The sequence below is a fragment of the Moheibacter lacus genome (assembly GCF_014042165.1).
GTDB lineage: Bacteria > Bacteroidota > Bacteroidia > Flavobacteriales > Weeksellaceae > Moheibacter > Moheibacter lacus.
Genome location: NZ_JACDZE010000001.1, coordinates 461374 through 519044 on the forward strand (window position 1 = coordinate 461374; position 57671 = coordinate 519044).

Annotated in this window: 47 protein-coding genes and 1 tRNA gene (1 of these 48 running past the window's edge); 35 read left to right on the forward strand and 13 right to left on the reverse strand. The window is 37.3% G+C overall.

Features of this window, described 5'->3' with window-relative positions:
* The 4 genes from HU137_RS02245 to dnaJ form a co-directional block, all read left to right on the forward strand.
* On the forward strand, positions 1-1876 hold the 3' portion of the coding sequence (locus HU137_RS02245) for a DUF7619 domain-containing protein (RefSeq protein ID WP_182042180.1). The gene continues 686 nt to the left of window position 1, outside the view; 1876 of the gene's 2562 nt are visible here — the last part of the coding sequence; the start codon falls outside the window, past its left edge; the stop codon is at positions 1874-1876.
* An 87-nt stretch (positions 1877-1963) separates the two neighbouring features.
* On the forward strand, positions 1964-3214 hold the full coding sequence (locus HU137_RS02250) for a type IX secretion system plug protein (protein ID WP_182042181.1): 1251 nt from the start codon (positions 1964-1966) through the stop codon (positions 3212-3214).
* Positions 3215-3557: 343 nt separating this feature from the next.
* Complete coding sequence (locus tag HU137_RS02255; RefSeq protein WP_246361468.1) at positions 3558-4094, forward strand: nucleotide exchange factor GrpE; 537 nt, start codon at positions 3558-3560, stop codon at positions 4092-4094.
* Positions 4095-4178: 84 nt separating this feature from the next.
* Positions 4179-5306 carry a molecular chaperone DnaJ gene (gene dnaJ, locus HU137_RS02260; RefSeq protein ID WP_182042183.1) on the forward strand — a complete coding sequence of 376 codons (1128 nt, stop codon included), beginning with the start codon at positions 4179-4181 and terminating at the stop codon, positions 5304-5306.
* Between the two features lie 51 nt (positions 5307-5357).
* Here dnaJ and HU137_RS02265 read toward each other — a convergent pair whose 3' ends face one another.
* The gene (locus tag HU137_RS02265) at positions 5358-6713 is read right to left on the reverse strand and encodes a flavin monoamine oxidase family protein (protein WP_182042184.1); all 1356 of its coding nucleotides are present in this window, start codon (positions 6711-6713) and stop codon (positions 5358-5360) included.
* A 198-nt stretch (positions 6714-6911) separates the two neighbouring features.
* On the opposite strand from HU137_RS02265, the gene HU137_RS02270 reads away from it, so the two are divergent.
* The 13 genes from HU137_RS02270 (at position 6912) to HU137_RS02330 (ending at position 19986) form a co-directional block, all read left to right on the forward strand.
* On the forward strand, positions 6912-7298 hold the full coding sequence (locus HU137_RS02270) for a hypothetical protein (protein WP_182042185.1): 387 nt from the start codon (positions 6912-6914) through the stop codon (positions 7296-7298).
* 124 nt (positions 7299-7422) lie between these two features.
* Positions 7423-7899: a heme-binding domain-containing protein gene (locus tag HU137_RS02275; RefSeq protein ID WP_182042186.1), complete on the forward strand. Its 477-nt coding sequence runs from the start codon at positions 7423-7425 to the stop codon at positions 7897-7899.
* A gap of 33 nt (positions 7900-7932) precedes the next feature.
* Positions 7933-10437, forward strand: a complete 2505-nt coding sequence (locus HU137_RS02280) for a cation-translocating P-type ATPase (protein ID WP_182042187.1) — start codon at positions 7933-7935, stop codon at positions 10435-10437.
* A 119-nt stretch (positions 10438-10556) separates the two neighbouring features.
* Positions 10557-10835, forward strand: coding sequence for a VOC family protein (locus HU137_RS02285; RefSeq protein ID WP_220457169.1), 279 nt, complete (start codon positions 10557-10559; stop codon positions 10833-10835).
* A 78-nt stretch (positions 10836-10913) separates the two neighbouring features.
* Positions 10914-11747 carry a 1,4-dihydroxy-2-naphthoyl-CoA synthase gene (locus tag HU137_RS02290; RefSeq protein WP_182042188.1) on the forward strand — a complete coding sequence of 278 codons (834 nt, stop codon included), beginning with the start codon at positions 10914-10916 and terminating at the stop codon, positions 11745-11747.
* Positions 11748-11754: 7 nt separating this feature from the next.
* Complete coding sequence (locus HU137_RS02295) at positions 11755-12288, forward strand: TPM domain-containing protein (protein WP_182042189.1); 534 nt, start codon at positions 11755-11757, stop codon at positions 12286-12288.
* Positions 12289-12327: 39 nt separating this feature from the next.
* Complete coding sequence (locus HU137_RS02300) at positions 12328-13578, forward strand: MFS transporter (protein WP_182042190.1); 1251 nt, start codon at positions 12328-12330, stop codon at positions 13576-13578.
* Positions 13579-13659: 81 nt separating this feature from the next.
* Positions 13660-13899 (forward strand): ribbon-helix-helix domain-containing protein, encoded by a 240-nt coding sequence (locus HU137_RS02305; protein ID WP_182042191.1) that lies wholly within the window; start codon positions 13660-13662, stop codon positions 13897-13899.
* A complete protein-coding gene (locus HU137_RS02310) occupies positions 13892-14179 on the forward strand; it encodes a type II toxin-antitoxin system RelE/ParE family toxin (protein ID WP_182042192.1) in 288 nt (95 codons plus the stop codon). Before HU137_RS02305 ends, HU137_RS02310 begins: the two co-directional genes overlap by 8 nt.
* Before the next feature lie 45 nt (positions 14180-14224).
* Positions 14225-15118 carry a 1,4-dihydroxy-2-naphthoate octaprenyltransferase gene (gene menA, locus HU137_RS02315; RefSeq protein ID WP_182042193.1) on the forward strand — a complete coding sequence of 298 codons (894 nt, stop codon included), beginning with the start codon at positions 14225-14227 and terminating at the stop codon, positions 15116-15118.
* A 16-nt stretch (positions 15119-15134) separates the two neighbouring features.
* Complete coding sequence (locus HU137_RS02320; protein ID WP_182042194.1) at positions 15135-17672, forward strand: T9SS type A sorting domain-containing protein; 2538 nt, start codon at positions 15135-15137, stop codon at positions 17670-17672.
* Positions 17669-18349 (forward strand): metal-dependent hydrolase, encoded by a 681-nt coding sequence (locus HU137_RS02325; RefSeq protein WP_182042195.1) that lies wholly within the window; start codon positions 17669-17671, stop codon positions 18347-18349. The genes HU137_RS02320 and HU137_RS02325 overlap by 4 nt, the downstream gene beginning before the upstream one ends.
* A 32-nt stretch (positions 18350-18381) precedes the next feature.
* The gene (locus tag HU137_RS02330; RefSeq protein WP_182042196.1) at positions 18382-19986 is read left to right on the forward strand and encodes a peptide-N-glycosidase F-related protein; all 1605 of its coding nucleotides are present in this window, start codon (positions 18382-18384) and stop codon (positions 19984-19986) included.
* Positions 19987-20066: 80 nt separating this feature from the next.
* On the opposite strand, the gene HU137_RS02335 is transcribed toward HU137_RS02330, so the two are convergent.
* Both HU137_RS02335 and HU137_RS02340 read right to left on the reverse strand, forming a co-directional pair.
* A complete protein-coding gene (locus HU137_RS02335; protein WP_182042197.1) occupies positions 20067-22196 on the reverse strand; it encodes a M3 family metallopeptidase in 2130 nt (709 codons plus the stop codon).
* A 224-nt stretch (positions 22197-22420) separates the two neighbouring features.
* Positions 22421-24016 (reverse strand): vWA domain-containing protein, encoded by a 1596-nt coding sequence (locus tag HU137_RS02340; protein ID WP_182042198.1) that lies wholly within the window; start codon positions 24014-24016, stop codon positions 22421-22423.
* Positions 24017-24413: 397 nt separating this feature from the next.
* Between HU137_RS02340 and HU137_RS02345 the strand changes: the two genes are divergently transcribed.
* Positions 24414-25667 (forward strand): ATP-binding protein, encoded by a 1254-nt coding sequence (locus HU137_RS02345; protein ID WP_182042199.1) that lies wholly within the window; start codon positions 24414-24416, stop codon positions 25665-25667.
* 65 nt (positions 25668-25732) lie between these two features.
* Here the strand turns inward: HU137_RS02345 and metG are convergent, their stop codons facing one another.
* The 4 genes from metG to HU137_RS02365 form a co-directional block, all read right to left on the reverse strand.
* Positions 25733-27769, reverse strand: a complete 2037-nt coding sequence (gene metG, locus HU137_RS02350) for a methionine--tRNA ligase (protein WP_182042200.1) — start codon at positions 27767-27769, stop codon at positions 25733-25735.
* A gap of 81 nt (positions 27770-27850) precedes the next feature.
* Positions 27851-28303, reverse strand: coding sequence for a GNAT family N-acetyltransferase (locus tag HU137_RS02355; RefSeq protein WP_182042201.1), 453 nt, complete (start codon positions 28301-28303; stop codon positions 27851-27853).
* Between the two features lie 3 nt (positions 28304-28306).
* Entirely contained in the window at positions 28307-29917 is a 1611-nt protein-coding gene (locus HU137_RS02360) for an ArnT family glycosyltransferase (RefSeq protein ID WP_182042202.1), read from the reverse strand.
* Between the two features lie 179 nt (positions 29918-30096).
* Complete coding sequence (locus HU137_RS02365) at positions 30097-31008, reverse strand: AEC family transporter (RefSeq protein ID WP_182042203.1); 912 nt, start codon at positions 31006-31008, stop codon at positions 30097-30099.
* 141 nt (positions 31009-31149) lie between these two features.
* Between HU137_RS02365 and der the strand changes: the two genes are divergently transcribed.
* From der to HU137_RS02380, 3 genes are read left to right on the forward strand one after another with little or no spacing between them, the layout of a single operon-like run.
* Complete coding sequence (der, locus tag HU137_RS02370; RefSeq protein ID WP_182042204.1) at positions 31150-32457, forward strand: ribosome biogenesis GTPase Der; 1308 nt, start codon at positions 31150-31152, stop codon at positions 32455-32457.
* Between the two features lie 50 nt (positions 32458-32507).
* On the forward strand, positions 32508-33899 hold the full coding sequence (locus HU137_RS02375; protein WP_182042205.1) for an FAD-binding oxidoreductase: 1392 nt from the start codon (positions 32508-32510) through the stop codon (positions 33897-33899).
* A 44-nt stretch (positions 33900-33943) separates the two neighbouring features.
* Positions 33944-34606, forward strand: a complete 663-nt coding sequence (locus tag HU137_RS02380; RefSeq protein ID WP_182042206.1) for a hypothetical protein — start codon at positions 33944-33946, stop codon at positions 34604-34606.
* Here HU137_RS02380 and HU137_RS02385 read toward each other — a convergent pair.
* Positions 34603-35358: a DUF5995 family protein gene (locus tag HU137_RS02385; RefSeq protein ID WP_182042207.1), complete on the reverse strand. Its 756-nt coding sequence runs from the start codon at positions 35356-35358 to the stop codon at positions 34603-34605. The genes HU137_RS02380 and HU137_RS02385 overlap by 4 nt on opposite strands.
* Before the next feature lie 120 nt (positions 35359-35478).
* On the opposite strand from HU137_RS02385, the gene HU137_RS02390 reads away from it, so the two are divergent.
* The 3 genes from HU137_RS02390 (at position 35479) to HU137_RS02400 (ending at position 38707) form a co-directional block, all read left to right on the forward strand.
* Complete coding sequence (locus HU137_RS02390; RefSeq protein ID WP_182042208.1) at positions 35479-36474, forward strand: NAD-dependent epimerase/dehydratase family protein; 996 nt, start codon at positions 35479-35481, stop codon at positions 36472-36474.
* Between the two features lie 165 nt (positions 36475-36639).
* Positions 36640-37695, forward strand: a complete 1056-nt coding sequence (gene mvaD / locus HU137_RS02395) for a diphosphomevalonate decarboxylase (protein WP_182042209.1) — start codon at positions 36640-36642, stop codon at positions 37693-37695.
* 61 nt (positions 37696-37756) lie between these two features.
* A complete protein-coding gene (locus HU137_RS02400; RefSeq protein WP_182042210.1) occupies positions 37757-38707 on the forward strand; it encodes a T9SS type A sorting domain-containing protein in 951 nt (316 codons plus the stop codon).
* A 604-nt stretch (positions 38708-39311) separates the two neighbouring features.
* Here the strand turns inward: HU137_RS02400 and HU137_RS02405 are convergent.
* Positions 39312-40253, reverse strand: coding sequence for a YihY/virulence factor BrkB family protein (locus tag HU137_RS02405; protein WP_182042211.1), 942 nt, complete (start codon positions 40251-40253; stop codon positions 39312-39314).
* Positions 40254-40282: 29 nt separating this feature from the next.
* Here HU137_RS02405 and rlmH point away from each other — a divergent pair, with 29 nt between their 5' ends.
* Genes rlmH through HU137_RS02430 form a run of 5 tightly spaced genes read left to right on the forward strand, consistent with a single transcriptional unit; the run spans position 40283 to position 44911 of the window.
* Positions 40283-40756: a 23S rRNA (pseudouridine(1915)-N(3))-methyltransferase RlmH gene (rlmH, locus tag HU137_RS02410; protein ID WP_182042212.1), complete on the forward strand. Its 474-nt coding sequence runs from the start codon at positions 40283-40285 to the stop codon at positions 40754-40756.
* A complete protein-coding gene (locus tag HU137_RS02415; protein WP_182042213.1) occupies positions 40749-41594 on the forward strand; it encodes a CPBP family intramembrane glutamic endopeptidase in 846 nt (281 codons plus the stop codon). Before rlmH ends, HU137_RS02415 begins: the two co-directional genes overlap by 8 nt.
* A complete protein-coding gene (gene rdgB, locus HU137_RS02420; protein ID WP_182042214.1) occupies positions 41585-42157 on the forward strand; it encodes an RdgB/HAM1 family non-canonical purine NTP pyrophosphatase in 573 nt (190 codons plus the stop codon). The genes HU137_RS02415 and rdgB overlap by 10 nt, the downstream gene beginning before the upstream one ends.
* Before the next feature lie 2 nt (positions 42158-42159).
* A complete protein-coding gene (locus tag HU137_RS02425; RefSeq protein ID WP_182042215.1) occupies positions 42160-43107 on the forward strand; it encodes a ribonuclease Z in 948 nt (315 codons plus the stop codon).
* Between the two features lie 25 nt (positions 43108-43132).
* Entirely contained in the window at positions 43133-44911 is a 1779-nt protein-coding gene (locus HU137_RS02430; RefSeq protein ID WP_182042216.1) for a DUF4153 domain-containing protein, read from the forward strand.
* Here the strand turns inward: HU137_RS02430 and HU137_RS02435 are convergent.
* Genes HU137_RS02435 through HU137_RS02445 form a run of 3 tightly spaced genes read right to left on the reverse strand, consistent with a single transcriptional unit; the run spans position 44895 to position 47521 of the window.
* The gene (locus HU137_RS02435; protein ID WP_182042217.1) at positions 44895-45875 is read right to left on the reverse strand and encodes an AMP-binding protein; all 981 of its coding nucleotides are present in this window, start codon (positions 45873-45875) and stop codon (positions 44895-44897) included. The two genes, HU137_RS02430 and HU137_RS02435, sit on opposite strands and share 17 nt — an antisense overlap.
* Positions 45875-46474 (reverse strand): DUF1684 domain-containing protein, encoded by a 600-nt coding sequence (locus HU137_RS02440; protein ID WP_182042218.1) that lies wholly within the window; start codon positions 46472-46474, stop codon positions 45875-45877. The genes HU137_RS02435 and HU137_RS02440 overlap by 1 nt, the downstream gene beginning before the upstream one ends.
* Positions 46475-46483: 9 nt before the next feature.
* Complete coding sequence (locus tag HU137_RS02445) at positions 46484-47521, reverse strand: o-succinylbenzoate synthase (protein ID WP_182042219.1); 1038 nt, start codon at positions 47519-47521, stop codon at positions 46484-46486.
* Between the two features lie 103 nt (positions 47522-47624).
* On the opposite strand from HU137_RS02445, the gene HU137_RS02450 reads away from it, so the two are divergent.
* On the forward strand, positions 47625-51713 hold the full coding sequence (locus tag HU137_RS02450) for a GEVED domain-containing protein (protein WP_182042220.1): 4089 nt from the start codon (positions 47625-47627) through the stop codon (positions 51711-51713).
* Between the two features lie 71 nt (positions 51714-51784).
* Here the strand turns inward: HU137_RS02450 and tyrS are convergent, their stop codons facing one another.
* A complete protein-coding gene (tyrS, locus tag HU137_RS02455; protein WP_182042221.1) occupies positions 51785-53080 on the reverse strand; it encodes a tyrosine--tRNA ligase in 1296 nt (431 codons plus the stop codon).
* Positions 53081-53184: 104 nt separating this feature from the next.
* Between tyrS and HU137_RS02460 the strand changes: the two genes are divergently transcribed.
* The 5 genes from HU137_RS02460 (at position 53185) to HU137_RS02480 (ending at position 56911) form a co-directional block, all read left to right on the forward strand.
* Positions 53185-54090, forward strand: a complete 906-nt coding sequence (locus HU137_RS02460) for a CorA family divalent cation transporter (RefSeq protein WP_182042222.1) — start codon at positions 53185-53187, stop codon at positions 54088-54090.
* The gene (locus HU137_RS02465) at positions 54063-54884 is read left to right on the forward strand and encodes a phosphodiester glycosidase family protein (RefSeq protein WP_220457170.1); all 822 of its coding nucleotides are present in this window, start codon (positions 54063-54065) and stop codon (positions 54882-54884) included. The genes HU137_RS02460 and HU137_RS02465 overlap by 28 nt, the downstream gene beginning before the upstream one ends.
* Positions 54884-55471 (forward strand): YdcF family protein, encoded by a 588-nt coding sequence (locus HU137_RS02470; protein WP_182042223.1) that lies wholly within the window; start codon positions 54884-54886, stop codon positions 55469-55471. The genes HU137_RS02465 and HU137_RS02470 overlap by 1 nt, the downstream gene beginning before the upstream one ends.
* Positions 55472-55647: 176 nt before the next feature.
* Positions 55648-56805, forward strand: coding sequence for an LOG family protein (locus HU137_RS02475; protein WP_182042224.1), 1158 nt, complete (start codon positions 55648-55650; stop codon positions 56803-56805).
* A 33-nt stretch (positions 56806-56838) separates the two neighbouring features.
* Positions 56839-56911 (forward strand) — tRNA-Met (locus HU137_RS02480).
* Positions 56912-57671: the final 760 nt, after the last annotated feature.

A 57671-nucleotide genomic window follows, 5' to 3' on the forward strand; every position in this document is an offset into this window, starting at 1 on the left:
TATAGACTTAGGTGATTTACACAATCTTAAATATTTCAATTGTAATTTTAATAATCTAAATAGCATTGTTGTAACTAATCTGATAGAATTGGAAACTTTGGTTTGTGGATCAAATAATTTATCAGAATTGGATTTAATAGAAAATGTCAATTTAAAAACTCTTGGATGTGATTATAATAATATTTCAGGATTGGATTTAACAGAGAATATTAATTTAAACTTTTTGTCATGTAGCAATAATAATATCTCAGATTTAGATTTGACAAATAATGTCAATCTCAATTTATTATATTGTGATTCAAATAATATCTCTAATTTGGATCTTTCAAGTTGTCTTTTAGGCCAAGATTTGTCTTTTTTTGAAAATCCTATTCAAAATTTGAATATAAAAAATGGAAATAATGCGGTTTCACTTTATAATATTCAAAATGCAATTCCTGAAAATTGTTACATATGTATAGATGATGCTGATAAAGAGGGTTTTGACTTAAGTCAATTGCCAGAAGGAGTAGTAATTTCAACTTACTGTAGCTATCCTCCCGGCGGAGTTAATAATACGATTCTCGGATATGTTAAATATGATTTAAATATTGACGGAACTTGTGATATAAGTATTGAAAATATAAAATTAAACATCTCGGATGGAACCGAAACCGGACATACTCTTGCAAATAATGAAGGAGAATATACTTTTTATGTACCTGAAGGCAATTTTACACTCACTCCTGAAATCATAGAAAATCCAGATTATTTTATCATTTCTCCAGCAAATGCAAGTTTGAATTTTCCTCTTTTGGATGGAAGTACTCAAACCCAAAATTTCTGTATTTCACCCAACGGAAACCACCCAGATGTAGAGATACTTTTCTCACCACTTGAACCCGCTCGCCCAGGATTTGAAGCATCCTACCGTTTGGTGTACCGAAATAAAGGAAATCAAACCGTTTCTGGAACCATAAATTTGGAATACGATGATGATAAATTGGATTTTCTGAATAGTACAGTTACACCTGACAACCAATCTTCGGGATTATTAAATTACAATTTTTCAAACCTAAACCCTTTTGAAATTAGAACGATCGAATTGAGTTTTGAAGTCAATGCACCAACTGACAATCCTCCGGTAAATATTGGCGATATTTTATCGTTTACTGCTCAAATCAATACTGGAAATGATGAAAATCCAGATGATAATTCTTTTGAGTTAAATCAAGAAGTCGTTGGCTCTTTTGACCCTAACGATATAACATGTTTGCAGGGTGAGTCCGTTGCGCCGGAAATGATCGGTGAAGAATTGCATTACCGTATCCGTTTTGAGAATACAGGAAATTTCCCTGCTGAAAGAATAGTTGTGGCGATGCCTATTAATCCTGAGGATTATGAAGTTTCCAGTTTCCAGTTATTAAATACTTCGCATGAAGTTCAAGCAAGAGTAGTGGACAATACAGCTGAATTTTTCTTTGAAGAAATAGATTTAGGTCCAAATGAAGAAGGTGATATTTTATTCTCCATCAAATCGTTGGAATCATTGCAGATTGGAGATTCTGTAATGAGCTATGCCGATATTTATTTTGATTACAATTATCCGATTACGACTAACGAAGCCGTAACGACATTTGAAATCATGAATACAGAAGAAGTCGAATTGAACACCGTTTCGATTTTCCCGAACCCAGCAACCACTCAATTCAATATTTCATCTGAATACAAAATTAATTCAGTTGAAATCTACGATGTAGCTGGACGATTGATTCAAGTTTCAAAATTGAATTCCAATCAATCTTCGCAAAACATTTCACAATTACCAAAAGGAATGTATATCTTGAAAATCCAAACTGAGAAAGGTTTGGTTTCCTATAAATTGATAAAAAAATAGAAAAAACAATAATTAAGTGAAAAGGCAGTTTTGATCAGAAACTGCCTTTTGTTTTTAAATTCAAATCAATTTTCTACATTTGAAAATATGAAATCAAGCATTTTTCTATTCGCCATTTGTATTTCGAACTTTTGTTTAGCTCAAACCTACACAGAAGTCAATCCGCCGGATCACATCAAAACCGTCCAACTTTTTAACCCACAAACCAACGACCAAACACCTGTCGCAAGAATAAGTGGCGAATATTTCATCCTTTCCTTTGATGATCTCAATGCCGGTTTTCATGAATACAACTATAAAATCGAACATTATAACGCAGACTGGACACCTTCCGGCATTTTCCAGTCCGAATTCCTTGACGGATATTCCTCTGATTACATCCGCGATTACCGGAATTCGTTCAATACCTATCAGAATTACACCCATTATCGTCTACAAATCCCCAACCAAAATACTCGACCGAAACTGCCCGGAAATTATGTAATCAAAGTTTATACAAAAGATGAAAATAACCCGATCTTCACCCGAAGATTTGCACTATATGATGATCAGAGAGTGACGGTCGGGATTCAAGCTGAAAGAGGTATCGGAACAGGGAATTTGAACCAAAGGCTGAACGTGATCGCCAGTAGTGGTCAAGTAAATTTGACCGAAACACCGGACGGTGCGACGCTTTTTATTATGAAAAACGGCAATTGGGAAGATCATTTGAGGATCAAACGTCCTTCATTTGTCCAAAATAGTCAGTTGACTTATCGCGATCAAAATCATTTGTTTGAAGGCAATAGCGAATACCTTTGGTTTGACACCAAAACACTGGAAGTTCCGGCGATGAGCACAGAACGTGTTTTCAGACAAGATAGTTTGTACCATACGGTCATCAGAACCGATTTTCAAAAATGGAATTTGGGTTATTTTGATGAACCGGATGTAAACGGCGCTTTTTATATCCGAAATGTCCGATTGAATGATCAAAATTTATCCAATTCACAAGCGGATTATACTTGGGTACATTTTGCTCTGGACGAATTTGATGACGCAGGCGGCACAAAAGAATTGTACATCGTGGGCGCATTTAACGATTGGCAATTGACGCCGGAATACCGTCTGAAAAAAATGGAAAACAACTTTTGGGAACTTTCCGTTTTGCTCAAACAAGGTTATTACAATTACCAATATGCCGTTTATGACCAAAGCACAAACGAAGTCAGCTATTCGACCATCAACGGTAGTTTCTGGCAAACCGAAAATCTGTATCAAGCCCTTTTTTATTACCGACCTTGGGGCGTTCGCTATGATCTTTTGATGGGATATGGCGAGGTGAATACAAGGAATTGATGCTAAATCAATCCGAAGTTCATGATAGGAAACTGATTAACATCAATTCAAGTAAAATTCGTCAATTCGAGTGTTTTTCAAAATGAAATGAAGAAAAATGTATCGAGAATCGAATTTTAATTCAAAATGCACAACCGGTTTAGAGCTTATTTTAAATTTTAATGGTTTTATATCGAACTCCGTAGTTAAATCTTGATAGATTTGGACAACGTCCAAAGTGAATTCAAATAGGTGAATTGATCATTTTGGCGTGTGTTTTTCAAATGGGACCAAACCACCCTGCCATCTTGTCATTTAATTTGCATTGGCAATGTTTTTGAAAATCAAATCGAAAATTAGAAAAATGTCAGAAAATAACATACCGAACGAAATCAATGAAGAAATCCAAAATCAAGTGAATGAAGTTCAGGATGATTTGGAAGTGGAAATGTCGGAATTGGAAGCATTAAAAGCTGAAATCCAAAAAGAAAAAGACCAATATTTACGTTTGTTTGCCGAATTTGACAATTACAAAAAACGCACAACCAAAGAAAGATTTGACATCTTTAAAACTGCTAATGCTGAAGTGATTACGGCCTTATTACCGGTTTTAGATGACTTTGACAGAGCGATCAAAGAATTGGAAAAAAAGGAAGACCAAGAGGTTCTTAAAGGAGTTCAATTGATTCAAAACAAACTAATCGAAACCTTAAGAGGAAAAGGATTAAAAGCTTTGGAAATTCAGTCCGGACACGATTTTGACACGGACACTATGGAAGCCATCACCCAAATTCCTGCTCCAACGGAAGATTTAAAAGGAAAAGTGGTAGATGTGATCGAAACCGGCTACGCCCTAAACGACAAAGTCATCCGATTTGCCAAAGTGGTTATCGGGCAATAATTGATAATGAACAATGCAAACAAGAATATAAAGTTCTTCAACATTTTACATTATACAAGGATACTTTATACATAAAGAAAAAACATGTCAAAAAGAGATTATTACGAAATATTGGAAGTTTCCAAATCCGCTTCTGCAGAAGAAATCAAAAAAGCCTATCGGAAAATGGCTTTGAAATTTCATCCCGATAAAAATCCGGATGACAAAGTAGCTGAGGAAAAATTCAAAGAAGCAGCAGAAGCTTACGAAGTCCTGAGCGACCCCAATAAAAAGGCCCGATATGACCAATACGGTCATGCAGGTTTGGGAGGAGCTGCGGGCGGAGGATTCGGTGGCGGATTCGGCGGTGGCGGAATGAATATGGAAGACATATTCTCCCAGTTCGGCGATATTTTTGGCGGTCATTTTGGCGGTGGGTTTGGACAACAGCAACGTGGACCTCGTCGTATGAAAGGTTCGGATTTACGCATCCGCGTGAAACTGAATTTGGAAGAAATGATGAACGGTACCACCAAAAAAGTCAAAGTCAAAAGATTCAAACAAGCAGAAGGTGTTACCTTTAAAACTTGTCCGACTTGTAATGGGTCTGGATACCAAACCAAGGTCACCAACACTTTCCTTGGCCAAATGCAAACCACCGTTCCATGTGGAAGCTGTCAGGGAATCGGGAAAGTAGCCGATAAGATTCCGGCAGGAGCCAACAACCAAGGATTAAATAAAATCGAAGAAACCGTCGAAATCAAAATCCCAGCCGGTGTACGCGAAGGCATCCAACTCCAGGTTTCTGGAAAAGGAAATGATGCTCCTTTCGATGGAATTCCGGGCGATTTGTTGGTTGTGATTGATGAAGAAGTACACAACGAACTCAAACGCGATGGAAATAATTTGCATTATGATTTGTACATTTCCATTCCGGAAGCCATCCTTGGCGCTTCAAAAGAAATCCCAACGGTCAACAATAAAGTCCGAATCAAAGTAGAAAAAGGAACCCAATCCGGAAAAGTCTTGCGTCTGAAAGGTCAAGGTCTTCCAAGTCTGAACAGCTACGGAAACGGAGATTTATTTGTACATATCAATGTTTGGACGCCTGAAAAATTGAGCAAAGAACAAGAAGCCTTTTTTGATAATATGAAAGACGATGAACATTTTTCACCGCATCCCGGGAAAAATGAAAAATCATTCTTTGACCGTGTGAAAGAAATGTTTAGTTAAAAACTTCAATTGAAATCTAAAATATAAAGCCCTGAATTTCAGGGCTTTTTTTTATCCAATTGCATCTGCGGCATCCTCACCCGTATTGATCGCACCTTCCATAAATCCTTGCCAATCTGCAATGTGCTCACCCGCAAAATGAATGTGCTCAAATGGTTCGGCAAGAATCGGTTTGACCGTAAACCATTGGCCAATTCCATACAAAGCATAAGCGCCCATCGTCCGCTCATCTGCGCCCCAATAATAATTCAACTGATCTTTTACCAAATGATCCAATTTCCCAAAATGAGGTGAGAGTGTTGTTTCCAATTCTTTTTGATAACGATCATGAGTTCGATTGGCTGCCACAGCCGCTTTCTCGCCGATCGTATACGAAATCAAAACCCCTTCTTTGGCCTTTTGGTTTTTGGTCGCATGGTAAAAATAATGCGGCATTTCATCGGTAATCAAATCAAAATTTTCGACTTTCCAAAACCGTTCATTAAACAAAATCGCCCGTTTGTTGATTCGGGCATATTGCAGTTCCTGAATGGCTTTGGCTTTATTTTCCGGTAGTCCCGGCTGCCAATCGATTTTACTCATCGCAAATGTAGGCAAGGCACAAACGACTTTATCGGCCGTAAATGACTTTCCATTTGTACAAACAACCGAAACTTTATCGGTCTGCTTGACTCGGCTCACTTTATGATCAAACAAAATATTTTCTCTCCCTATAGCGTCCGCCAACTTTTCAGCCAGCATTTTATTTCCGCCTTTAATTTTCAGATCCATTTCGTTTTTTTCACTGCTTTCGGCGTATTCGGCCAATGCTGCAAAAGCCGACACATGCCGGATGCTTTCCCCAAAATCTGTACTATCCAGCAATTCTCGAATGTCCAAATCCCGTCCTTCACAACCTTTGTTGATCAGAAATCGCCACCAATCGTATTGATCCAATGCCAATTTATCGGCATCTGAAAAATTTTCATACTCTTTTATTATTTGGTCGAACTTTTTATTCCAATTCTCCGAATAATTCCATTTTCCGGCGGGAAAATATTCATCTTTATAAATCAAATGGGTGTCAAACTGATTGTTTTCCAATTCCAAATTGAACTCTCCGCATAATTCCTGCAAACGCGTATGCGAATTCCCAACCCATTCGCCTCCGAGTTCGATGACCAAATCGGGCTGAATATTATGCGAAAAAACCCGACCTCCCACTCTTTTTTGGGATTCCAAAACGGTCACTTTAAATCCTTTTTGTTTGAGTTTGTATGCCGCCGAAAGTCCGGCCAATCCGGCTCCCATGATCACCACATGCAAATTGGAGTTGGGAGAAAAAATGTTGGCTAATGAAGGTGCGCTCACAAAAAGCCCGGCTCCCGCCAATGCGGTTTGCTGTAGAAATTTTCTTCTCGTAGTCATTTTCAATGTTTTAGCAGAACTTAAATGTATAAAATATTTGAATCAAATGAATTAATTTTTTAAGTATTTAGAAACAACTAAATAAATTTGAAAAGATTAGTTTAATTGAATTTTCAAATGCAATCTCTTAGTATTTTGAAAGAATTTAAATTATGGCATTCAAATTTTCAGATGTTGCTTTTTCGTAACTTTGTATAAATGAAAAGGATTCTCTCCATATTTTTCTTATCCATTTATCTGTTTTCTTATACAGAAGCAAGAGAATTATGGAAACTTCCCATCGTATTCCAGCATTTTCAGGAACATAAAATTTTAAATCCGGATTTGAGTTTTATTGATTTTTTGGATATCCATTACATGCACGGCTCTCCCCATGATGGGGATTATGACAGAGATATGCAGTTGCCGTTTAAAACACCTTTTTCTTCTAATTGTGCTAACGCTAATTTTATAATAACAATTCCCGATTTTCTCACTGAACAAAAAATTTCTCAAATAGTAAAAAAACCTCTTTTATTTTATACCCTTTCCGGGTATTCCTATAATTTTCACTCCTCTATTTGGCAACCGCCAAAAATTTCATAATCCTATTTGAAATAATCTTTGTTGAATGCAATCCCGAATTGTAGCTTTCAGCAATATCATAAACTTTAATTGTTTTATTATCAAATAATTAAATAATGAAGTTAAAATTATAAAAAAAACTATCATGAATCTTAAAATAAAAAAATCAAATGTCTCAAAAAAGATATTTTTGGGAATTCTCGTTATTTTTCTGCTTATCCAGTTTTACCGGCCGGAAAAAAACATTTCCACAGAACCAAGTGCCAACGAAATCGAATTACATTATAATGTACCGGAAAATGTGCAAACTATTTTACAAACCAGTTGTTACGACTGTCATTCCAATAACACGAAATATCCCTGGTACAATAATGTTCAACCGATAGCTTTCTGGCTGAACAGTCATGTTATTGACGGAAAAAAACACCTGAATTTTGATGAATTCAATGCTTATACTTTGGATAGAAAAAGAAAAAAATTAAAAGAAATAGGCGAAACGCTTGAAGAAAACGAAATGCCATTGCCCTCTTATACCATCATTCATGGCGACGCAAAGCTTTCTGATACAGATAAAAAAATGTTGATTGATTGGACAAATTCCCTATCAGACGGACTTAAATGATTTAATATCTTAAAAAAAAACACCCAATTACCCATGCCCTATAAAATTCCGGAATCTTTAAAGGGTCTTAACGACAGCGAAGTTGTGGCTTCTCGACAGCAATACGGTTACAATCGCATAAACACAACACAAAAAAATGGTTGGCTAGAATTGCTGGTCGATATTCTGAAAGAACCTATGTTAATTTTGCTAATTGCCATTTCGGTAATCTATGTCATCATCGGCGATTATGGCGAAGCCTTATTTATGTTTGTTGCCATCGTCGCCGTTTCTGCTATTTCTTTTTATCAGGATAACAGAAGTAAAAAGGCATTGGAAGCATTGGAAAAACTGAACGAACCATTGAGTACGGTAATACGAAATGGTAAAGTTCTAAAAATTCCCACCCACGAGATTGTAGTGGGGGATTTGTGTATTACCGAAGAAGGAAAGATGATCAATGCCGATGGAAGCATTGTGCACAGCAATGATTTTTCCTTAAATGAAGCCTCTCTGACGGGAGAAAGTTTATCGGTTTTTAAAAACAATGAAAGCGAAGACAATCAAGTTTATAGCGGCACTATTGTCGTCTCAGGATTAGCGGTTTTCAAAGTGGAAAAAATCGGTGCAGCAACCCGTTTGGGGAAAATCGGTAGTTCGTTAGCGGAAATTAAAACAGAAGTTTCGCCTTTACAAGTACAGATCGGGAAGTTTGTAAAAACGATGGCAATCATCGGCATCATTATTTTTCTTTTGGTTTGTTTGGTCAATTATTACCAAACCCAAAATCTCCTGGACAGCCTGCTCAACGGATTGACATTGGCGATGTCTGTTTTACCCGAAGAAATCCCGGTTGCCTTTACCACTTTTATGGCTTTGGGTGCTTGGAAACTGATGCAGAAAGGCATCGTCATCAAACGAAGTAGCGTTGTGGAAACTCTGGGTAGTACGACTGTAATTTGTACCGATAAAACCGGAACCATTACCGAAAACACTATGCACCTGAAGCATTTGTATGATTTTCGTTTAGATCAAACTTTTGATGAAAATGATTTTGGAAATGATGCGCTCTCCGAATTGATCAATTATGCAATGTGGAGCAGTGAGCCGGTTCCCTATGACCCGATGGAAAAGACTCTGCACCGAATTTATGAACAAACCCAAAAAGCCGACAGACGGCAAAACTTCCAAATGATACACGAATATCCTTTGGAAGGTAAGCCTCCGATGATGACCCATCTTTTTGAAGATGCGGGAAAGAACCGGATTATTGCAGCCAAAGGCGCACCAGAAGCGATATTGAATGTTTCTTCGCTTTCTGAGGAAGAAAAAAATAGAGTTGGGAAATTCATCAAAGATTTCGGCAAACAAGGTTATCGGGTGTTGGGTGTGGCTAAATCTGATTTTAAAGGCCAGGATTTTCCCGAAAGGCAGCAGGATTTTTCTTTTGAATTTTTAGGTTTAGTCGTGTTTTATGATCCGCCGAAAAAGGAGATTCAAAAAACATTCCAACAGATTTATGATGCCGGCATTCAGGTCAAAGTCATCACCGGAGATAATACTGATACTACCAAAAGCATTGCCACACAGGCTGGAATTATACACGCTGAAAATACCATAGAAGGAAAAGAAATCATGGAGTATTCTGAAGCTGAATTATTGCAGAAAGCACAGGAAAAAGTGTTGTTTACAAGGATGTTTCCGGAAGCAAAATTGGCCGTGGTAAACGCTTTGAAGCAGGATGGCGAAGTGGTCGCGATGCTGGGCGATGGCATAAACGATGCACCTGCCTTGAAAGCAGCACACATCGGCGTGGCAATGGGTAACAAAGGAACGGAGATTGCCAAAGCCGCCGCTTCTTTGGTTATTATCGATGATGATTTAAGCAAACTGATTACCGGAATAGCTGCAGGAAGAAGAATTTATGCGAACATCAAAAAGGCGGTTCAGTACATCATTTCTATTCATATTCCGATTATTTTCACAGTTTCCATACCCCTGTTTTTAGGTTGGGTATTTCCACAAATCTTTACACCGGTGCATGTTATTTTTCTGGAACTGATTATGGGCCCCACCTGTTCTATTGTTTATGAAAATGAACCCATGGAAAAGAACACGATGCGTCGCAAACCGCGGAAAATGACCGACACTTTCCTGAATTGGAAAGAATTAGGAATAAGCATTTTTCAGGGGTTAATCATCACAATCGGTGTATTGTTTGCTTATCAGTTGATGGTGCAAAAAGGAAGTAATGAAGAGCAAACAAGAGCTATGGTTTTTACCACATTGATTTTCGCCAACATCTTATTGAGTTTAACCAATCGTTCTTTTTATTACAGTTTATTTGAAAGTTTCAAAAATCGGAACCGCCTCTTTTTCGTAGTCATTGTTTTAACCCTTGTATTGCTTTTCGTCATCTTATATTTTCCGGCGGTTGCAGCATTTTTTAAAGTGAGCGGATTGAGTTTTCAGGACTTAGGAATCGCAGTGATCATTGCCATAGTTTCGGTTTTGTGGTTTGAAATTTATAAATTGGTGAAAAGAAAAATTTCTAATTAATAATCCATTCAAAATGAACATATTCAGTTATTGAAATCATAGTATGTGATTTTCAGCAAGAAAGTATAGATTTTTATTCTAAATTATTCCAAAAAAAAACCTGATTTGAATGTTCCGGGATGAGTGAATTCCAACTTGCCGAGAACTGCAAGTTAGGTCTGATGCCCAATAAAGGAATTGCTCAATTTCTTTCCTACAAAAGATTTCATCCTGATTTGGGAAATGGCATTCCGAGACGTGAGCTTTATCTATATGTTGAAAATAGGGAGTTAGAATTTGAGAATGCCATAAAAATTTATGCACAATTCATTAGCCCGTTAGAAGAAAGAAATTGGGGCGATAAAGTTTGTTATTTTGCAGATTCTGACGGGATATTATTGCATTTGCAGAAAAATTAATGAATTAAATATCCGGATAGCTGCAACTTATATTTTGCTGAAATTCCAACAACCCTTAATTTTAGGCAAATTTTAGAAATGAGTAAAATCAATTGGGAAACAATAAAAGAATACGAAGACATTACCTTTAAATATTGCGACGGCGTAGCCAGAATCGCCTTTAACCGACCGGAAGTCCGAAATGCCTTTCGTCCAAAAACCGTTTTTGAATTGCTCGACGCATTCTCAATTGCGGAAGAAGACCGAAAAATCGGTGTGATTCTCTTAACCGGCGAAGGACCATCTCCTAAAGACGGCGGATGGGCGTTCTGTTCCGGTGGAGACCAACGCGTACGCGGAAAATTTGGTTACGAAGGTTCTGATAAAATCGGAAGATTGAACATCCTTGAAGTTCAGCGTTTGATCCGTTTCTCGACCAAAGTGGTAATTGCAGTCGTAAACGGTTGGGCAGTTGGAGGTGGGCATTCGCTCCATGTGGTTTGTGACATGACGATTGCATCCAAAGAACATGCGATTTTTAAACAAACCGATGCCGATGTGGCGAGTTTTGACGGCGGATTTGGGTCGGCTTATTTGGCAAGACAAGTCGGACAGAAACGCGCAAGAGAAATTTTCTTTTTGGGGTTGAATTATTCTGCCCAGGAAGCCTTTGATATGGGCATGGCAAATGCCGTTGTTCCACATGAAGAATTGGAAGAATTTTCTTTTAATTGGGCACAAGAAATTTTGACCAAATCACCAACCGCCATCAAAATGTTGAAATTTGCTTTCAATTTAATCGACGATGGACTCGTCGGCCAACAGGTTTTTGCAGGCGAAGCAACGCGACTCGCTTATGGAACTGATGAAGCCGAAGAAGGACGAAATGCATTTCTCGAAAAACGGAAACGGGATTTTGATCGGTTCAGGTAAACCTATTATGAAATTTATTTTTGCAATATTATTAGTTGGATTTACCTTTATACAATGTTCGAAAATTACTTCGAATGAAAATACGAAGAAAATTTATACCATTGAAAATGCTGAATCCTTACTTCCTAAACCAATTGGACTTGTAAACGATTTCACCTATACATTTACCCAAGGCCAACGAGCTGAATTGGAAAAATTTCTTAGAGATTATTCCAAACGAACCACCAACCAAATAGTGATTGTTACCGTTGATGAAATTCAACCCTATACCAACATCAATGATTATGCTACGGATTTGGGAAATTATTGGGGAGTTGGAACGGCCGAAAAGAACAATGGTTTGGTTATAGTCTTGAATATGAAAAGCAGAGAAATTCGAATTTCGAGCGGATATGGAGCAGGAAAAGTTCTTTCGGATGAATTCTTAAAGAAAATAATCGACGAAGAAATCATTCCTTATTTTAAACAAAATAATTTTTACGAAGGTTTGATGAAAGGATTAAATAAAATTATTGAACATTGGGATAAAACCTCACTTTAACGAATTAAATTCGCATCAAAATTAACATCCAAAACTCCAATGGAAGATAATCCTCAAATCCCATCGGTCTGGAAAAACAAAGAATTCGTATCCTTTATTTTTTTACGGTTTTCGTTGATTTTTGCTTTGTTCATCCAAAGCACTTCTGTTGCCTATGAAATTTTCAGGGTGACCAAAGAAGAAATTTATTTGGGATTAATCGGACTTTTTGAATTTGCGCCGATTTTATTGACCGCGATTTATGCTGGGCAATTGGTCGATAAATTGGACAAAAAGAAAGTGATCAAAAGGTCGATCATCACCTATATGTTTGCCTCGTTTATTTTATTGATCGTCAATTTCCCGAGTATCAGAGAACAAGTCGGCATTCCGCTTTATTTGAGTGTTTGTTATTTGGTTTTCTTCATTTTGGGATTGACGAGATCCTTTTCAGGTCCTGCCGTTTTTTCATTATTAGCATTGGTCGTCCGAAAAGAAAATTATGAAAAAGCGATTCCACTGAGTTCTTCGGCTTTTATGATCGGATCGGTTTTGGGTCCGTTAGCTGGCGGATTGTTAATTGCGGGATTTGGAGTAGAAGTTGCGCTGGGAACCGCTTTTGTATTCATGTGCGTTTCGATGCTGATGATTTTACGTATCACACCCAAACCGGCGATAAAAGAAGAAGCAGAATCGACAGAAACGCCATGGGAAAGGATGAAACAAGGATTGAAGTTCATCTGGGCGACGCCGATTATTTTAGCCGTTTTGAGTTTGGATATGTTTGCGGTTTTCTTTGGCGGTGCCGAATCTTTATTGCCCGCCGTGACGGAAAAAGTCCTGAATGCCGGTTCGGTAGAATTTGGATGGTTGCGTTCGGCGCATGGAATTGGATCCCTTTTGATGTTATTTGGACTTTCTTCACTCCCATTATTGAAAAGTAGAGTAGGGCCAAAACTCTTAGGAAGTGTGGCGATGTTTGGGGTTTGCATCATCGTGTTTGGATTGTCGCGAAATTTTTATTTGTCGTTTTTCATTTTGATGTTGGGTGGTGCTTTTGATGCCGTTTCCATGATCATCCGTCAAAGCATTTTACAATACAAAACACCTGAAAACCTGAAAGGCCGGGTTTCGTCTGTCAACAGTATTTTTGTGAGCAGTTCCAACGAATTGGGCGCATTTGAAAGTGGTGTGGCAGCGAGTTTGATGGGATTGGTTCCAGCGATTTTGTTTGGTGGAACGATGACGATCATTACCGTAATTGTGATAGCGATTTCTATAAAAGCAATTCGGAAAGTGAAACTAGAATAAAGAAGAATTAGAACAAAAATTCAAAAACCATACTTGTTATCGATACTTATTTGGTGTACATTTACACCAAATCATGAAAAAATGTCACGACAAAGTATTTCGTTTACAAAACCAAATGATGAATGGTTAAAAACACAAGTAGAAAATAAGGAATATTCGAGCAAAAGTGAATTGGTTAACGATTTGATCAGACAAGCGAGAAAACAGCAAATTGAGGTAGATTGGATACGAGCCAAATTGGAAAAAGCGGAAAAGAGCGGATTTTCGGAAGATTCAAAAGAAGATATTTTGGCGCAATCCAAACAATTACTAAATGGATAAATATCGATTAAGTAATGAAGCCAAGGAAGACTTAATTCGAATTCATCAATATGGAATGCAAAAGTTTGGAATGATGCAGGCTGATAAATATTATTATTCTTTATTTGCATGTTTTGAAATGATTGCCGAACGTCCTTTTTCCTTTGAGTCCGTCGATTTCATTAAACCAGGATATAGACGCTGTGTTTGTGGAGTTGACAGTATTTATTTCAAAATCAATCAAGATGTTGTGGAAATTATGGCAATTTTGGGTAGACAAGATGTACAGCATATCCTTTAAAGTTTTGAATTTCTCATTTAATTAATTAGAATTTACATTTCAAATATGAAAAAATGGATTGCGGCAGCAAGATTGCGCACTTTACCTTTGTCGATTAGCGGCATCATTTTGGGCTCATTGATCGCTTTGTCGGAAGGACATTGGAACTGGGCGATATTTGGTTTGGCTTTTTTGACGACTTTGTTTTTACAGGTATTGTCCAATTATGCCAACGATTACGGCGACGGAATCAAAGGAACAGACGCGGAAAGAATCGGCGAAAAACGAGCGGTAGCTTCCGGAGAAATTTCGGCGAAGCAAATGAAAAATGCCGTGATTTTATTTAGTGTCTTATCTGCTGTAACAGCTTTTCTACTAATTTACATTTCGTTTAAAGAGAATTTTCTCTGGGCGTTGTTGTTTATCTTTTTAACGTTTGCTTGTGTTTGGGCAGCGATCCGATATACCGTTGGAAAAAGCGCTTATGGATATGCCGGAATGGGCGATATTTTTGTGTTTGCTTTTTTTGGGATCATTTCGGTCTGGGGAAGTTATACTTTGTATCAGCACGAAACCTTTCATCCTTCCATTTTTCTTCCGGCGGCAGCGATTGGACTATTAAGCACAGCCGTTTTGAATCTAAATAATTTACGCGACATCGAGACCGATAGAAAAGCCGGAAAACTGACATTACCGCTCAGAATGGGTTTTCAAAACGGAAAAATTTATCAATCTACTCTAATTCTTCTTCCCTTTATTTTAAGTGTAATTTATTTGTTCCAAATCGGGAAAACAGAGTGGTTTCGATTTTCATTTTTGATTCTTTTGATTCCTGCATCTCTATTTCTAAAAACCCTTTTTCAAACAAACGAACCAAGACTTTTGGACAAAGAATTAAAAAAAGTAGCTTTGATGACGTTGGCATTTTCTTTACTTTTGGGCTCAGTTTTAACTTACTAATCAATTTATTAAAATCATGAAAAAAAATTTATCCTTTTTTTTATTGCTATTATTTAATTCTTCCCTTTTTTCACAAATTGATTTTGGAGACAGAGTGAATATTTATGACTCCAGTTTTACACTACCTGAAGATCGTTATGTAATTCTAATTGATGTTGACAATGACGGAGATAACGATGCGGTTTGTTTTTCTGAATGGCATACTACAAGAATTTATTGGTATGAAAATGTAAATGGTGATTTTAATTACAATCAAAGAAAACATATCGCAGAATTAGAATATTTACAAGACATCAGTGTGGGAGATATAGATGGAGATGGATTTAACGATATTCTAACCACACACTATTTTGAAAAGGAAATAATTTGGTTTAGAAATATAGATGGTAATACATTTTCAGAAGAAATTGAGATAGCAACATTACCTGAAGATTTTCCTCGTTTTCGAATGTTGCATTTAGCTGATATAGATGGAGATGGATTAAATGATATTTTGGCAGGTGCTCACGATGGAAATGGACTTTATAAAATGATAAATTTGGGTGATGGGAATTTTTCCGACCCTATTCATGTCTCTGATTTTTGGTTATATGTGAATGAAATTAAGACGATTGATATTGACAATGATGGCGATTTAGATGTTTTTGTAGGATATTATTCTGAGGGTTTGTCGGTTTTAATTAACGATGGAACTGGTCAATTATCAGATTCAATGAGTTTTAGTAGCTATGTTAATAATGGTAGAGGATTTTCATTTTCAGATTATAACAACGATGGACTAAAGGATGTTATTGTTGCTGATGGTGATGATAAAATTGTCCTTTTTAGAACCACCATTGATGAAGATACTAATGAATTATCATTTGAAAGAATCGATTTATTAACTGGAATTAACCAACCAGGTCATGTCCAAATAACAGACATTGATAATGATGACGATCCTGATATTTTCTACAGTACATACGGTATAGGAGCTGTTTTTGGTTGGGTTGAAAATTTAGGTGGTACGTTTGGGGATTTTAATTTAATTAGAGATAATTTTTATGGTGCTACTTGTTTATTGGCGGATGATTTTAACAATGACAACAAATCGGATTTTATATTATCCTTTTACAGTCATAGTAATATGGATCTAAGAACACCGGAAAGAATTTCCGTTTTTTATCCGGTGGAAAATAATCAGTTTGAAGAAGAATATCTTGATTATTTCTTTATGGGTTTGTCTAAAATTGTAATCGAAGATTTTAATAATGATACTACAAAAGATTTAGGAGTGTTTGGTGGTTATGGTATGGCTTGGTTTGAAAATAAAGGAGATGGGAATTTAAGTTCTTATAGAATATTGGAAGAAACTGTGGCAGAAATGGGAAACTCAAATATATGGGAATATTTATCAGAAGATTTTAATAACGATGGTTTAAATGATATAATAGCAACTTATTCAGGCAGAGCTATTGCAAAAATATTTAAAAATGAAGGAAGTAACAATTATTCTTTAGTAAATATATATGAATCAACTTTACAGCATAAAATTGAATCCCCAATTCTATTGGACATAGATGGGGATGGTTTTAAAGATTTTTTGTATTTGTATATTGAAAATTCAAACCATCGTCCTCATATTTATTGGATTCGAAATTTAAATGGACAAGGGTTTGAAAGTTTTGAAAATGCAACTGAAATCAATTTGGATTACCAAAATTTTGCTTATCATAAATTCAAAACTGCTGATATAAACAATGATGGATTAATTGATTTGGTAGCTGGTTCTGATCTAAGCTGGAGAATTGATTGGTTTGAAAACACTGGAAATGGTGTTTTCACCAGACGGAATCTAACAACCGTATCGCACCTATTAGATGATTATATAATTAAAGATATTGATAATGATGGTGATTTAGATATAATAACATTTGATCAATATTATTATAACGATCCTTCCCCTATAAAATATTATAAAAATAATGGGAGTGGTACATTTTCAATGACGAATATAGATACAAATCAAAATGCTGAATCTCTTTATTTAGAAGATGTAAATAATGATAATCTACCCGATTTAATTGGCTGTTCAAATGATTCCCAAAATCAAAATGATTCAAGACAAGTTTTTGTCTATATCAACCAAGGGTCTAATTTTGGAAGTAAATTGGTAATAGAGGCTAATGTTGAAGAAATATATCTTGATTGTTCAGTTGGAGCATTAGATATAAACAATGACAATAAGAATGATATATTTATTGTAGATGAATCGGATATAGTTGGCTATTATATAAATAACTCCATCCTTGAGATTGAGGAAATTAATTCAAATGAAAATTCATTTACTGTATTTCCAAACCCATTTTCCGAAACCATCAATTGGTCTGACAACAGAAATTCACAAAATAACTCAATCTATTTGATTCAAATAAAGGATTTAACAGGTAAAAGTATTTACCAAAATACTCTAAAAAGCAATTATTTGGATTTGAAATTTTTATCAAAAGGGGTTTATTTACTTACAATCCAATCAAATGGAAATTCCTCCACTTACAAAATTATAAAAAAATGAAAATCACCTTTTTAGGTCATGCCAGTTTGGGAATCGAAACCCGTGGAAAACACATCATCGTTGATCCTTTTATTTCAGGAAACGAATTGGCTAAGCACATTGATATCAACAGTTTACAAGCCGATTATATTTTGCTCACCCATGCGCATCAAGACCATATTCTGGATGTGGAAACCATCGCTGAGCGAACCGGTGCAACCATCATTTGCAATGCGGAAATGTCCTACTATTATGGAAACAAAGGATTTAAGGTTATAGGAATGAATACCGGCGGAAAATTTGAAACGGATTTCATGCGCATCAAATCGACCATTGCTTTTCATTCGAGTTCATTCCCGGACGGTACTTATGGCGGAAATCCAAATGGATATGTGATCGAAGCTGATGGAAAACGGATTTACATCGCGGGAGACACTTCTTTGACATACGAAATGAAGTTGATTCCGGAAACCATTGGTCAATTGGATTTGGCCGTTTTTCCGATTGGAGATCATTTTACGATGGGATTTGAGGACGCTTGTTTCGCTTCCGATTTTGTACAGTGCAACAAAGTTTTGGGATATCATTTTGACACCTTTCCACCGATAAAAATCGATCACCAAGTGGCCCAAGATTTCTTTTCCGGAAAAGGAAAAAATTTGATTTTGTTGAACATCGGGGAGTCGATTGAGATTTAAATTGAACTAATTAATACACAAATAATTAAAACATGAAAAACATTTTATTTTCGATCGTCGGACTTTTGGGGATTTCTGCATTTTCCCAAACTTCGTATACGATTTATGATCAAATCGTTTTTTACGACGGATATGCCGCAACAGTTGACGAACCGGTTCCGGACGGAGTCGTCCGTATCAATAATGCGCGATACACGACCAAATTATCAGACGAAATGGTCAATAACCTATCCGCAGGTTCACTATCACTGGATGTCACCATCGGCGCGCTTTGTGACAATTATGATCGGTTGGGCGAAATCTTTTTGGCAATGGTTCCACAGGGAGCAACCGAATACGATTCAGATGCCGTTGAACGTATCGAAATCGCGCGTATCATCACGCCGTTTATGAATAAGAATATCAATCCTACGGAAGTTCCTTATCATTTTAAGCTGGACAATGTTGCCGAAATTTTTAACGACGCAACTTTAAATGCAGAATTTGATTTTTGGTTAGAATTTGAAGTTTTTGGTGTCCCCTACGCTGCACAAACACAGGTTGCAGGTTGCGCAGGAAGAATCGATGTGTTTGAAGGAACTTTGGTTTTTAACGTAGACGAACCTACAGAAACCTACACAAATCCTCATTTTCTTTTACCGCTTTCGGATTATGAAATTCTAAATAATTACAATGCAACGGATGTTCCGGGCGAAACCACCAAAATCATCAATTTCACACTGGATGCTCCACAAGAAAATGTCGTTTTGTATCTGATCAGTTCCAATCACGGTGCCAATGCGGGAGGAGAAGAATACGAACGAAGAAAACATTATTTGTATTTGGATGACGAATTGATCCATCAATATGTTCCGGGTGGAAAATCTTGCGAGCCTTGGCGACAATTCAACACCCAAGGAAATGGAATCTACGGAACCGTTCCCAAAACCACACGTCAATGGTTGGAATTTAACAACTGGTGTCCCGGTGATAAAATCCCAAACAGAGAAGTCGTTTTGGGCAATTTAGCAGCTGGAAACCACACCCTTAAACTGGATGTTCCCGATGCTGTTTTTGTAGGCGGAGAAGGCTATTTCCCGATTTCCATGTATTTGCAAAATCGTAAAAGCGGTCAAATCATCTGTAAAGATCCGACGGACTTTGTGATCACTGAACAAATTGGCAATACCATCACAACCAATTGGACAGAAAATGGCGATGCTGCAGAATGGGAAATCATGTATGGAAGAAGAGGCGTTCCATCACAAGAATTATTCCTGAGCGATACCGATGGTGAAACCGGTTACCAATTGACCGATTTGACTGAAAACTGGTATTATTCACTTTATGTGAGATCGGTTTGTAGTGATGATCTTTCCAGCGGTTGGGTAGGACCAATTGACTCTGATAGAATTCTAGCTACATCCGATGCTGATTTGGCAAAAATTCAATTTTACCCCAATCCGGTTCAAGATGTTTTGCAAATTCAATCTGAAAAAGAAATTGAAACCGTTACCATCCTCAACATGGAAGGAAAAAAATTAAAAACAGAAACAGATACTACGATCAATTTCTCAGTTTATCCGGCAGGAAATTATTTGGTAATCGTCAAATTGAAAAATGGCGAAACCATCACCAAAAAAATCATGAAACGCTAATTCAAATTGACCATAAAATCAAAAAACCTCGAACTGAATAATTCGAGGTTTTTATTTTGATTCAATTTGAATTTTTCAAGTCAATTAAATCCTTTGCTCTCCAAAATGGCATCCACTTTAGGATCTGTTCCACGAAAAGATTTATAGGCTTCTTTATATTCCAAAGTATTTCCTTTTGAAAGAATCATTTCGCGATAACGTTGACCATTTTCACGATTGAGTCCACCTTTTTCATCAAACCATTTTCCGGTATCCAGCGCCAACATTTCTGTCCACAAATAGGCATAATAACTTCCGGCATATCCGCCACCAAACACATGGTTAAAATACGTAGCACGGTACCTCGGCGGTACATTTTCCATCCATAAATTATCTTCTGTCAAAGATGATTTCTCAAATTCATTTACATCAAATTCCTTATCCAAAACGCTCAAGGTATGGTAATTAAAATCCAAAACGGCTGCACCTAAAGTTTCACCATAAGCAAATCCTTGGTTAAATTGAGCAGCTTTTTTCAATTTGTCAATTAAAGATTGCGGAATCACTTCTCCCGTTTTATGGTGAATGGCATAGTTTTTCAAAACTTCAGGATGCAAAGTCCAGTGTTCGTTCGCTTGAGACGGATATTCCACAAAATCTCTGGCAACCGAAGTTCCGGAAAGCGATGGATAATTTTGGTCAGCAAAAAACCCATGCAAAGCATGCCCAAATTCGTGGAACAAAGTTTCTACCTCATCGTAGGTCAAAAGCGCCGGTTCTCCTGAAGCAGGTTTGGTGTAATTGCAAACATTGTAAATCACCGGTTTTTTATTCAAAAGATGGGATTGGGTCACAAAATTGCTCATCCAGGCTCCTCCTCTTTTGCTTTCTCTTTTGAAGAAATCTCCATAAAACAAGCCCAATAAAGTTCCGTCTTCTTCAAAAAGTTCGTAGACCATCACATCCGGATGATAAGTCGGAATATCAGTTCTCTGTTTAAATGTGATCCCAAATAATTTCGTTGCCGAATAAAAAACGCCTTTTTCCAATACATTTTTCAATTCGAAATAAGGTTTCAATTGTCCTTCATCCAAATCGTATTTTTCTTTGCGAACTTGTTCCGCATAATACGTCCAATCCCAAGGTTTTAACTCAAAATCTCCTCCATCTGATTTGATTTTTTCTTGCAAAACCTTTGCTTCCTCACCTGCCGCTTTTACCGTTCCAGGAACCAATTGTGCAAAGAAACTGTCTACCGTTTCGGTCGTTTTCACCATCGTATCTTGTAAATTCCAAGCTGCATAAGATGGAAAACCGAGCAAATTGGCTTTCTCAATTCTCAATTTCACAATCTCAGCGATGATGTCCAGAGTTGAATATTCACCACCATCGGTTCTGCTCCAAGCTTTTTGGAACAAATTTTCACGGACTTTCCGGTCTTTGATGATAGATGTAAACGGTTGTTGTGTCGTATTTTGAATCGGAATTTTCCATTCCATTTTTCCTTCCACTTTGATAGAATTGATTTCACTTTGGGTCAATCCATTTAATTTGGCAGTGTCTCGGATGATAAAAGCCAAATTATTTGTGGCTTCCAATAAAGTTTGTCCAAATTGGTTTTCAAGTGAAGCCAACTTTCCATTGATTCCTTTCAGACTCTCCTTTTCATCATCATTCAAATTGGCTCCGGCTTTTACAAATTCCTGGTATTTCACTTCAACCAATTTCAAATCTTCTCCTTTCAATGCCAATTTTTCACGATCTTCATAAATCGTTTTGATACGCTGAAACAATTTGGTGTTCAATAAAATATTGTCAGTGTGCGCCGCAAATTTGGGAGCCATTTCAGCATCTAACTTTTTCAGTGTTTCATTTGTATTTGCTCCGGTTAAGGCATAAAAAACATTGGAAACACGGTCGATCAATTCATGCGCTTTCTCCATTTCAACAAAAGTGTTTTCAAAAGTCGGCGCTTCGGGATTATTGGCAATTTTTTCAATTGCCTCCGATTCTACCTGAAAAGCATATTCCAAAGCAGGTTGGAAATGTTCATCCTTTATTTTAGTGAAATCAGGCGCAAAATAAGGCAAGGAACTCTCCTGTACTAAAGGGTTTTCTTTCATTTGTTCTGCTGTAAATTTGGTAACATCTGTTGCGTCTGATTTTTTATCGTTGCAACTTAAAAACAGGCAAGCCATCAAACTTACCATCGCGATTTTTTTTATTTTCATTGTTTATTTTTTGTTTTTCAATTGCCACATGCAACCTTAGATGATTAAAATAATCATTACACTCTGTGTTTAAAGATTATTTTAATCATTTCGGTTTCATACTCAATTTTTGACGAATCCCAAATGTAGGAAATTCAGCGTTAGGAATCCTTCTAATTTAGCCAAATAAAAACGGCTGAATCACTCCAGCCGTTTCCAAACACTAAATAGGACAATGAAAAAATTTATAAATCCTCTGCTTTTCGTACCAAACTCAAAAATTCGGAACGATAACCTTCTTCATCACTTCCTACTCCGTTTTTCGCCCAATTCTTTACATCTTCATAATTGTAATTCGTGGCAAATTTGGAATCGCGTAACAACAACCCAAATCCGGCAACCGCACCGACAAATTGTTGATCTTGACTCGCCGAATTCCAATTTTTCAAATCCGAAGTTTTTACAATTTGTGTAATCAATTTACTTGTTTCCGATTCGATTGGTTTGTACCGTAATTTTAACGTCACCAAATCAGAAGAATTTCCTCCTGTCGATTGGGTTTGGTATTTCAATGGATCAACACTTCCGGCATTGGTTTTTCCTCCTTTTGGAACGATTTCATAAATCGCCGTTACGTTGTGTCCCGCACCCAATTCGCCTGCGTCTTTGGTGTCATCATTAAAATCTTCATCGTTTAACAAACGGTTCTCATAGCCGATTAATCGATATTCTTCCACGGTATTTGGATTGAATTCCACTTGAATTTTTACGTCTTTTGCGATCGTAAATAAATTGGCGGTCAATTCTTTTTTGAATACTTTTTGGGCTTCGCCCCAATTGTAGATGTAAAAATAATTTCCGTTTCCTTTGTTGGAGATGGCTTCCATCGTTTGGTCGTTGTAATTTCCCATTCCAAATCCGCAAATGGTTAAGAAAACTTTGGATTTTGCTTCTTTTTGAATCAAATCCATCAATCCGCTTTCCGACGTATTTCCCACGTTAAAATCACCATCTGTCGCCAAAATCACACGGTTATTTCCGTTTTCGATGAAATTTTCACGGGCAATTTGATAAGCTTTCTCGATTCCACCTGCGCCATTTGTCGAACCACCAGAAACCAAATTATCCAAAGCTTCTTCTATTTTTTCTAAATTTTTTACCGATGTACTTTCCAGCGCCACACCTGCATCTCCGGCATAGGTTACGATGGCCACCTTGCTTTTTGGGTCTAAATTTTGCGCCATCAACTTAAAGGAACGCACCAACAAAGGCAATTTATTTGGATCGCTCATCGAACCCGAAACATCGACCAAAAACACCAAATTGGAGGGTTGTAAATGATCATAATCCAATTTTTTTCCCTGAATTCCTATGCGCAATAATTGGTTTTCGTTATTCCAAGGCGCTTCTGTCAATTCCGTCGTTACGGAAAAGGGCGTTTCTCCGGTTGGATTTGGGTAATCATACGAGAAATAATTGATCATTTCTTCTATGCGTACCGCTCCTTTTTCCGGTTTCTGACCCATTTCTATAAATCGACGAACGTTGGCATACGAGGCATTGTCCACATCGATAGAAAAAGTCGAAAGCGGATTTTGTTTGGCATTTTTAAATTCGTTTTCCACGATTTCCGCATAGCGTTCCGTGTTATGTTGCACAGCTGCGGGTTCGCCTTCGGGAGCCGGAGCGATTTCATAATTGGCTTCATCGGCCGACTCAACCGAATACTCTTCCATTTTGTAATTTGGATTTTGATTTCCACAGGAATTCAATCCAAAAAGGATCGCGGTAGAAAAGACTACAACTCCTAAACTTCTTTTGATTAAATGGTTTCGTTTCATCTGTTTCGTTTTTAATAATTGATGCAACGAAGTAAAAAAGCGTTGGGCGGAAGTCAAGAAAAAACACTTGTAAAGTTTTTGTTTAGTGGGTTTTTCAATTTTGTAAATGAAGATGCAATTTACAAATGCCTATTTTCCAATTAATTAAAAAAATATTCAAGGTTAATAATCCTATTGAATATCAACTTTGGAGATTTATGCATTGATGAAAAATCTACGGTAATGTTTTGAAACTTTATGAACTAAATTTAATCTTAGGATTAAAAAAACTGCCTTCAAATTTTATTATTTGTAAAACAATATATCATAATATTGTAAAATATTTTATTATAAATATGTAAAGTATAAGCACACTAATATGTAAAATAAAATGTATATTTGAGAAAATAAATGGTTTATGGGATACATCAGCCGCATATCGGATAAGGAATTACAACGAAAATTAGAATCATCTGGAGCATTGCTTATCAGAGGGACAAAAGCATGTGGCAAAACCGAATCGGCAAAGCAATTTTCAAAAAGCATTTTACAGGTAGACAGAGATGAACAGGTAGTGGCACTGATGGACACATCTCCCAAAAGATTATTGTTGGGAGATACGCCTCGTTTGATTGACGAATGGCAGGAGCAACCCAAAATATGGAATTACATACGGCATGAAGTGGATGAAAGAAAAAAAACAGGTCAGTTTATCCTGACGGGCTCTGTAAATCCAAAGGAAGAAGTAAAACTGCATTCCGGTGCCGGCAGATTTACGGTGATGGACATGCGTACGATGTCATGGCAGGAATTGGATTTCTCTTCAGGTAAAATCAGTTTGGCTACCCTTTTTGAAGGCAAAGGAATTGATATTTATGATGAGCCAGTTGATTTAGAATTTATTATTGAGAAAATTGTAACGGGCGGTTTTCCTACCAACCTTAACAAGACGAGCGGGCAAGCTGCCGACTTGAACCGGGCTTATGTAGAATTGCTTACGGAAGTAGATATGAGTCGAATTTCCGATGTGAAACGCGATCCCGTAAAAGTTAGAAACCTGTTACGATCTCTTGCCCGAAATACTTCAACTTTGGTAGACATCACAACGATGGAAAAGGATATCAAACAAACAGAAAACACGGACATTTCACGCCCGACCCTCTATGATTACCTCGATGCGCTCAACCGATTGATGATTACAGAAGACCAACCCGCATGGAACACACATATCCGTTCGTCTTCTGCATTGCGAAAATCTCCCAAACGCCATTTTACTGATGTTTCTCTTGCTGTAGCAACGTTGGGTACCACTACGGAATCACTCCTAAACGACTTGAATTTTACTGGATTTTTATTTGAATCATTGGTTATACACGAACTCAGGGTGTATGCACAAGCCAACGATGCCAAAGTGTATCATTACAGAGACTCAAGCAATCTGGAAGTTGATGCAATTGTGCAGAAATACAACGGTGATTGGTGCGCATTTGAAATAAAACTCGGCTCAGGGCAAATAGAAGAAGCTGCGAGAAATCTCAATAAATTGGTTGCTATATTGGACAACAAAAAAGTAAATCCACCGAAATCACGAAATATCATTACTGGAACCGGCATCAGCTATACCCGGCAGGACGGAATTAACGTTATTTCCCTTGGTTCACTGGGAGCATGAGTAGCTGAATCTAAAAACTTTTCCATAGTTCGGAACTTAGGAAATGCTTTATTCTAAAAATTAAGTTACCCGATATTCACACCATTCAGTGTTTCTTTTTCCGGAACGAGAAACGTCAATTTCCCATCTTCTTTATCGGTCAGCAAAAGCATCCCCTGACTTTCGATCCCACGTATTTTCCTCGGCGCCAAATTCACCAAAACAGTTACCTGTTTTCCCACGATTTCTTCCGGTGTGAAACTTTCCGCAATTCCCGAAACGATCGTCCGAACATCAATTCCGGTATCTACTTTTAGTTTCAATAATTTATCGGCTTTTTCCACTTTTTCCGCTTCCAATATGGTTCCCACACGCATATCGATTTTCATAAAATCATCAAATTGAATCGTTTCTCTTTGTGGTTCTGCGTTTGGATTTGTCATTTGATTTTGGGATTTGCTGTTTGCTAATTTTTGGATTTGAAAGTCGATGGTTTCGTCTTCTATTTTACTGAATATCAACTCAGAAGGATTCAATTGATGGCCGATTGGAATGATTTCTTCTATTTGTTCCAATTCGTTCCAATTCATCGGCGAAATGTTCAACATTTTGAATAATTTCTCTGCGGTAAACGGTAAAAAAGGTTCGCCTAACTGCGCCAACATTCCGGCGATTTGTACCGAAGCATACATAATTCCTTTTACTTCTTCGGGTTTGTCTTGTTTTTTCCAAGGTTCTTGGGATTGCAAAAATTGATTCCCCAAACGCGCCAAATTCATGTATTCCATCAGCGCATTTCGGTATTCGAATTTTTCTAAATATTGCCCAATTTTCTTTGCAAAGTCTTTTAATTGCTTTAATTCTTCAAATTCAACCTTTTTTTCAGGCACAATACCATCATAATATTTATGCGTCAAAACCATCACACGGTTGATGAAATTCCCCAGAATTCCCACTAATTCCGAATTGTTTTTGGTTTGAAAATCTTTCCAGGTAAAATTATTGTCTTTGTTTTCCGGTAAATTCGCCGTCAACACATACCGTAAAACGTCTTCTTGACCTGGAAATTCGTCCAAATATTCGTGTCCCCAAACCGCCCAATTCCGTGAAGTGGAAATCTTATCATCCTCCAAATTCATAAATTCGTTGGCCGGAACATTTTCCGGTAAAATGTAATCACCGTGCGCTTTTAACATCGATGGAAAAATGATACAATGAAAAACAATGTTGTCTTTCCCTATGAAATGAATCAGTTTCGTGTTGGGATTTTGCCAATAATCTTTCCAATCTTTTCCATTGGCTTCCGCCCATTCGATGGTCGAAGTGATGTACCCAATCGGCGCATCAAACCAAACATAGAGTACTTTCCCTTCAGCATCTGGCAACGGAACTTTCACACCCCAATTCAAATCACGCGTCATCGCTCTTGGTTTTAATCCATCGTCCACCCAAGATTTAACTTGCCCGTAAACATTTGATTTCCAGTCGTTTTTATGTCCTTCAAGAATCCATTCTTTTAGAAAATCTTCGTATTCGTTTAGCGGCAAATACCAGTTTTTTGTATCTTTTAAAATCGGAGAATTTCCACTCAACGATGATTTTGGATGGATCAATTCAGTCGGACTTAAGGTAGAACCGCAATTCTCACATTGGTCGCCATACGCATTTGGATTTCCACATTTCGGGCATTCGCCAACGATATAGCGATCCGCCAAAAATTCTTTGGCTTCTTCGTCGTAGAATTGCTCCGAAACCTCTTCGATAAATTTCCCATTGTTGTACAAATTCAAAAAGAAATCGGAAGAAACTTCGTGGTGTTTGGGATTGGAAGTTCGCGAATAATGATCAAATGAAACGCCAAATCTTTGCATCGTTTCCTTGATTTGTTCGTGGTATTTGTCCACGATGGCTTGTGGAGTCGTGTTCTCTTTTCTCGCACGAATCGTAATCGGAATTCCGTGTTCGTCCGAACCGCCTATAAACGCTACATCCATTCCTTTTCGGCGCAAATAACGCGCATAAATATCGGCCGGAATGTAAACGCCTGCCAAATGTCCGATGTGGATCGGGCCATTGGCATAAGGAAGTGCTGCAGTAAGGGTATAGCGATTTGGATTGCTCATCAGAATTCAATTTTGGATTGCAAAGATAATGCTTAGAAGTTAGAAATTAGAACGTAAAATGTTTGATTCCTGTAGATCAAATTAAAACTCAATACTTATATTCAGCCATTCGCCGTCAAATTTGGCATTGTATTTTTTGTAGAATTCGATTGCGGGTTCGTTCCAATCCAAAACCTGCCACATCATTCCCGAGAAACCGTTTTCTTTTCCGAATTCAATTGTTTTATCCAAAAGCATTTTCCCTAAACCTTTTCCACGAGCAGATTCCGTTACGATTAAATCTTCCAAGTACAAACGTCTTCCTTTCCAAGTTGAATAACGAATATAGAACAAAGACATTCCCACGATTTTCTCGTCCAACTCTGTCACAAAGGCTTCCCAAACCGGATTTTTTCCAAATCCGCAATCGATGAATTCTTCCATAGAAACAGTAACTTCATCGGGTGCTTTTTCATAAACCGCCAACTCCCTGATGAGTTCCATCAATTGCCCGCAATCTTCCTTTAATGCTTTCCGAATTCTAAAATTTTCCATCTCTTATTTTCTAACTTTAAACATCAACATCCTTTTTCGGTCTACATGGTTTTTGGCTCCCGATTTTTCTTCGTTATCATCAAACTTCTGATAAAATTGCGCCGAATAACCCCTTTTTTTTAATTGTTTTTGGATTTCTTCCACCGACTCGTTGTCCTGCGAAATCAGAAAAAATTCAGCTTCTTTTGGAAAGGTTTCGGGTTTATCAGGATAAATTTCCGGTATTTTTTCACCGTATTTGAACCAAATTTCAGGCGAATATGCATCATACCCGTATAATTTCAATCCGGACTTTTCGATTCTTTCTTTTGCCGTCAAAATTGAATTGTAATTTTCATTGCTATAAAAAATTTGATCGATCACCGGAATTCCCAAAAGCATTGCAGATGCGACAAAAAACACCGTTCCCAGAAACGCATTTTTTAAATTGAAGGATTGAAAAATTGATTTCAATAAATAAATTCCAATTAAAATTCCGGCAACAGAAAAAGCGATCGAATAAACGCCAATTTCTACTTTTAAAATCAAGAATAAAATCACCGGAACCAAAAACGAAACGACACCGATTAATCCAAATGAAAATTTCACCAAAATCTTTTCCCATTTTTTCCAATCCTGGTTTTGCATCAAATAATGAAGATAAAATCCGGTCGTGGCCGCCAAAGGAATCATCAAGGGAAACAAATACCTTTCTTTTTTAGATGGAATCAAACTCAACAACACCAAACATATCACCGTCCACCAAAAGAAAAAAGCATAGGATTTCGGGAATTCAACTTTCTTTTTTACATAAGGAAATGCCAAAGCCACCACCGCAAAAATCGCCCAAACACCCATCTGAATCGGGAAACTTAAATAACGCGCCGGCGATCGCACATTTCGGTTCGTGCGGGCCGTGGACTCTACTTCCAAAGTTTGGAGCAGAGTTTCTTGGTCAAAAAGATAAATATAGCCGTACCAGGAAAATCCTATGAAAACGGTCAAAATCCCCATCCAAATCCAACCCATCCATTTGATTTTTGGAAATCCGTATGCAATCCAATATGCGAGGAAAAATGGTGCTCCGATGACGTAAAATCCTGTTGGTCCTTTGCATAAAATGGACAATCCGAGGAAAATTCCGGCCAATGAAAAATGCAGAAAATTTTTCTGTTCTGATTTAAAAGTTTGATAGAAATAATAAATCCCGATGAAGGTAAAACTATAACAAAAAACGTCCCAAGTCGCTCGTTTTCCGACAAATAAAACGAGATAAGTCGTCACCAAAACCAATCCGGCGGTCAAAGCCAACTTTCTATTTTCCGTTTCCTTTTTTAAGAATTCATAGAAAACTAAAATCAAAACCACACAAGAAAGTGCCGCCGGAAAACGCAATGCCCAGATGGAATTCGTCCCAAAAATTTCGGCCATTCCAGCGCTAAACCAAGTCGGAAGCGGTGGTTTTTGGTAGCGGGGTTCACCATTCATCGTCGTAAAAAGCCAGTTTCCATCATCCACCATTTCGCGTGCAGTTACGAAATTTCTTGCTTCCATAATGTCCACAAAAAGATAATTCAAATGCAAAAGAAACAATGCCAAACTAAGGAACAGCAGAAGTTGATAGGAAATGCGCATAGAAAAATTTAGATTCAAATATAAGGATTCATAAACTTGAAATTATTGTAATTTTAGAAAATGAATGAAACAGTTGAAAAAACGATTTTCAATACAGTTGATGGATTTCAATGGATATTATTTGGAATGCTCCTGGTTTGTTTGCTTTACATTTTGATCCGAAAGAAAAAATAATTCGCCTAAATCAACTGTAATACCCAATACCAAATCGCCAAAGTCAGAAATGAAATCGGAATCCCAATTCCAACCATCATCGCACTCAATTTGGGTTTCAATCCATAAGAAATTGCCACAATCGAAGCCGTGATCATCGGTGCCATGGCCGCTTCCATTACCGAAACTTCAAAAGCCAAACCGGATTGATCAAATCCGAATTTATACAGACTGAAAATCATCAACGGCCAAAGTATGAGTTGATAACCCAACCCTAAAATCAAAAATTTCCAATGTTTGCTACGTTTGTCAACTTTTAATTGATAACCAACGGAAACCAATGCCAGTGGCGTGACCGTTAAAGACAATTTCTCAAAAACCACATCAATAGTTTCTGGAAATTGGAATTGAAATAAAGTAAATAAAATTCCGATGCAAAAAGCGATAAATGGTGGGAAACGGAGAATGCGATTGGAAATTTGACCTAAATTGGTTTTCCCTCTCGAATAAGTCGCTGCAGTTAATATACCGACTGTAGAAAGGACCATAAAAGTTCCCGGCAAATCAACTAAAACCAAGGTTTTTAGTCCTTCTTGTCCATAAAGTGCTTCGATGACCGGAATTCCAACGAATGAAGTATTGCCCAGTCCGCCTGTTAAAATCAAACAACCGATTAAACTTTTGGACCACTTAAATATTTTTCCTAAGCTGATAAAAAGTAAGGCTGAAAAAAGAAAACCAAGCCAAGCAACCCCAATTGGAAAAAGAAGTTGGGTGGATATTTCGATTTTCGGCAGATAAAAAAGCGCCATTGCCGGAAGTGAAATGTAAATCACAAATTGATTCAAAACCAAAGGCGTTTCTTTTGGGAAAACTTTTATTGATCTGAATAAAATCCCCAAAAACAAACACAGAAAAAGTAAGATGATGCTGGACACACTGCAAAATTATGGCATCGAATCGAGAAATTTTATGATATCCAATAGTTTTTCTTCATCCTATCATTGCTTATCGTACCTTTGCAAAAAATTTGGGCTCAGAGAGATACCCATTAATAAATCCTTTATTAAACAATTTTTATGGCAAACATCGTTGCAATCGTCGGCCGACCAAACGTCGGGAAATCCACACTTTTTAATCGTTTAGTTCAAAAACGCCAAGCCATTGTCGATGACGTTTCAGGTGTAACACGTGACCGTCATTACGGAAAAACCGACTGGAATGGAAGCGATTTCACCGTTATCGATACCGGCGGATACATCGTTGGCTCTGAAGATACCTTTGAAACCGAAATCCGCAAACAAGTCGAATTGGCCATCGACGAATCCAACGTGATTCTTTTTATGGTCGACAACCAAGTCGGCCTCACCGATATGGACAAAGAAGTTGCACAATTGCTCCGAAAAAGCCAAAAGCCGGTTTTATTGGTTGTGAACAAAGTGGATTCCAACAAAAATTTGGATGATACTTACGAATTCTACAACCTTGGTTTTGAGGAATTCTACACCGTTTCTTCCATGACAGGAAGCGGAACCGGAGAATTGCTCGACGAAGTCGTCAAACATTTTGACGATACGGAATTTGAAGATCCATTTGAAGGTTTGCCAAGAGTTGCGATCGTAGGTCGCCCAAATGCCGGAAAATCGACTTTAACAAACGCACTTCTCGGTGAAGAACGAAACATCGTTACCGATATCGCCGGAACGACACGGGATTCCATCGAAACGCTTTACAATAAATTTGGACACGAATTCGTGTTGATCGATACCGCCGGAATGCGGAAAAAAGGAAAAGTAAGCGAGGATTTGGAGTTTTATTCGGTGATGCGTGCCGTTCGTGCCGTAGAAGAATGCGATGTTTGTGTGCTGATGGTGGATGCGACGCGCGGAATCGAAGCACAAGATTTAAACATTTTATTTCTCGCGGAGCGAAATCGAAAAGGTGTGATGATTCTCGTTAACAAATGGGATTTGGTAGAAAAAGAAACCAATACCATAAAAGAATACGAAGCCGAAATCAAAAAGAAAATCGCTCCTTTTACAGATGTTCCGATTCTTTTTATTTCTGCGCTGACCAAACAACGCGTCCATAAAACGGTAGAAACGATCATGCAAGTGACAGAAAACCGAAGCCGAAGAATCAAAACCAGTAAATTGAACGAGTTGATGTTGCCCATCATCGAAATCACGCCACCACCGGCAATCAAAGGAAAATACATCAAAATCAAATACGTCACCCAATTGCCGACCAAAACCCCGCAATTTGCGTTTTTTGCCAATCTGCCACAATACGTAAAAGAACCCTATAAACGATTTATTGAGAATCAATTGCGCAAGAATTTTGATTTTACGGGTGTGCCGATAGATATATATTTCAGACAAAAGTAATTGAATTTCTACGCAATGCGAATAGCGCTTTTCGCCATTCGAAATTAAAAATGGAATACAAAGTTTTAACCGATCAAGACATTCAGTTTTTCCAAAATTTAATTGGAAAAGAAAATGTATTGCTTTTAGATTTGGAGAAATATTCGGCTGATGCAACTGAAAATCTAGAATTCTATCCAGATGTTGTATTGAAACCCAATTCTGTTGAAGAAATTTCCAAAATCGTAGCATTTTGCAATGAAAATCTTTTGCCCATCACGCCTCGTGGAGCGGGAACCGGATTGGCTGGAGGCGCATTGCCGATCAAAGGCGGTGTGGTTTTATCGGTTGAGAATTTGAATCAAATCATCCAAATCGACGAGAAAAATTTTCAAGTAATAGTTGAAGCCGGCGTGATCAATTATGTTCTTCAAGAAGCGCTTTCCGAGAAAAATTTATTTTTCCCACCAGATCCAAGCAGTTGGCAAAGTTCGTTGATCGGTGGAAATATTTCAACCAATGCCGGTGGCCCAAAAGCGGTAAAATATGGCGTAACTTCCAACTATGTTTTGAATTTGGAAGTGGTTTTGCCTAACGGCGAAATCATTTGGACGGGCGCAAACACACTAAAAAACAGCACAGGACTAAATCTGACGCAACTCTTTGTTGGAAGTGAAGGAACGCTCGGCATTATCACAAAAGCCGTTCTGAAAGTCATTCCAAAACCTGAAAAAGACATTTCGATTTTGGTGCCGTTTTATGATTTGGAAGAAGCTTGTGAAGCCGTTTCAGCGATTTTTCATGCCGGTGTAAACCCTTCTGCATTGGAATTTTTGGAACAACGCGCGATCGATGCGGCAACCGAATTTTTATTTGCCGACGCTAATTCTTCGTTTGAAAAAAATTCTGAAATCCAAGCGCATTTGTTGATTGCTCTGGACGAAAAAATCGAAATTGACCTTCAAAAATTAGTTGAAGTGGTTTCAAAATTTCACATCGGAGAAATTCTTTTTGCCGAAAATGAAACCGAAAAAGCAAGAATTTGGCTCATCAGAAGACGTGTCGCCGAAATTGTTAAAATCAACGGTTATACGATTGAAGAAGACACGGTTGTGCCAAGAGCGAATTTGGGGAAATTGGTTAAAAAAATTCATCAAATGGCCGATGAAAATGATTTTAAAGTTGTTTGTTACGGACATGCAGGCGATGGAAATTTGCACATCAGAATCAATCATCCGGAATTTAAAAATTCTTACAATGTTCCTGAAATTCAATTGATTCTAGCTCAATTATTTCAAATCGTAAAAAATTTAGGTGGGACGATTTCCGGCGAACATGGCATCGGACTGATTCAAAAACCATTTTTACCGATTGTATTTTCAAAAGCCAATTTGGAACTGCAAAAAACCATTAAAAAAACCATCGATCCGAGAAATATTATGAATCCGGGAAAGATTTATTAATTCCGACCTATCAACCCAAGATTTTTCTTCCCCGACCCTAAAGGGTGGAAAAATTTTCTCCCATCACCCATCTTCCATCCTCTTCCTTCCATCCAAATTCCTTAATTTTACATTCAAAATCAATAGACGTGCATTTCTTTTTCAATTTCAACGAGGAGATTCCCGAAGAATTTTATTCGGAAGAAAATCACCAGCCTTATGACCAATGTTCCGTTTGTGGAAACGGTTTTGGAGATGGTCATTATTTTATCGAGAAAGCATTTCAAAAAACACACGATCAATCCAATTTTGAAACGACTTTTGAATATGCCATCTGTGAGAATTGTAAAACTGATATGATGAAAAGCATTTCAAAAGAATCGATGCAAAACATTCAAGAGTTTGCGATGGGTCTGGGTGGAATGCCGAAAATGGAAAATGCGAATGAAACAGAAATTGATTTGAATTATTTAATGAATCATTGCATTGCAAGCGGAAAATCAAAAGAAGAATTGAACGAATACCATTTGGTTGGGATATTTAGAAATGGGAAATTGGTGCAATTGCCTATGCTATACGGCGAAAGTTTCATCGAAGAATATTCTGAATTATTATCCGAAGAAACCAAAGGTTTTTTTGATGATTTCTTTAATAATATTACCGTTCTACCACCGACATTGGCCAAAATCCTCGAAGACGAAAAACCTCGGCGACCGGTGTTGATTTAAACATTTTTAATCGCTTGTAAAATCTCAATATTTTTTACAATGTCTTGACTTTCACAACTTCGTAAATCGGAAATGGTTTTGGAAGAAATCAATTTAGGATGTAGAATTTGCGTCGCCACTTTTGCCGTGGCATAATCCACGATATCGATGACCGATTCCCGTAAGAATTTGGGCGTATTGGAATGGATGACCGCCGTAGTCCAGGATGCTTCTCTGGCTCTGGAGATAGCAAAATCAAGGACAGCATTGTCTTTTCCATTGGAAATTTTATCCAAAAGATCAATCGGATAAAAAATTTCATTTAGTTTTTCCTGCACATTTTGATTGATGGAAGCAATGACCGAATTGATTTTCACAAAATCTTTTTTAAGCGGATTGATTTTCCGATAAGGCATCACCGCTGCCGCAGAAATCCCCAAATCCAAATTGATATGCGCATTCATCCCCAAAAATATATGGTGGAGAATCAATAGTTTATCATTTTTAGCTGCTTCAAAAGTCAAGTACCATGAATGCGTACATTTTTTACCTTTTTGGTAAGCGCCCCAAGCATCAATATACCGTAATGCGAAATCCACATCCATACGAACCATCCGCGGATTATCCTCAAATTTTTTCAATTCTATATTTCGCAGGACTTGTGCTGTAGTAGCACGATATGTGCAGGCAAAATAGCCAAGCGGACTTTTATTTTCTTTGCTCCAAAGAATGATTTCATCTAGTTTTATTAGTACTTCTTCGATTGTTTTCATGGAATTTTTTATTGGTTGAGTGTTGAAATTTACTTCTTTTTCAGTTCAAACTTATGTTTGTCCACAAAATTTCTAATTTCTAACATCTTCTTTCTAAAATCTAAACTTTATCTTCGCAAAATGGTTTTTGTAACGGGAGCTACAGGTCTGATCGGAAGTTTTTTATTGCTCGAATTGTCCAAAAAAGGAAAACAAATTCGGGCGATGAAACGCAAAAATTCCGATTTAGAAGCGGTAAAAAATTTGTTTTTGGAATTTTCCGATTTGGAAAGTTTTCAGAAAATTGATTGGGTTGAAAGCGATTTGTTGGACATTCCAGATTTGGAAAAGCATTTCGATGGAGTGGAAACGATTTATCATGCTGCAGCTTCTGTCGGATTTGACGATCGGTCCAGAAAACAAATCCATGAAATCAATGTCAAAGGAACAGAAAATCTGGTCAATCTCGCAATAGCCAAAACAATTCCCAATTTCGTCTATATCAGCTCGATTGCCGTTCTAGATGAAATACCGGGAGAAAAAATCATCACTGAAAAATCAAAATTTGATGCAGAGCGCATTCATTCTGAATATGCCATTTCAAAAAAGAAAGGTGAAATGAATGTTTGGCGTGGATCACAAGAAGGTTTAAAAGTGCTTGTGGTTCATCCTTCCGTGGTCATCGGAAGTCTGGATGGAAATCGCGCAAGTGAAAGATTGTTCCAATTAGCCGGAAAGAAAAAAGCCTTTGCAACTGCAGGTTTGACGGGATATGTGGATGTAAGAGATGTGGCTTTTGCGATGGTGGAATTGGTCGAAAAAAACAAATGGAATGAAGCTTTTATTCTAAACTCGGGTGATGAAAGTTTTTTAAATGTATTCAATCATTTGCGGAAAGCTAAAAATTTAGGCGAAGCCAAATTGGTCTCAAAAGGAAAATTAAAATTGGCCAAATTTTTATCCCAAATCAGCCGGATTTTCGGTGGACCCTACATGAGCCAAGCCAGTTATCATGCTTTGACCGGAAATGTCGTCTACTCCAATGAAAAAATCAAAAAAGAAATCGGGATGGAATTCATTCCCATTGAAGAAGCTTTGGATTTTCATGCCAAACGTTATGAGAAATTCAAATCATAATGGTTCAATCCTACTCATTTCTTAGTGGACTTCGTGATTTCTTTGTGCATCTTTGTGGTAAATATTTATTGAAATCAAATCTGAATAAGAAACCACAATGTTCACTAAGCTCAGATAATTCGGAATTTACAACGAACACCAAGAAATTAAATTTCAAATAGGAAAATGGAAGAATTTATATCTAAAATCAATTCAAATTTTTTAACCGAAAAAGGAAGTGTCTCAGCCAAATGTGCATCCAACATCGCGTTGATCAAATATTGGGGAAAACGCGATGTTCAAATCCCGATGAACCCTTCCATCAGTTTTACGCTGAACAATAGTTATACGGAAACGGTATTAAAATTCAACCCAAAAGAAGACGAAGAAATCGCTTTAAAAGTCTTTTTGGATGGTGCTTTAAAAGAAGATTTCGCTCCAAAAATCATCCAGTTTTTTCAAAGAATTGAAAAATACATTCCTTTTTTAAAAAGATTTGAATTTGAAATCCATACGCACAACACCTTTCCGCACAGCAGCGGAATCGCATCTTCGGCTTCCGGAATGGGCGCTTTATCGCTTTGTTTGGTGGAATTGGAAAATCAATTGGGAGGAAATCTAAAAGAAGATGAAAAACTAAAAAAAGCTTCTTTTTTGGCAAGATTAGGCTCAGGAAGTGCTTGTCGTTCTATTTATCCGGGATTAACGGTTTGGGGAGAAACAGAAAATATAGAAGGAAGTTCAGATTTATATGCGGTTCCTTATCCACATGAAGTACATGAAAATTTCAGGAATTTTCAAGATTGTATTTTGTTAATCGATGAAGGACAAAAGGAAGTCTCCAGTACGGTGGGACATGGATTAATGGAAGGTCATCCTTATGCTGCGCAAAGATTTCAGTCGGCAGAAGAAAATCTGAAAAAGCTGATTCCGATATTGAAAAATGGGGATTTGGAAGCGTTTGGGAAGATCGTGGAGCATGAAGCTTTGAGTTTACATGCGATGATGATGACTTCGCATCCATATTTTATCTTAATGAAGCCCAATACCTTAAAAGTGATTGAAAAAATTTGGGAATTCAGAAAAAACACGAGTCTACCTTTATACTTTACACTAGATGCCGGTGCCAATGTTCATTTATTGTATCCAGAGTTTGCTAAAGAAGAAATAGCGCTTTTTATAATGGAAACGTTAAAATCACAATACAATAGTGGTAAAATGGTGAAAGATTTTTCATTTTAACTTTTTATTTGTCAAATTCTTTCTATATTCGACCATTGAAAAATTAATTAATACAAAAAACATGAAAAAATTATCTATTCTTTTGACTGGATTGATGTTTACAACATCTTTTGCACAGGAATTCGTATCACAAGCAACTGTTGTTCCTGTAGTTAATGCAAACAACGGAACTTCTGAGGTTTTATTGGAACAAGTAGCTTTCGGTACTTCAGGGATTATCTCTGACACGGGTGCATCAGGAGAAATTGTAGCTTCTGCTGACGATATCGATTTGACTTATGATGCTACAAAAATCACAAAGATTTCAGCATTTGGTTTTGACAATGCCATGACTATTTCTACGCAAGGTACAGGAGTTAGTTTCTACATCATCGCAGATGAAGACTGGTATCCAGAAGGATCTGATCCACGTGAGACCAACTTGTATGCATTTGAAATGACAATTGGAGATGCAGGATTTGATTTCATCGACAACGGTGATACTTCTTACCAATTTGATTTAGACTTAAACGTATTGGGAGAAGATGTGGTTTTACCAGCAGGTAAATACTGGATCTCTGTAGTTGCTAACACTACTATCGCTGACATCACTGCAGCAAACAGATGGAACTGGTACCAGAACTTAAGCGCAAACGGAGTTGGTGGTCACTTAACTGACCCTCTAGATTTGTTTGGAGCAGGTGCAACTACTTGGACTGATATTGCAAGTCTTACAGGTTGGACTGAAAGTGACTTATCTATGATCGTTGAAGGAGAAGAAACTACGATGGGAGTTAGTGATGTAAATGCTGCAAGCGTTACCGTTTATCCAAACCCTGCTACAAACTTCGTAAAAGCGACTGTGAAAAACGGAGAAGTTAGCGCTATGACAGTTATGAACATGAACGGACAAGTAGTTGCTTCTGCAAAAGCTGCTTCTGTAAATGTTTCTGCTCTTCCTGCAGGTGTTTATGTAGTAAAAGTACAAGACGCTAAAGGAAATGTAACGACTTCTAAAGTTGTAAAAAAATAATTGAATTTTAAATTCTAATTATATAGAAGCCACTCGGATGAGTGGCTTTTTTTTGTTACTTGAAATAAAATTTCTTCTTCCACATACCCCAACCTGCAGAAGAAATTTTAAAAATAATCTTTATTGGGATTCATTTTTAACCACGACTCCAAAGCCTCGTGATCCTAAGAACTCAGAAGTAACACAAGGCTTTGTACACTTTGTGGTAAAATAGACAAAAAATATAATAGAATTAAATTTAACCACATAGGTACATAGTTTTTTTCTTATTTATCAGTGCCATTAGTTAAAATAGTTTCCACTTTTCGTGGAACATAGAGTGATGAAAATAAATTACGTACCCCTATACCGCCAAAGGCAGATACTATGAAAACTTAATCATCACAAAGATCCTATTCCTATGTGGTTAAAGTTATTATTATCAACCATATATAATTTTTATCGTGTATTAAAATAAAAGCATTTCACTCCGTTTAGGAAATTTCTTCTTCCCCGACCTTTACTTCTATTTCACTCAGTGTAAAAAAGTTGTGCACTTTGTGATAAAAACTTTGTGCGCTTTGTGGTAAAAACACCTTTTAAAATTGAAGAAAAGAATTACAAATCATCCTTTTTTCTCCACCAATTTCCGGGTTTTTGCGTAGTGAATCGCAGCATTAACTTCAAAACCGATCATGATCAAAAGCACATTGATGTAAATAAAAATCATCATGATCATCACCAATCCCACTGATCCATACAACAAATCATAATAATTGAATTTTTTGATGTAAAATTGAAATCCCATTAAGGTCAAGAAAAATAATACCGTCGCCATGATCGCGCCCGGCGCTATGAACCGAAGCCGTTGTTTTACGTTTGTTCCATAATAATACAACATCACCAAAGACGTAAAATAAAACAAAGAAGCCGAAACAAAATTCAAAATATGAATCATCGTCGGAACCTCCAAAAAAGCACCATAATCCTCGATGTACCGCCAAATGAAATTGGTATAATAAGTTACGATCAACTGAACGATGATAAAAAACACAAAAAAGATGGTCAACACCACCGAAATCAATCGATTATGAATTCCCTTTCGGCGTTTTGCGTATCCATAATGCGAAGCATTGAAACCATTGATCATCACCGTGATACCGTTGGAAGAAAGTAAAATGGTCAAGATGATGAATAAAATCCCAATGCTTCTTCCACTTTTACCATCGGCAGTTTGGGAAATGTATCCGATGACTTCATCGGTGATGCGTGGTGGTAAAATCCTTGGGATGAATTCAGAGAAAAGCAATGTTTGGATTTCCTGATAAAGTGGCGCATGTGGCAAAACACTGAACAAGAAAAGCAAAAACGGAAACAAACTAAAAAAGAAAGCCCATGAAACCGCTCCGACACGTAGCGCAAAAATTTGATTGGAAAGCCCTTTCATCAAAAAACCCAACAACATGTACAAAGAAGTTCCGTTCAGAGATTTGAATTTGATGCGTTTGGCAATCTTCACAAAAAGATTATCTGATGATATTTTCTTTATTTTTGAACGAATCGCCATAATTTTACTGCCAAATAGGTTTAAGTCAAATGAACATTCTGTTAATCTGCATAGGAAAGACCGATGAAAAACCCTTGGAGGAGTTGATTTCAAAATACGAAAAACGACTTCCCTCCCACTGGAATTACCAACGCATCGAAATTCCCGACCTCAAAAATCGGAAAAACCTTTCGGAATCACAACAAAAAGAAAAAGAAGCCGAACTAATTCTTGCCAAAATCAACCCAACGGACTTTGTGATTTTATTGGACGAAAAAGGAAAACAGCTGCATTCGACCGTATTTGCAGCATCCATTCAAGAATTGATGAACCTATCTGTGAAACAAATCGTTTTCCTGATCGGCGGCCCTTACGGATTTGCGGACGAAATTTACGCCAGAGCCAACCGCAAACTTTCCCTTTCCCAAATGACCTTTACACACCAAATGGTCAGACTATTTCTCGTGGAACAACTTTACCGTGCATTTGCTATCTTGCAGGGCAAACCTTATCATCATGAATGAAGAATCTGAAGCCCTAAAACCTGAAATCCAAGATAAATCCCGTTTCAAAATTTCCATCGGGAAATCTTTTGCCGTGGCATTTATCATCGTGGTTTGTTTGCAATTGATCGGTTCCGTGGTGAACATTCCGTCATTTAAATGGGAATACCTTTACCACATCACGCTTCCGCTTTCCTTTTTATTTGGTGGAATAGTAGCCATATTTATTTTGCTTCCATTTGTAAAAACCAATTGGAAATCCATCGTGGATCACATTTGGAAACCGGCGAGCATCGGCGTTTTTTTATTGAGCATCCTATTTTATATTTTTACATTGCCATTTGCAGAATTTTTGGCTTCGATGGTTCCAACTTCGGGAATAGATTTTTTAGAAGAATTTTACAATGAAGTCGTCAAAGCATTTGAAATGATGCTCGATTATAAAATCGCCGGATTTATCACGGTTTGCATCCTCGCGCCAATTATCGAAGAAATATTGTTCAGAGGAATTCTTTTGCGCGGCCTTTTACAAAAAGGAATTTCGCCTATTTTGGCCATAATTTTAAGTTCTTTCTTGTTTGGATTGGCGCATTTAAATCCATGGCAATTCATGGGCGCAGGTTTACTTGGTGCGGTATTCGGATTTGTGTATTATAGAACGAAAGCGCTTTGGATCTGTATTTTTTTACATGCTTTGAACAATTCGATTTCGTTTATCATGATGCTAAAATTTGAAACAATGGATGAAAACGTAACAAATCCAAACGACATGATTTCAGTGGTGGTTTGTTTTATCATGGCGGTTTTAATCGGTTTTGGCATCTATAAATTGACAAAAAATAAATTGACATGGAATTGATATTTGCTTCGCACAATGAAAATAAGGTGAAAGAAATCCGATCTGTACTTCCCGATTGGATCCAACTCAAATCACTGAACGACATCGGTTTTCATGAAGAAATAGCAGAAACTGGCACAACCCTGGAGGAAAACGCCCAAATCAAAGCCGAAACGATTTATAAACTGACCGGAAAAAATGTGTTTGCGGACGATTCGGGGTTATTTGTAGAAGCTTTGAACGGCGCGCCAGGGGTTTATTCGGCGCGGTACGCAGGGACAGGAAATTCACTGGACAATATCCATAAATTATTGAAGAATTTAGAAGCGGAAGAAAACCGGAATGCTTCATTCCAAGCGGTTTTCTGCACAATAATTGAAGGAGAAATTTCGTTTTTAAAAGGAGAAGTTTTGGGCGAAATCATCCAAGAACTTAAAGGAAGCGAAGGTTTTGGTTATGATCCGGTATTTGTTCCGAAAGGATTTGAGAAAACCTTTGCAGAAATGAGTTCGACTGATAAAAATCAAATCAGCCACCGTGCCAAAGCAGTACAGAAATTGATTAACTTTATTGAAAATTTATAGGCTTGTCTTTGAAACTGACCATACTTGGATTTAATTCTGCTATTCCTAAAAAAAGATCAGCGCCTACAGCGCAATTATTGGAAATCGCCAATCGTCATTTTCTGATCGATTGTGGAGAAGGAACTCAAGTTCAGCTTCGCAAAGCAAAAGCCAAATTCTCCAAAATCAACCATATATTTATTTCGCATCTCCATGGAGATCATGTGTTTGGGTTGATAGGACTCATCAGCACATTACAATTGCTCGGAAAAGAGACACCACTCTATATTTTTGGACCAAAAGGAATTCAAGATTTCATCCTCAACCAATTGAAACATACGCAAGCGCGATGTACGTTTGACATCGTTTTTGAAGAATTGGAAAATAAAAAAACGGAGAAAATATTTGAAGACGATAAAGTTGAAGTACACACCATTCCGCTGAATCACCGTATTTATACGAACGGCTATCTTTTCAAAGAAAAACCAAAAAAGCGAAAATTAAACATTGATGCGGTCAAAAATCATCCTGAAATTCAGGTTTGTGATTATGAAAACTTGAAATGTGGGAAAGATTTTCAATCCGAAAACGGAACGACTATTTCCAATGCCGAATTGACGCTTGAACCGGAGAAATCCTTTAGTTATGCGTTTTGTTCTGACACGCGATTCAAACCGGATATCGTTCCTATCATAAAAAACGTGGACATTTTGTACCACGAAGCGACTTTTTTAAGTGATTTACAAGAAATGGCAGACTATACCGGTCATTCAACCGCAAAAGAAGCAGCCATGATCGCAAAAGAAGCCAATGCCGGAAAATTGATTTTGGGTCATTTTTCAAACCGATACAAAGATCTGAATGTGATGCTGGATGAAGCCAAACCGATTTTTGAAAACACAATACTTCCTACGCAATTGGGCGTATATGAACCGGAAATCCATGCCATAAAAATGGACATTAAAACTTAGATTTTTCAATTTAAATCTCTCTCTTATGAATACAAAAGTCCAAGAAATCACGCAAAAAATTCAATCGATGATTTTGCGCTATCCTTTGGTTTTATTGATTTCGCTGGTGATGGCTGTTTCAGCCATTATTTGTATAGAATTAAATTATAAAAACCAATATCCGTGGGTGAAAATCATCATCGTTTCAGGGCTTGGAATCTCATTATTGTTTGCGTTAAAAATGCTATCGCAAAGGATGAAAAAGGGAATTTGGGTGGAACTTTTGGGTATTGTATTTCTGGTAGGCTATTATTTCCTTTTGCCCAAAAAAGAAGATGATTTCACAGAAGTTTTTGCTTATTTGTTGATCCCGACATTCATTCTCTCGCATTTATTGGTTGCATTTGTTGCTTTTATAAAAAAGGAAAATTCAGAAAATCATTTCTGGCAATTCAACAAAAGTTTGTTTGTGAATTTCTTTCTCACACTGGTTTTCACAGGTGTTTTGACCAGTGGAGTTGAATTGGCATTTTTGGCAGTGGAGAATTTGTTCAATTTGGATTTCAAGGAAGAAATCTATGGTCAGATTGCAGTTTTTCTTTTGATTTTTGGAAGCACGGTCATTTTTTTGTTGTTCAATGAATCTGGGCTTGAATTCTTGGAAAAAGAAGGAAATTATCCGGTGGTTTTAAAATTCTTTACCCAATATGTTTTGATCCCGCTTTTGAGTATTTATGTGGTCATTTTGTATTTCTATTCGGGAAAGATTTTGATCAATTGGGAATTGCCGCGAGGTTGGGTTTCTTATTTGATTTTGGCTTATTCGATCGTGGGAATTCTCGCACTTTTATTGGTTCATCCTTTAAAAGAAGAAAAAGCAAAATCTTGGGTAAAAATTTTCAGTAAAGTATTTTATTTCACATTGATCCCGTTAGTTGTATTGCTTTTTGTAGCGATTTTCACCAGAGTGCTTGAATATGGTTATACAGAACCGCGGTATTTCGTTTTGCTTTTGGCGATTTGGTTGATGTCAGTGGTGCTCTATTTCATCTTCAAAAAAAATCCGACGATCAAATTCATTCCGATTTCATTGTTTTCATTTGGTCTATTTGCCTTGGTTTTTCCTTATTTCAACAGTTTTTCAGTTGCCAAAAGAAGTCAGAAAAATGAATTGGAAAAAATCCTGAATGAAAATAATTTATTGGTCGACGGAAAAATCGATTTCACCAAAGAAGTTGCAGATACGATCGTCAGTGAAATTGACAATAAATTTGATTTTCTAAGCGAGCGTTTTCAAAATGAATATTTGTTCCAATTTCTGGACAAACAAACCAAAAAAGATTTTGAAGACAGAAAATATTGGAGCTTTTACAGCAAATTCATCCACACAAAAATAACGCCTCAATCTCGCCCTGACGATTATTACAACGTGAATTTAGAAGCAAGCGGAACGGTGGATCAGATTGGAGAATATCAATTCATGGTGATGAATCAAGATGTGAATTTTGGGAAGTTTAAATTGCAAAACGATAGTGTATTTTTAAATTTTTACCAAGAAAAAAAAGACAAACGGTATATTTTAAAGTTGAATGGAAAGGATTCGGTTGATTTGTTGCCCGAAATCGACAAATTGTTTCAAAAATTCAAACCCAGCAATTCGGACGGAAATCTTCATGAGAAACTGGATCCACTTTTCATCGAAAAAGATTTAGGAAAATACCATTTTAGGATATATTTCAAAAATCTCAACAAATCCAAATATGGCAATGAAACACCAACGTATTGGTTTGAAAATCAAGTAATTTTGGTCAAAGAAAATCCTTGACTTTTTCACGGATAATTTTCCCGCTTTCGGTTCGGGGAAAGGATTTTACGAAATAAATTTCTTTTGGGATTTCGTATCTCTCGAGGTTCGTATCACGAAGTTCGAAATTAGCAAAATCAATTCCTTCTATGATTAGGATTAATTTTTCACCTAATTGATCGTCAGCAATCGAGGTGATGATGAATTCTTCCGAAAGAAAGGGTTTTAATTTTTTCTCGATTTGTTCCGGAAACAATTTGATCCCACCGGAATTGATCACGTTATCCAATCTTCCAAGCCATTTGAATTGATTTTTATTGTTCAATTCTACGATATCATTTGTGATAATTTCTTCTTCGAAATAAGGTGTTTGAATCACCAAACAGTCCCGATCATCATTTCGTACTGTTACACCATTTAAGGTTGTGAAAAATTCATCTGAAATCTCTTTCAAAGCAATGTGTGTAATGGTTTCAGTCATGCCATAGGATTCGAAACATTTTGTGGGAAGTTTCAAAAGTTTGGTTCGTAAACCATCTGAAAGCGGTGCGCCACCGATCAATAAAGTTTTGATTTGGGGAAGGAATTCGAAGGAATTTTCCACTTGCATCGGTGTCATCGGAACGAAATCTATTTTTCTGTCTAATTCAATTTTGGATTTGGGTTCAACGACAAATAATTTCAATTTCAATTCTATGGCGCGCACCAACATCATTTTTCCGGCGATGAAATTGACCGGAAGACACAACAAAGCAGAATCGCCCACTTTCAAACCAAAAAATTCTCCGGTCATTTTTGCGCTCGTTTTCATAGCGGATTTGGGCAATTGGATTTCTTTGGGCACTCCTGTAGAGCCGGAGGTTCTGGATAGAATAAAATCCGAATTTGAATTCCATTCATCCCAAAATTCTATGATTTCATTTTGCCATGGAATTTCCGGGATGAGCCTGTCAAATATTTGAGTTGAAAAATCTAAAACCTTCATTATAAATAGCTTACACCGGATTTGATTTCTGTTTCCAAATAGTTGTTGGCAGGTGGAATCGGACAATTATAATGTTTGCTATAAGCGCAATAAGGATTATATGCTTTGTTGAAATCCAAAGTGAATTGGCCATTTTGAATATCGGAAATTTCTAAATCGATATAGCGACCACCACCATAAGTTGTATCTCCGTTCGTTTCATCCATAAAAGGAATAAACAATGAATTTTCATATCCTTCAATGGGTGGATCTGACTGGTAAATGGTCAATTCCAACTTTTTTCCGTTCAATTTGAATTTAGCCAAACCATATTCTTTATAATATTTGATTTTTTTGGCTGAAGTTGGAAAAGGAATTGTTTTTCCGTTTTCTATGGGACTAAAATCTGCCTGCAATTGATATTTCTTTTGAATTGGAAAAAAAGTTATGCCTTTAAAATCTGCCTTTTCTTCTTCTTTTAAAGGTGTCGTTTCCGGATTCTTCCATTCTTCCGATAATTTGGTTTGGAATGCTACTATTGCATCCAAATTTTGTTTGGCACAAGAAAAGAGAAACAAAAAGGAAACAAAAATTCCTATATAATTAATATTACGTGTCATGGCTCAAATTTAGACAAAAAAGAGTTGGGCTTTCTGAACTTTTAACCTCGAATAAAAATTATTTTCAAATAGACTACCGGTTCCAAGTCCTTGTGGCATGGGATTTCCGAGCGTAAAGGTCCATTGGGCAATCGCATTTAGCCCAATGTTGCTCTCCAAAGCTGAAGTAATCCACCAACCTGAACTTTGATTTTTTGCGAGATCGATCCATTCTTGACTGCCTTTCCATCCGCCGACCAAACTGGGTTTTAAAATGATGAATTGAGGATTTAGGGTTTCCAAGAGTTTCTTTTTTTGTTCCAAATCCACAACACCGATGAGTTCTTCATCAAGTGCAATCGGAGTTGGTGTAATTGCACATAATTCAGCCATCTCTTGGATTTGTCCGGCTTTGATGGGTTGCTCGATAGAGTGAATGTTTAATTCGGCCAATTGATCTAAAACCTTTTTTGCTTTTATAAAATCAAATCCGCCGTTAGCATCGACTCTGATTTCCAGATCATCGGGATTGAATTCTTTTCGTAATTTTTGGAGAATCTTGATTTCTTCTTCCCAGTTCACTCCGATTTTCAATTTTAAGCAGCGGAAATTTTGGTTTAATTTTTCAGAGATTTGATTTTTCATAAAATCGACATCACCCATCCAAATCAGTCCATTTATGGGAATCCCGGTTTTGCCCGCTGTAAAATCTGAGGGAAATAGAATGGGATTGAATTCGTCTTTTGGTTTTCGACCACTGTAAATTTCCTTTGCTTGAATAATTTGTTCCAAACCAAATTGAATAGAAGGAAACTCTCTTAACTCATCCCACCAATTTTCATTTTCAAAATCAAAATGGTCACAAATGGATTGAAGTTTCTTTTCAAATTGAGGATGATCTTCAAAACTCAATCCACGAAAAAGACCAATTTCTCCGAAAAATTCGGTTTCTTTTTCATCTTTCATTTCCAATCTGAGCAGAAATGTCTCCTTTTCCTTTAGGATTCCACGTGAGGTACCACCGGGAATTTTAAATTTTAATCTATAAGATTGATAGGATAAATTCATAAGTTAAGTAAATAAATATTGTCATTTGCGAAATTATTTTAAAATTCTGTTAATGTTTCAAAACAAATTTATAAATTAGTCGTATTAATTAACAATAAACATCATGAGGAAAATTTTATTATCGACTTTCCTGATCTGTATGTTCTTTACCGGCTACAGTCAGGTGGTTACTTCTGGTGCAAACCAAAGTGACATCAATGACCTGCTGAACAGAGTTCAGCAAAACGATTTCAGAAATGTGAATGAAGTCTTTACTTCATCGGAAATCGCACAACTTAAGGCCTATTACCAATTTGAGAATTCCATGAAGGTAAATCTTGGAACCCCTATTTTTGGAAGTGACGCAATAGGTGATGTAGTTGCATATGGATTTGAGGCTTTTTTAGCACCGGGATTTTCAAGTTTTGATATCGAAGCTGCTACAAGTGTTACAACTATTAGCGCAGGGATTGGATCCGAGTTCGCAGGTGTCGTAAGTTTGGACAACCCTGACTTGGCATATTCTTTAACAAATACCGGAAGCCTTTACAGTGTGGACGTTCCTACGGGGGCTTATACCTTGTTAGGTTCTTTAGGGATTAGTGATATGAGTGGAATGGCGTTTAATCCAGTAAACGGGCAACTTTATGCTATCTCTCCAACAGCCTTATACTCTATTAATACTTCCGTTCCAAGTGCAACCTTAATTGGAAATCTCGGCACTTCTCAAAGTCTTGCCATTGCCCTTGCCATAGACGGTTCGGGAACGGCTTATACATATGATATTGGGGATGATTTACTTTATTCTATCAATCTTACTACAGGTGCAGCAACATCCATCGGATCGATAGGGTTCGATGGTAATTATGCACAGGGTATGGATTACGATCCGTTTACCGATACTGTTTATATGGCAGCTTTTAATGTAACTACTTTTATGGCTGAACTTAGATCTGTAAATACAACTACAGGGATGACTACTCTTGTTAGCAACATTGCAGGGTCTACAGCTGAATTTACTTGGGTTTCATTTGTGAGCGAAGAAGAGGCTGAGTATTGTATCCCGGAAGCAACTAATTCCAGCAGGTATATCAATAATTTTACAGCTACAGGTAATGATAACAGCATTAGCAATCTAGCTTCCGGATTCTCTACTGGAGGATACGGTGACTTCACTGCTACCCATACTGTTTCACAAGCTCCGGAAGGTTCAGTTGACTTTACTGCTGACATAATGGGAGGTACAGCCGGATTCAGAATCTGGGTTGACTGGAATCAAGACGGTTCATTTGACACTACAGAAGAAGTAGCTTATAATTCAACCGGGTATCTGACTCATCATGAAGGATCGTTTATCGTTCCTACAGATGCGACAGAAGGAACAACTCGTATGAGAGTCGTAAGCCATTGGTTAAGCACAACTGGAAATGTGGATCCATGTGCTACAGGCTTTACTTATGGAGAATTTGAAGATTATGCTTTTACCGTTGAAGGCGGCGGAGGCGGAGATTGTGAATGGACTGTAACCGTATCGGATACAGGATTTGGTGATGAAGTAAGCTGGGAACTAAGAGATGCTGACAGCAATGTTTTATTGTCAGGAGGTCCTTATGGTTCCGGTTATACAGATACACAAACCGTAATGAGTGCAGGTCCTGTAGAGTTTTATATTGAAACAATGGGAACATTTAATGACAATTCACCTGTATTTACAATTGAAAATGAAAACGGTGTGATCTTGTCAGGCGGAATTGAAGGTGGATTAGAAGCAACGTATTCTGATTTGAATTGTAGTGACATTCCTCCTCCGGCACCTGAAAATGACGACTGTGGAGATATTACTCCGACTGAATTAACCAATGGCGTTTCTGTTACCTTTAACGGTACTACAGAAGGCGGTACCGCCAGTGCCGAAGAAATGTCTGTTTTAGGTAATGCTGCTGTTTGGGAAGCTGTAACGCTAACCGGGGATTGTAATGATTTGACAATTGACTATTGTGGTACTCCGGCCGGAAACATGGATGGAAACTTCTTTATCGTTTATACAATGGATTGCCCTGTGACTTCTTTCACGATAGGAAATTATGACTTTACAACTTGTGGAGATGGAAACGGAACTTTACGTTTCACAGGACTTCCGGCAGGAACTTATTATCTACCGGTAATCGTTGACCCGTCAAATAACAATTTAGGAGATTATGTAATGAATGTAATTTCTGAAGATTGTTTTGTCCCTGAACCACCGGATTACCCATGTTACCAAGGTGATGGTTTAGCAAGTAACGGTTTTGAGAACGGTTATAACGTAACTGCAGGTGGTACTTTCCGTAATGCTGATGATTTTGTGGTAGATGATTCATTTAACCTACAATACATCAGAATGAACTTGTTCATGAGTCCTGGAGCTACAGCTAGTTCTGCAACATTTAACATACGTGCAGATGAGTCAGGAGCACCAAGTGAATCTACAATTGAAGAAACCATTACTGCTACACCTACCAGTCAAGTTGTTATAGGAAATAATTTTGGATTTAATATTTCACAGGTAGAATTTGTACTGGATACGCCAGTTGATTTGTCCGCAGGAACTTACTGGCTACAACCAGAAGTAACAGCTTCAAATGCAGGAGCTGTGTACTGGGAAGTAACCTCTACAGGTTCATTGGGTGAATATGTCCATTCAAGCGAAGCAGGAGGTCCATGGACATCTGACCCGGAAACTATGCAAGCGGTATTCTTTGTTGCAGGAACTTGTGATGTAATGGCTGACGGATGTTTTGTCACCGGCACAATTGACCAATGGCCTTCATCAACCTTTGTTCCTTCTTGTAGTGGAGTTGTTGAAGTAATCACAACCGCTGGCTGGGCTGGAGAATACTCCAAAGTTCAAGTAACTGCCGGAACTGAGTATATTTTCTCAAGCTCCGTTGCTACTGACTTCATTACTATTGCAGATGAGGATGAAGATATTGCTTTTGCTACTGGAACAGGTTCTGTAACTTGGACTTCCCCTGTAGATCAAGTAATCAGATTCTATACGCATTTAAATGAAGATTGTGAAATCGAAGAAGTTTCAAGATCAAGAGCGGTTCAATGTGGCGACATCCAACCTCCACCTGCCAATGATGATTGTGCTGACGCAATTGCCCTTGCTTGTGGCGAAAGTGACTCTGGATCTACAGTTGGCGCTACCGACTCGGGAGGAAATACCGCAGGTGATGTTTTCTATAGCTTCACAGGAACTGGCTCATCTGAATTGGTAACGGTCTCTTTATGTGGCTCTTCTTTTGACACCTATTTAAGAGTATATACAGATTGTACTTTAGCGACAGAGGTTGCTGTTAATGATGATTCTTGTGATCTTCAATCCGAATTGACATTCACTTCTGATGGAACTTCAACCTACTACATCATGGTAGAAGGATTTTCAGCAAATGTAGGAGATTATGTAATTGAAGTTAATTGTACTCCTCCACCGTCTGACTGTGAAGATTTCGAAGTACTATCAAATGCTTTAGAAAACGGTTTGTTCTTCGGTGGTGACACAGCTCAACATATCGCTACAGATATTCAAGTTGCAGATACAGGATTTACTGTATATGGAATGGAACCAACTTTAATTGGTGAAGCAACTACAATTTCATTTATTTTCTATGCAGATAATGGTGGATTGCCAGGAGCTGAAATAGGAACTGCTGAAGGTAGCATTGAAGGATCTGTAATAACTGGATCTAATTTTGGATTTGATTTCATTAAATATACAGTAGCATTTGACACGCCATTTGAAATGGAAGCCAACACTACGTATTGGATAGAAATTTTATCTGACGCTGTTGCTTGGGAAACTACCTCTGCTTCTATATTAGGGTATGGAGATGTCTTCTACAACACCAATGTAGGTGAAGGAGTATGGACTTCAACAGGAGGAGATGAGTTCGTATTTAACCTAATTTGTGAAGAACTAGGTGTTGGAGACATGAATTCTTTCGATTTCTCTTATTATCCAAACCCAGTGAAAGATGTTTTGAACATCACTTCTAAAAATTCAGTAGAAAACATTGCTGTATTTAACTTAGCAGGTCAGAAAGTATTGACTGATGTTCAAGTTACAAACGGTCAAGTTAATGTTTCTGCATTACCTTCTGGAGTGTATGTATTTAAAGCAACTTTACAAGGTGGTCAAATTGAAACCTTTAAAATTGTTAAAAAATAACAATTAAATTGAATGGATAAAAAAATCCCTCCTGGTTTTCAGGAGGGATTTTTTATTTAACAAATGAAAAACTATTCCGCAATGATGATGAAATAATTTTTCTTCCCTTTTTGTAATAAAATATATTGATCAGAAATTAAATCTGAAAGTTTCAATTGATACTCCTCGCCTACTTTTTCTTTATTGACCGAAATCGCATTGGCTTTCAAATCTCTTCTTGCTTCACTTTTTGAACTTAAAAATCCGGTTTGATCTGTCAAAACCTCAACGATGTTGACGCCATTCTCCAAATCTGATTTTGAAACCTTAGCTTGTGGAACTCCTTCAAAGACCGATAAAAAAGTGGCTGCATTTAAGGTTTTCAAATCCTCAGCCGTTGATTTCCCAAATAAAACCTCTGATGCTTTGATCGCATTTTCCAGCTCTTCTTTTCCATGGACCAATGTGGTGATTTCTTCCGCCAATCTCTTTTGAAGCTGACGCAAATGAGGTTCCATTCTATGTTTCTCAACCAATTCTTCAATTTCTTCCTTGGTCAAAAATGTATAAATTTTGATGTATTTTTCAGAATCCTCATCGGATTGATTCAACCAAAATTGGTAAAATTTATAAGGCGAAGTCCGGTTTTTATCCAACCAAACATTTTCTCCTCCTTCACTTTTCCCAAATTTCGTTCCGTCAGATTTTGTCGTCAAAGGACAAGTAAAAGCAAATCCTTCTCCTTGTGCAATTCTTCTAATCAATTCCGTTCCCGTCGTGATATTTCCCCATTGGTCTGAACCACCAAATTGCAATTTAGCACCATGGTTTTTGTACAAATGAAGAAAATCATATCCTTGGATCAATTGGTAAGTAAATTCCGTAAAAGACATCCCAACCGCTGACTCCGAATTCAATCTGTTTTTTACCGAATCTTTGGCCATCATGTAGTTCACCGTGATGTGCTTCCCTACATTTCTAGCAAAATCGATGAATGAAAAATCTTTCATCCAATCGTAATTGTTCACCATCAGTGCGGCATTGGGTATAGATTCATCAAAATCGAGAAAACGTTCCAATTGGGAATGAATTCCTTTGATGAATTTGTCCAAAGTTTCTTCATCCAACAAATTTCTTTCTGCTGCTTTTCCGGTTGGATCACCGATCATCCCCGTTGCACCGCCCACCAAAGCAATCGGTTTATGACCATGTCGCTGCATGTGCATAAGCAAAACAATCGGCACCAAACTACCCACGTGAAGCGAATCTGCAGTAGGATCAAAGCCACAATAACCGGTGGTCATCTCCTTTTCCAGTTGCTCCTCCGTTCCCGGCATGATGTTGTGAATAAGACCTCTCCACTGTAATTCTGAAATTAATCCGCTCATTTTTAAAAATTTTGTGCAAAGATAGGAATCGAACTAGGATTTACGAAATACGAAGTTCGAGTTTCGGATAATTCTCATTAAATTCGATTTGAATTCAAACCAAAATGGAAAACATCTTTTTTCAAAACAATTGTTTCACTTGGTACAATCTGGAAAATCCGGAAGAAAAAGCTGTGGCAGATTATCTTCAAAAATTTTCATTGAGTACTTATACTATGCAAGATGCGTTGGAAGCTGGGCATTTGCCTAAGTTTGAGCATCAGGATGATTTTGATTTTTTTCTGGTGCGGTTTTATGGAAAGGAAAAACGCTCTTACTCCAACATTGTCAGAGAATTCAGCCATAAAATCGGGATTTTTCTAGGCGAAAATTTCCTGATTACCATTCACCAAAAAGAAGTTCCTTTTTGGGATCAAATCATTTCAGAAATCAAAAATGGGCCAAACAAAGAAAATTTAGTCCCAAGAAAATTACTTTATAAAATCCTGTTAAAAACCATCCATACTTTCCATACTCCTTCAGTTAAAATTTCGGAGCAAATCGAAATCTACGAACAATCTCTCTTCACCACTGAACGTGAACTGAAACTCAATTTGAAAAGGCTTTACGAACTCAAACGTGAATCCAGCACTTGTACTAAACTTTTATTGCTGACCAGAGATGTGCTAAACGAATTCAAACCTTACATCAAAAATGTCGCTTCCTTTAAAGATGCACACGAATACAACACCAAAGTCCTTCATCTTCACAGCCAAAACACAGATGATTTACAAAACTTGTTTACATTAACCATTTCAGTTTCAGACCAGCGCGCCAATGAGATCATGAAAGTACTGACCGTTTTTTCTGCTTTCTTTTTACCGCTTACTTTCATCACCGGATTTTATGGAATGAATTTCGATTTTATACCGGGACTTCATTCGGCCACCAGTTTTTATATTTTATTTGCCATGATGATTGCCATCGCCGTTACCATCTTCATTTGGTTCAAACGAAAGAAGTTTCTTTAAAATTGCTGGAAGATGGGTGTTGGATGCTGGATGTTTTTGATTTAGATAATAATAATTCTATGAAACTGAAATGGCTATTGCCTGTAATTATATTAATCATCGGAGGAGTTTTATTATGTATCAAATTCTTTTCAAGAAATCTTCAATCTAATGAAAGTATACTCAGCTATTCATTAAATCCAAAGAAAGAAGAAATTAATTTTTATTGGAAGAAATCAAATGGGGAAAGGATTGGAAGCTTAGGTAATTTTAAAAAATTCATTGAAGGACAAAACAATACACTTTTATTTGCGATGAATGGAGGAATGTTTGGTCAAGATTTTTCTCCGCAAGGATTATATATTGAAAATGGGAAATTTCTAAATTCAATCGATACGTTAAATGGAGAAGGAAACTTTTATCTCAAACCAAATGGAATTTTTTATATCAATTTTGACAAGAAAGCGTTTATAGTAGAAACTGAAAAATTTAATCATACAGAAAATATTCAATTCGCAACGCAGTCAGGCCCAATGTTGGTCATAAATGGAAAAATTCACCCTGAATTTAGAAAAGGTTCAAAAAATTTTAATATTCGAAATGGTGTAGGAATTACAGAGGATGATAAAGTAATCTTTGCCATGTCGAAAAATGAAATTAATCTTTATGATTTTGCTGAATTCTTTCAGAAACAAGGTTGTAAAAATGCTTTGTATCTGGATGGATTTGTTTCAAGAACGTATTTTCCAGATGAAAAATGGGAACAAACTGATGGAGATTTTGGAGTTATAATTGGTGTAATTAAACCTGATTGATGAAGAAATTAAAAAAAATAGTGTTTGTAATCTTCACAATGATTGTAATTTTTTATTTCATCACTGCATTACAAATCTATTCCTATTCCAAAATTGATGAAACCACGAGAGCTGATGCAGCAATTATTTTAGGAACGGCGGTTTGGGATAATCAACCTTCTCCGGTTTTCAAAGAAAGAATAAATCATGCTATACTTTTGTACAAAATGGATTCTGTAGAATATTTAATTTTCACAGGAGGAATTGGCGAAGGGAAAAAATATTCTGAGGCTGAAATCGGCAAAAAATACGCAATTGAAAATGAAATCCCTGAAAACAAAATATTTATAGAGGAAAAATCTACAATAACCGACGAAAATCTAAAATATGCTAAAGAAATCATTGAACAAAATAACTTTTCAAAAGTTTTAATTGTCAGTGATCCTTTGCACATGAAACGTGCAATGCTCATGGCTAAGAGTCACGATATCAATGCTTATTCTTCTCCCACGAAAACCAGCAGATATATTTCATTTAAAAGTAAATTTGGATTTGTGATGAGGGAAACGTTCTTTTATATCGGTTACAAAATTTGCAGCCCGGCCTGAGTGGAGCTCTTTTTTCCTTTCACAATATTTAATGTTGAAACCGAATTTTATGGGAAAAAAAGCGGGAACGGAGGACGGTAAAGCTGCCCAAATTATTTTGATTTTTGACACCTTCAGTTGAACTCATTTTCAAATTTTCAAATTAAACTATTATCTTTCCAAAAATGAATTGAAGTATGTCGCTGAAAAAACTGAATAATTTAATCAGAACCAATAAGGAATGGAATCATTTGGTTCATGCTACTAAAAACCTCAAAGGAAAAGTCTTCCAAAATCTAAATTTCCTAGACGAAAACCTCGACTGGAATGAATTTGAATTAAAAGGCGCCACTTTCCTTGGCTGCGAATTCAAAAGGGATGATGCGATCCATATCATCAGCCAAGGTGCATTTGTCTATCCGAAATTTGAAAGTTATCCTTTTAATCCGCATCGGAAAAATTTATACAATTGGGAAGAATTGATGGATGGATACAGCGATGAAATAGACGATAGTGTGGATTTTAACATCTACAATCATTTCTTGAAGCGCAAATACAATCCGCCGATGGAAGAAGCGCTGGCAGAGCGAATTCATGATTACGGGATCGATGTTGCCTTGCGGAAATTATTGGATTTTGATGAATTTGGAATGACGGAGCGCAAGGTTGTCGGATTTATGGGTGGACATTCTACACCTCGCGGCTCTGAATATTTTGTAAAAGTCGCATTGGCCGCAAAAAGGCTTTCTGAAAAGGGCTATTTTATTGCAACCGGTGGCGGCCCCGGCATCATGGAAGCTGCCAATTTGGGTGCTTATTTTGGAAATTACACAGATGAGGAATTGATGGAGGCTATAAAAATTCTCTCCGAATTGCACTTTACGGAAGAAGGACAACGTGATTATTTGACCCAAAACTACATCCGTCAATCCAAAATCGTTTTGGAAAAATTCCCTGATGGAAAAGAGAACCTAGCGATTCCAACTTGGTTTTATGGACATGAACCGACCAATTTATTTGCCACATCCATCGCCAAATATTTCTCTAACAGCATACGGGAAGACACGCTTCTTGCGATTTGTTTATACGGAATCATCTATGCACCGGGAAGCGCCGGAACTACGCAAGAAATCTTCCAAGAAGCGGCTCAGAACCATTATGGAACGTTTGGGTATTATAGTCCTATGATTTTTTTGGGAAAAAAGAGATACACGGAAGACACTGCCCTGTATTCTGTTTTACACCAATTGGCAGTCGGAATGCCATATAAAGAGCTGTTGTATTTAACAGATGATCCGGAATTGGCGGTAGAATTTGTAGAAAAAAACCCACCAATTCCAATAAAGTTTGTGTGAATTAAAAAATTGTCCTATATTTGCAGTCCAAATCGCGGGATGGAGCAGTAGGTAGCTCGTCGGGCTCATAACCCGAAGGTCACAGGTTCGAGTCCTGTTCCCGCTACTAAGTAGGAGACTTTTGAAAAAAAGTCTCCTTTTTTATTTCAATTAGTACCCGTTTGGATCATATCCGACGTAGCCGACACAGGTTCCCCCGATGCGTCGGGGCTGTTCCCGCTACTAAGTAGGAGACTTTTGAAAAAAAGTCTCCTTTTTTATTTCAATTAGTACCCGTTTGGATCATATCCGACGTAGCCGACACAGGTTCCCCCGATGCGTCGGGGCTGTTCCCGCTACAAAAGCAAGAGAGTTTAGAAATAGATTCTCTTTTTTTATTTCAATTTGTAGCACGTCAGGCTCATATCCGACGTAGNGAGTCCTGTTCCCGCTACTAAGTAGGAGACTTTTGAAAAAAAGTCTCCTTTTTTATTTCAATTAGTACCCGTTTGGATCATATCCGACGTAGCCGACACAGGTTCCCCCGATGCGTCGGGGCTGTTCCCGCTACAAAAGCAAGAGAGTTTAGAAATAGATTCTCTTTTTTTATTTCAATTTGTAGCACGTCGGGCTCATATCCGCCGCGGCGGACACAGGTTCCCCCGAAGTATCGGGGCTGTTCCCGCTACAAAAGCAAGAGAGTTTAGAAATAGATTCTCTTTTTTTATTTCAATTTGTAGCACGTCAGGCTCATATCCGCCGAGGCGGACACAGTTTCCCCCGAAGTATCGGGGCTGTTCCCGCTACAAAAGCAAGAGAGTTTAGAAATAGATTCTCTTTTTTTATTTCAATTTGTACCACGTCGGGCTCATATCCGCCGCGGCGGA

Excerpts from the sequence above, each read along its gene's own strand:
- HU137_RS02250 (WP_182042181.1), top strand. The coding sequence starts at position 1,964 with ATGAAATCAAGCATTTTTCTATTCGCCATTTGTATTTCGAACTTTTGT.
- HU137_RS02255 (WP_246361468.1), top strand. The coding sequence starts at position 3,558 with ATGTCAGAAAATAACATACCGAACGAAATCAATGAAGAAATCCAAAAT.
- dnaJ (WP_182042183.1), top strand. The coding sequence starts at position 4,179 with ATGTCAAAAAGAGATTATTACGAAATATTGGAAGTTTCCAAATCCGCT.
- HU137_RS02265 (WP_182042184.1), bottom strand. The coding sequence starts at position 6,713 with ATGACTACGAGAAGAAAATTTCTACAGCAAACCGCATTGGCGGGAGCC.
- HU137_RS02270 (WP_182042185.1), top strand. The coding sequence starts at position 6,912 with ATGAAAAGGATTCTCTCCATATTTTTCTTATCCATTTATCTGTTTTCT.
- HU137_RS02275 (WP_182042186.1), top strand. The coding sequence starts at position 7,423 with ATGAATCTTAAAATAAAAAAATCAAATGTCTCAAAAAAGATATTTTTG.
- HU137_RS02280 (WP_182042187.1), top strand. The coding sequence starts at position 7,933 with ATGCCCTATAAAATTCCGGAATCTTTAAAGGGTCTTAACGACAGCGAA.
- HU137_RS02285 (WP_220457169.1), top strand. The coding sequence starts at position 10,557 with ATGAGTGAATTCCAACTTGCCGAGAACTGCAAGTTAGGTCTGATGCCC.
- HU137_RS02290 (WP_182042188.1), top strand. The coding sequence starts at position 10,914 with ATGAGTAAAATCAATTGGGAAACAATAAAAGAATACGAAGACATTACC.
- HU137_RS02295 (WP_182042189.1), top strand. The coding sequence starts at position 11,755 with ATGAAATTTATTTTTGCAATATTATTAGTTGGATTTACCTTTATACAA.
- HU137_RS02300 (WP_182042190.1), top strand. The coding sequence starts at position 12,328 with ATGGAAGATAATCCTCAAATCCCATCGGTCTGGAAAAACAAAGAATTC.
- HU137_RS02305 (WP_182042191.1), top strand. The coding sequence starts at position 13,660 with ATGTCACGACAAAGTATTTCGTTTACAAAACCAAATGATGAATGGTTA.
- HU137_RS02310 (WP_182042192.1), top strand. The coding sequence starts at position 13,892 with ATGGATAAATATCGATTAAGTAATGAAGCCAAGGAAGACTTAATTCGA.
- menA (WP_182042193.1), top strand. The coding sequence starts at position 14,225 with ATGAAAAAATGGATTGCGGCAGCAAGATTGCGCACTTTACCTTTGTCG.
- HU137_RS02320 (WP_182042194.1), top strand. The coding sequence starts at position 15,135 with ATGAAAAAAAATTTATCCTTTTTTTTATTGCTATTATTTAATTCTTCC.
- HU137_RS02325 (WP_182042195.1), top strand. The coding sequence starts at position 17,669 with ATGAAAATCACCTTTTTAGGTCATGCCAGTTTGGGAATCGAAACCCGT.
- HU137_RS02330 (WP_182042196.1), top strand. The coding sequence starts at position 18,382 with ATGAAAAACATTTTATTTTCGATCGTCGGACTTTTGGGGATTTCTGCA.
- HU137_RS02335 (WP_182042197.1), bottom strand. The coding sequence starts at position 22,196 with ATGAAAATAAAAAAAATCGCGATGGTAAGTTTGATGGCTTGCCTGTTT.
- HU137_RS02340 (WP_182042198.1), bottom strand. The coding sequence starts at position 24,016 with ATGAAACGAAACCATTTAATCAAAAGAAGTTTAGGAGTTGTAGTCTTT.
- HU137_RS02345 (WP_182042199.1), top strand. The coding sequence starts at position 24,414 with ATGGGATACATCAGCCGCATATCGGATAAGGAATTACAACGAAAATTA.
- metG (WP_182042200.1), bottom strand. The coding sequence starts at position 27,769 with ATGAGCAATCCAAATCGCTATACCCTTACTGCAGCACTTCCTTATGCC.
- HU137_RS02355 (WP_182042201.1), bottom strand. The coding sequence starts at position 28,303 with ATGGAAAATTTTAGAATTCGGAAAGCATTAAAGGAAGATTGCGGGCAA.
- HU137_RS02360 (WP_182042202.1), bottom strand. The coding sequence starts at position 29,917 with ATGCGCATTTCCTATCAACTTCTGCTGTTCCTTAGTTTGGCATTGTTT.
- der (WP_182042204.1), top strand. The coding sequence starts at position 31,150 with ATGGCAAACATCGTTGCAATCGTCGGCCGACCAAACGTCGGGAAATCC.
- HU137_RS02375 (WP_182042205.1), top strand. The coding sequence starts at position 32,508 with ATGGAATACAAAGTTTTAACCGATCAAGACATTCAGTTTTTCCAAAAT.
- HU137_RS02385 (WP_182042207.1), bottom strand. The coding sequence starts at position 35,358 with ATGAAAACAATCGAAGAAGTACTAATAAAACTAGATGAAATCATTCTT.
- HU137_RS02390 (WP_182042208.1), top strand. The coding sequence starts at position 35,479 with ATGGTTTTTGTAACGGGAGCTACAGGTCTGATCGGAAGTTTTTTATTG.
- mvaD (WP_182042209.1), top strand. The coding sequence starts at position 36,640 with ATGGAAGAATTTATATCTAAAATCAATTCAAATTTTTTAACCGAAAAA.
- HU137_RS02400 (WP_182042210.1), top strand. The coding sequence starts at position 37,757 with ATGAAAAAATTATCTATTCTTTTGACTGGATTGATGTTTACAACATCT.
- HU137_RS02405 (WP_182042211.1), bottom strand. The coding sequence starts at position 40,253 with ATGGCGATTCGTTCAAAAATAAAGAAAATATCATCAGATAATCTTTTT.
- rlmH (WP_182042212.1), top strand. The coding sequence starts at position 40,283 with ATGAACATTCTGTTAATCTGCATAGGAAAGACCGATGAAAAACCCTTG.
- HU137_RS02415 (WP_182042213.1), top strand. The coding sequence starts at position 40,749 with ATGAATGAAGAATCTGAAGCCCTAAAACCTGAAATCCAAGATAAATCC.
- rdgB (WP_182042214.1), top strand. The coding sequence starts at position 41,585 with ATGGAATTGATATTTGCTTCGCACAATGAAAATAAGGTGAAAGAAATC.
- HU137_RS02430 (WP_182042216.1), top strand. The coding sequence starts at position 43,133 with ATGAATACAAAAGTCCAAGAAATCACGCAAAAAATTCAATCGATGATT.
- HU137_RS02435 (WP_182042217.1), bottom strand. The coding sequence starts at position 45,875 with ATGAAGGTTTTAGATTTTTCAACTCAAATATTTGACAGGCTCATCCCG.
- HU137_RS02440 (WP_182042218.1), bottom strand. The coding sequence starts at position 46,474 with ATGACACGTAATATTAATTATATAGGAATTTTTGTTTCCTTTTTGTTT.
- HU137_RS02445 (WP_182042219.1), bottom strand. The coding sequence starts at position 47,521 with ATGAATTTATCCTATCAATCTTATAGATTAAAATTTAAAATTCCCGGT.
- HU137_RS02450 (WP_182042220.1), top strand. The coding sequence starts at position 47,625 with ATGAGGAAAATTTTATTATCGACTTTCCTGATCTGTATGTTCTTTACC.
- tyrS (WP_182042221.1), bottom strand. The coding sequence starts at position 53,080 with ATGAGCGGATTAATTTCAGAATTACAGTGGAGAGGTCTTATTCACAAC.
- HU137_RS02460 (WP_182042222.1), top strand. The coding sequence starts at position 53,185 with ATGGAAAACATCTTTTTTCAAAACAATTGTTTCACTTGGTACAATCTG.
- HU137_RS02470 (WP_182042223.1), top strand. The coding sequence starts at position 54,884 with ATGAAGAAATTAAAAAAAATAGTGTTTGTAATCTTCACAATGATTGTA.
- HU137_RS02475 (WP_182042224.1), top strand. The coding sequence starts at position 55,648 with ATGTCGCTGAAAAAACTGAATAATTTAATCAGAACCAATAAGGAATGG.